General features: G+C 38.2%; 38 protein-coding genes and 1 pseudogene. 18 read left to right on the top strand and 21 right to left on the bottom strand.

From position 1 onward, the window contains the following. The first annotated feature begins 262 nt into the window (after nt 1-262). The 3 genes from PN450_RS15890 to PN450_RS15880 all read left to right on the top strand — a co-directional run bounded on the left by PN450_RS15890 (nt 263) and on the right by PN450_RS15880 (nt 6,203). Nucleotides 263-988, top strand: a complete 726-nt coding sequence (locus tag PN450_RS15890; protein WP_148761696.1) for a DevA family ABC transporter ATP-binding protein — start codon at nt 263-265, stop codon at nt 986-988. Between the two features lie 206 nt (nt 989-1,194). After that, the gene (locus tag PN450_RS15885) at nt 1,195-4,782 is read left to right on the top strand and encodes a hydantoinase B/oxoprolinase family protein (RefSeq protein WP_271836895.1); all 3,588 of its coding nucleotides are present in this window, start codon (nt 1,195-1,197) and stop codon (nt 4,780-4,782) included. Nucleotides 4,783-4,976: 194 nt separating this feature from the next. Further along, entirely contained in the window at nt 4,977-6,203 is a 1,227-nt protein-coding gene (locus PN450_RS15880) for a molybdopterin molybdotransferase MoeA (RefSeq protein WP_271836894.1), read from the top strand. 78 nt (nt 6,204-6,281) lie between these two features. Here the strand turns inward: PN450_RS15880 and PN450_RS15875 are convergent, their stop codons facing one another. The 8 genes from PN450_RS15875 to PN450_RS15840 all read right to left on the bottom strand — a co-directional run bounded on the left by PN450_RS15875 (nt 6,282) and on the right by PN450_RS15840 (nt 16,362). Then, nucleotides 6,282-6,665 (bottom strand): hypothetical protein, encoded by a 384-nt coding sequence (locus PN450_RS15875; RefSeq protein ID WP_148761702.1) that lies wholly within the window; start codon nt 6,663-6,665, stop codon nt 6,282-6,284. Between the two features lie 261 nt (nt 6,666-6,926). Beyond that, nucleotides 6,927-8,771, bottom strand: coding sequence for an ATP-dependent zinc metalloprotease FtsH3 (ftsH3, locus tag PN450_RS15870; protein ID WP_148761704.1), 1,845 nt, complete (start codon nt 8,769-8,771; stop codon nt 6,927-6,929). Between the two features lie 196 nt (nt 8,772-8,967). Further along, nucleotides 8,968-9,123 (bottom strand): hypothetical protein, encoded by a 156-nt coding sequence (locus PN450_RS15865; protein WP_271836893.1) that lies wholly within the window; start codon nt 9,121-9,123, stop codon nt 8,968-8,970. Between the two features lie 15 nt (nt 9,124-9,138). After that, nucleotides 9,139-9,924: a hypothetical protein gene (locus PN450_RS15860; RefSeq protein ID WP_271836892.1), complete on the bottom strand. Its 786-nt coding sequence runs from the start codon at nt 9,922-9,924 to the stop codon at nt 9,139-9,141. Between the two features lie 61 nt (nt 9,925-9,985). Then, nucleotides 9,986-11,200: an acetate kinase gene (locus PN450_RS15855; RefSeq protein ID WP_271836891.1), complete on the bottom strand. Its 1,215-nt coding sequence runs from the start codon at nt 11,198-11,200 to the stop codon at nt 9,986-9,988. A gap of 24 nt (nt 11,201-11,224) precedes the next feature. Beyond that, a complete protein-coding gene (locus PN450_RS15850) occupies nt 11,225-13,627 on the bottom strand; it encodes an exonuclease domain-containing protein (protein WP_271836890.1) in 2,403 nt (800 codons plus the stop codon). A 176-nt stretch (nt 13,628-13,803) separates the two neighbouring features. Continuing rightward, a complete protein-coding gene (locus PN450_RS15845; RefSeq protein WP_271836889.1) occupies nt 13,804-15,144 on the bottom strand; it encodes a DEAD/DEAH box helicase in 1,341 nt (446 codons plus the stop codon). Nucleotides 15,145-15,423: 279 nt separating this feature from the next. Further along, nucleotides 15,424-16,362 (bottom strand): DUF4351 domain-containing protein, encoded by a 939-nt coding sequence (locus tag PN450_RS15840; RefSeq protein WP_271836888.1) that lies wholly within the window; start codon nt 16,360-16,362, stop codon nt 15,424-15,426. 152 nt (nt 16,363-16,514) lie between these two features. Between PN450_RS15840 and PN450_RS15835 the strand changes: the two genes are divergently transcribed. Both PN450_RS15835 and dnaN read left to right on the top strand, forming a co-directional pair. Beyond that, on the top strand, nt 16,515-17,249 hold the full coding sequence (locus PN450_RS15835) for a DUF1995 family protein (RefSeq protein ID WP_271836887.1): 735 nt from the start codon (nt 16,515-16,517) through the stop codon (nt 17,247-17,249). A 95-nt stretch (nt 17,250-17,344) separates the two neighbouring features. Next, on the top strand, nt 17,345-18,496 hold the full coding sequence (gene dnaN, locus PN450_RS15830) for a DNA polymerase III subunit beta (RefSeq protein WP_015079557.1): 1,152 nt from the start codon (nt 17,345-17,347) through the stop codon (nt 18,494-18,496). Between the two features lie 231 nt (nt 18,497-18,727). Here the strand turns inward: dnaN and psbV are convergent, their stop codons facing one another. Together psbV and PN450_RS15820 are read right to left on the bottom strand one after the other, a co-directional pair. Then, nucleotides 18,728-19,219, bottom strand: coding sequence for a photosystem II cytochrome c-550 (psbV, locus tag PN450_RS15825; protein WP_271836886.1), 492 nt, complete (start codon nt 19,217-19,219; stop codon nt 18,728-18,730). A gap of 138 nt (nt 19,220-19,357) precedes the next feature. After that, a complete protein-coding gene (locus PN450_RS15820; RefSeq protein WP_271836885.1) occupies nt 19,358-19,798 on the bottom strand; it encodes a hypothetical protein in 441 nt (146 codons plus the stop codon). Nucleotides 19,799-20,200: 402 nt separating this feature from the next. Between PN450_RS15820 and PN450_RS15815 the strand changes: the two genes are divergently transcribed. Together PN450_RS15815 and PN450_RS15810 are read left to right on the top strand one after the other, a co-directional pair. Further along, nucleotides 20,201-21,043, top strand: a complete 843-nt coding sequence (locus tag PN450_RS15815) for a lysophospholipid acyltransferase family protein (RefSeq protein ID WP_213714379.1) — start codon at nt 20,201-20,203, stop codon at nt 21,041-21,043. Nucleotides 21,044-21,284: 241 nt separating this feature from the next. Next, a complete protein-coding gene (locus PN450_RS15810) occupies nt 21,285-22,178 on the top strand; it encodes a bestrophin family protein (RefSeq protein WP_148761724.1) in 894 nt (297 codons plus the stop codon). A gap of 203 nt (nt 22,179-22,381) precedes the next feature. On the opposite strand, the gene PN450_RS15805 is transcribed toward PN450_RS15810, so the two are convergent. The 5 genes and pseudogenes from PN450_RS15805 to PN450_RS15785 form a co-directional block, all read right to left on the bottom strand. Next, nucleotides 22,382-23,305: an alpha/beta fold hydrolase gene (locus PN450_RS15805; RefSeq protein WP_271836884.1), complete on the bottom strand. Its 924-nt coding sequence runs from the start codon at nt 23,303-23,305 to the stop codon at nt 22,382-22,384. Between the two features lie 21 nt (nt 23,306-23,326). Beyond that, nucleotides 23,327-24,151 (bottom strand): NAD-dependent epimerase/dehydratase family protein, encoded by an 825-nt coding sequence (locus PN450_RS15800; RefSeq protein ID WP_015079563.1) that lies wholly within the window; start codon nt 24,149-24,151, stop codon nt 23,327-23,329. 357 nt (nt 24,152-24,508) lie between these two features. After that, on the bottom strand, nt 24,509-25,183 hold the full coding sequence (locus PN450_RS15795) for a pentapeptide repeat-containing protein (protein WP_148761728.1): 675 nt from the start codon (nt 25,181-25,183) through the stop codon (nt 24,509-24,511). A 351-nt stretch (nt 25,184-25,534) separates the two neighbouring features. Further along, nucleotides 25,535-26,317 (bottom strand): DUF5331 domain-containing protein, encoded by a 783-nt coding sequence (locus PN450_RS15790; RefSeq protein WP_271836883.1) that lies wholly within the window; start codon nt 26,315-26,317, stop codon nt 25,535-25,537. A 26-nt stretch (nt 26,318-26,343) separates the two neighbouring features. Then, a pseudogene (locus PN450_RS15785) lies at nt 26,344-26,469 on the bottom strand (ferredoxin:protochlorophyllide reductase (ATP-dependent) iron-sulfur ATP-binding protein); the annotation flags it as partial. 150 nt (nt 26,470-26,619) lie between these two features. Here PN450_RS15785 and PN450_RS15780 point away from each other — a divergent pair. Further along, the gene (locus tag PN450_RS15780) at nt 26,620-26,889 is read left to right on the top strand and encodes a TIGR02450 family Trp-rich protein (RefSeq protein WP_148761734.1); all 270 of its coding nucleotides are present in this window, start codon (nt 26,620-26,622) and stop codon (nt 26,887-26,889) included. A gap of 202 nt (nt 26,890-27,091) precedes the next feature. On the opposite strand, the gene PN450_RS15775 is transcribed toward PN450_RS15780, so the two are convergent. The 3 genes from PN450_RS15775 to tmk form a co-directional block, all read right to left on the bottom strand. Further along, nucleotides 27,092-27,979, bottom strand: a complete 888-nt coding sequence (locus PN450_RS15775; protein ID WP_015079567.1) for a hypothetical protein — start codon at nt 27,977-27,979, stop codon at nt 27,092-27,094. A 557-nt stretch (nt 27,980-28,536) separates the two neighbouring features. Beyond that, nucleotides 28,537-29,487, bottom strand: a complete 951-nt coding sequence (locus tag PN450_RS15770) for a DNA polymerase III subunit delta' (protein ID WP_271836882.1) — start codon at nt 29,485-29,487, stop codon at nt 28,537-28,539. Between the two features lie 3 nt (nt 29,488-29,490). Further along, nucleotides 29,491-30,117, bottom strand: coding sequence for a dTMP kinase (gene tmk, locus PN450_RS15765; protein ID WP_271836896.1), 627 nt, complete (start codon nt 30,115-30,117; stop codon nt 29,491-29,493). A 551-nt stretch (nt 30,118-30,668) separates the two neighbouring features. Between tmk and PN450_RS15760 the strand changes: the two genes are divergently transcribed. The 7 genes from PN450_RS15760 (at nt 30,669) to PN450_RS15730 (ending at nt 38,159) form a co-directional block, all read left to right on the top strand. Further along, nucleotides 30,669-31,058 carry a hypothetical protein gene (locus PN450_RS15760; protein WP_015079571.1) on the top strand — a complete coding sequence of 130 codons (390 nt, stop codon included), beginning with the start codon at nt 30,669-30,671 and terminating at the stop codon, nt 31,056-31,058. A gap of 3 nt (nt 31,059-31,061) precedes the next feature. Beyond that, nucleotides 31,062-31,490 (top strand): NUDIX hydrolase, encoded by a 429-nt coding sequence (locus tag PN450_RS15755; protein ID WP_168695873.1) that lies wholly within the window; start codon nt 31,062-31,064, stop codon nt 31,488-31,490. Between the two features lie 73 nt (nt 31,491-31,563). Further along, complete coding sequence (locus PN450_RS15750; RefSeq protein ID WP_015079573.1) at nt 31,564-32,646, top strand: AI-2E family transporter; 1,083 nt, start codon at nt 31,564-31,566, stop codon at nt 32,644-32,646. Between the two features lie 71 nt (nt 32,647-32,717). Further along, nucleotides 32,718-33,281: a Uma2 family endonuclease gene (locus PN450_RS15745; protein WP_271836881.1), complete on the top strand. Its 564-nt coding sequence runs from the start codon at nt 32,718-32,720 to the stop codon at nt 33,279-33,281. 141 nt (nt 33,282-33,422) lie between these two features. Beyond that, nucleotides 33,423-34,577 (top strand): iron-containing alcohol dehydrogenase, encoded by a 1,155-nt coding sequence (locus PN450_RS15740; protein WP_271836880.1) that lies wholly within the window; start codon nt 33,423-33,425, stop codon nt 34,575-34,577. 48 nt (nt 34,578-34,625) lie between these two features. Then, entirely contained in the window at nt 34,626-35,903 is a 1,278-nt protein-coding gene (gene purD / locus PN450_RS15735; RefSeq protein ID WP_271836879.1) for a phosphoribosylamine--glycine ligase, read from the top strand. A gap of 228 nt (nt 35,904-36,131) precedes the next feature. Further along, a complete protein-coding gene (locus PN450_RS15730; protein ID WP_271836878.1) occupies nt 36,132-38,159 on the top strand; it encodes a monovalent cation:proton antiporter family protein in 2,028 nt (675 codons plus the stop codon). A 121-nt stretch (nt 38,160-38,280) separates the two neighbouring features. Here PN450_RS15730 and PN450_RS15725 read toward each other — a convergent pair whose 3' ends face one another. The 3 genes from PN450_RS15725 to PN450_RS15715 all read right to left on the bottom strand — a co-directional run bounded on the left by PN450_RS15725 (nt 38,281) and on the right by PN450_RS15715 (nt 39,006). Next, nucleotides 38,281-38,511 (bottom strand): hypothetical protein, encoded by a 231-nt coding sequence (locus PN450_RS15725; protein WP_168695868.1) that lies wholly within the window; start codon nt 38,509-38,511, stop codon nt 38,281-38,283. Nucleotides 38,512-38,655: 144 nt separating this feature from the next. Then, nucleotides 38,656-38,886 (bottom strand): Hfq-related RNA-binding protein, encoded by a 231-nt coding sequence (locus PN450_RS15720; RefSeq protein WP_015079580.1) that lies wholly within the window; start codon nt 38,884-38,886, stop codon nt 38,656-38,658. 3 nt (nt 38,887-38,889) lie between these two features. Next, nucleotides 38,890-39,006, bottom strand: coding sequence for an alpha/beta hydrolase (locus PN450_RS15715; protein ID WP_271836877.1), 117 nt, complete (start codon nt 39,004-39,006; stop codon nt 38,890-38,892). A gap of 68 nt (nt 39,007-39,074) precedes the next feature. Here PN450_RS15715 and dapF point away from each other — a divergent pair, with 68 nt between their 5' ends. From dapF to PN450_RS15700, 3 genes are all read left to right on the top strand, one after another. Then, nucleotides 39,075-39,914 carry a diaminopimelate epimerase gene (dapF, locus tag PN450_RS15710; RefSeq protein ID WP_271836876.1) on the top strand — a complete coding sequence of 280 codons (840 nt, stop codon included), beginning with the start codon at nt 39,075-39,077 and terminating at the stop codon, nt 39,912-39,914. Nucleotides 39,915-40,150: 236 nt separating this feature from the next. Next, nucleotides 40,151-40,369 (top strand): hypothetical protein, encoded by a 219-nt coding sequence (locus tag PN450_RS15705; protein ID WP_015079582.1) that lies wholly within the window; start codon nt 40,151-40,153, stop codon nt 40,367-40,369. 1,293 nt (nt 40,370-41,662) lie between these two features. Next, nucleotides 41,663-41,860, top strand: coding sequence for a hypothetical protein (locus PN450_RS15700; protein WP_271836875.1), 198 nt, complete (start codon nt 41,663-41,665; stop codon nt 41,858-41,860). Nucleotides 41,861-42,343: the final 483 nt, after the last annotated feature.

Genomic DNA, 42,343 nt, shown 5'->3' with positions numbered 1-42,343 from the left:
GGGGTTTTAAAGCCTCTCCCCTTGCAGGGGAGAGGTTTGGAGAGGGGTCAGTCTATACATTCAAAACTTTTCAAACACCCTCTTAAGCAGAACATTAGTAGTTTTCCTAATGACAATAATAATGTGTACAATTTCCGGTGCAATAGCCACAAATAAACTACAGTCAGCCAACCCAGCCGATATGTTTTAAATTTCTCAAAATTACTCTTCTGTGCCTCTGCGTCTCTGCGTGCAAAAAAAATCCTGAAAACCTCAATCAAATATGCAAACTCTTAACTTTCCCAAACCTGTAATCTCCATCCAAAACCTCGATCATTATTTTGGAAATGGACAACTGCGAAAACAAGTTTTATTTAATATCAACCTCACCATTAATACAGGTGAAATTGTGATTATGACAGGTCCATCTGGCTCAGGTAAGACCACATTATTAACCTTAGCTGGTGGATTGCGTTCGGCTCAATTTGGCAGTTTGCGGATATTAGGCAACGAACTCTGTAAAGCCAATGCAAAACAATTAACCCAAGCCCGCAGAAATAACGGTTATATCTTTCAATCCCATAACTTACATGGTAGCTTAACAGCAATTCAAAATGTAAGAATGGGTTTAGAATTACAACCGAAAATGTCTGGAAAAGAAATGTTAATCCAATCACAAAAAATGCTAGAAGAGGTAGGATTAGGAAATCGGCTTAATTATTATCCAGATAACTTATCAGGGGGACAAAAACAACGAATTGCGATCGCTCGTGCATTGGTAAGTCAACCGAAAATAGTTCTAGCAGATGAACCTACCGCCGCACTTGATAAACAATCGGGACGAGATGTAGTAGAATTAATGCAGAAACTAGCAAAAGAGCATAGTTGTACAATTTTGCTTGTTACCCACGATAACCGCATTTTAGATATTGCTGACCGAATTGTTTACATGGAAGATGGCCATCTTGTCCGAGAAAAAAGTGATTCTTTGCAAGATGTAGTTGGTTAAAATATTGTTAATACCGTTTTCTCTACGGACTTCCAAGAAATAAAATCCCCAAAAATTTCTTGTAGTGCGGGCATACTTCGACAAGCTCAGTACAAGTCTTGCCCGCTAATCATCAAGGACGGGCATCCTGCCCATCCCACAAAATTGGGTAATTTATTTTTTGGTGTTCCCCTAATTTATAAATTCTGTAAGAGGGTTAATCTACAATGACTTGGGAATTTTGGATTGATAGGGGTGGTACATTTACTGATATTGTCGCCAAATGCCCCGACGGTAAATTACAAATTCACAAACTATTATCCGAAAATCCCGAACGTTACACCGATGCAGCAATACAGGGAATTCGGGAACTTTTAGGCATTTCAGATCATGAAACTATTCCTTCAGAGGAAATCACAATTGTCAAAATGGGGACAACAGTAGCTACAAATGCCCTACTGGAAAAAAAAGGGGATAGAACTGTTTTACTCATCACCAAAGGCTTTCGAGATGCTTTAAAAATCGCCTATCAAAACCGTCCCGATATTTTTGCCCGGCAGATTATTTTACCAGAAATGTTATATGAACAAGTAATTGAAGTAGAAGAACGTTACAACGCCCAAGGCGATGTATTAGTTAATTTAAATTTAGATGCCATTCGTCCTCAACTGCAAACAGCTTGTAATAGCGGGATTCATTCCTGTGCAATTGTTTTTATGCACGGTTATCGCTACACCAACCATGAAAAACAGGTTGCTAACCTCGCTAAAAACATTGGCTTTACTCAAGTTTCAGTATCTCACGAAATTACCCCCTTAATGAAATTAGTCAGTCGTGGTGATACAACGGTAGTTGATGCTTATTTGTCGCCGATTTTACGAAGATATGTGAATCAGGTAGCGAATCAGTTAGGAAAAAACGTTACTCTCCAGTTTATGCAATCTCATGGAGGCTTAACTGACGCAGAAACTTTTCTTGGTAAAGATAGTATCTTGTCCGGTCCGGCGGGGGGAATCGTTGGTGCGGTCCAAACTAGTCTGATGGCAGGATTTCATAAAATTATCAGTTTTGATATGGGTGGTACATCTACGGATGTTGCTCATTATAATGGTGAATATGAACGTACCTTAGAAACAGAAGTGGCTGGAGTTAGGTTACGAACTCCAATGATGGCTATTCATACCGTTGCAGCGGGTGGCGGTTCAATTTTACATTTTGATGGTTCTCGTTATCGCGTTGGACCAGAATCAGCCGGTGCAAATCCCGGTCCTGCTTCCTACTCCAAAGGCGGACCCCTAACGGTGACAGACTGTAATGTCATGGTAGGTAAGTTGCAACCTGCTTTTTTCCCTCAAGTATTTGGAGCAAATGCTGACAAATTATTGAATGTGGAAATTGTCAAGAGTAAATTTGCGGAATTGGTAGAAGAAATTGGTGATAATCGCACAGCGGAACAAGTAGCAACGGGTTTTCTTACCATTGCCGTTGATAAAATGGCCAATGCGATTAAAAAAATCTCCCTCCAACGTGGTTATGATGTATCTGAGTATACTTTATGCTGTTTTGGTGGTGCAGGTGGACAACACGCTTGTTTAATTGCTGACGCTTTGGGAATGAAACAGGTATTTATTCATCCCTATTCTGGAGTTTTATCTGCTTATGGTATGGGTTTGGCAGATGTGAGGGTGTTAAAAGAAAAAGCTATTGAAGCGGTTTTAGAATTAGGGATATTGTCAAATTTAAAAGTAGTATTTACAGAATTAGCAGCAGAGGGAAAAAAAGAATTAAACCGTCAAGATCCTGGTAATACAGAGATTCAACTGTATGAAAAGCTGCATTTAAGATATGAAGGAACAGATGCGGCTTTGGTTGTGAATTTTGCCGATTTAGCAGCAATGCAGAATCAGTTTGCAGAGTTACATCGTCAGCGTTACGGCTTTATTGCCGAGGAAAAACCCTTGATTGTGGAAGCGGTGACGGTGGAGTTAGTATTACATCATGATGCCCCATTTGCATCTGTAATTTCTCGGATAAATGATAATTTACCGATTGCAGATACAACCGTACAGATGTTTACTGCTGGGAAATGGTGGGATACCCCAGTTTATCGTCGGGAGAATTTACAACCGGGAGACTGTATTTCTGGACCGGCAATTATTGTAGAAGCGACGGGGACAAATATTATTGAACCCCATTGGAAAGCAGAATTAACTAATATTCAGAATTTGGTTTTGTCAGTTGTTAGTAGTCAGTTGTCAGTGGAAAATACAAATGAGAAAATTGAAAATCCTGATGCTGTCATGCTGGAAATTTTCAATAATTTGTTTCGGGCAATTGCTGAACAAATGGGGATAACATTACAGAATACCAGTTCTTCTGTGAATATCAAAGAAAGGCTCGATTTTTCCTGTGCAATTTTCGATAATCATGGACAATTGGTCGCAAATGCCCCCCATATTCCTGTACATTTAGGTTCCATGAGTGAAAGTATTCAGGCTTTAATTTCCACTCATAAAAATAATATTCAACCTGGTGATGTTTTCGCTGCTAATAATCCCTACAATGGGGGAACTCACCTTCCAGATATTACAGTTATTACTCCGATATTTCTTAATTCTCATTTTCCTATTTTTTATGTAGCTTCACGGGGACATCATGCAGATATTGGGGGAATAACTCCCGGTTCTATGCCACCTTATAGTACAAGTGTCACAGAAGAAGGGATTTTATTAGATAATTTTCAATTAGTTAATTCTGGGGTTTTCTGCGAACAGGAATTAATTAATTTACTCAGCAGCGAACCTTACCCAGCGAGGAATATTCCTCAAAATATCGCCGATTTAAAAGCGCAAATTGCAGCGAATGAACTGGGAGTTAAAGAATTATTGAAAATGGTAGAACACTACAGCTTAGAAACTGTTCAAGCTTATATGGGTTTTGTCCAAGATAATGCCGAAGCATCAGTTCGTCGAGTAATTGAAGTTTTAAAAGATGGGAGTTTTAGTTATGCTTTGGATGATGGAAGTATGATCAAAGTTAAAATTACTATTGATAAAAAACTCAGAAATGCTAAAATAGACTTTACTGGGACTTCACCGCAATTAAATAATAACTTTAACGCACCATCAGCAGTTTGTAAAGCAGCAGTTTTATATGTTTTCCGCACTTTGGTAAATGATGATATTCCTTTAAATGCAGGATGTATGAAACCGTTGGAAGTGATTATTCCTCAAGGTTGTCTGTTAAATCCCCATTATCCGGCTGCGGTAGTTGCGGGAAATGTGGAAACTTCCCAAGCAATTACAGATGCTTTATATGGGGCTTTGGGTGTGTTAGCTGCTTCCCAAGGAACGATGAATAATTTTACTTTTGGTAATACGAAATATCAATATTATGAAACTATCTGTGGTGGTTCTGGTGCGGGTGAAGATTTCAATGGAACAGACGCAGTTCATACCCACATGACTAATTCTAGATTAACAGATCCTGAAGTTTTAGAATGGCGGTTTCCGGTAATTTTAGAAAGTTTTACAATTCGTGAAAATAGCGGAGGAAAAGGTAAATATCACGGTGGAAATGGTGTAATTCGACGGTTGCGGTTTTTGGAAAATATGACAGCGGGAATTTTAGCAAATCATCGGGTTATTCCCCCTTTTGGTTTATGTGGTGGGAAAGCAGGTATGATAGGTAAAAATTATGTAGAAAGAAATAATGGAACTGTGAAAAAATTAGGAAGTAAAGCTGTGGTAGAAATGAATCCTGGAGATATATTTGTCATTAAAACTCCAGGAGGTGGTGGTTATGGGGAGATATAAAATATCCCCAACTTCTTAAATAAATATATGATATATACAGCACTTCCCGGTGTTATGAGGTACATATCTAGCGGGCAAGATTTGTACTGAGCTTGTCGAAGTATGCCCGCACTACAAGAGTTTTATGATTCAACTGCCTCTTGCCTTTTGCCTTGCTATAACGACAATTTTTAACGCTAACCTACTTATTCATTATGTTATCAGTCCAAGATGCCGAAACTATTATTTTCAATGCTGTCCAACCTTTAAATCAACAACATGATATTGAAATTGTGGATTTATTAACAGCATTTCATCGCATTTTAGCAACTCCTGTAATTAGTTCTTTAGATTTTCCTCATTGGGATAATTCCGCAATGGATGGTTTTGCTGTACGTTATGAAGATGTACAAAATTGCAGTTCTGAAAATCCGACAATTTTAGAAGTTGTCGAAGAGATTCCCGCAGGATATCAACCTCAAATTACTATTAAACCAGGACAAGCAGCCAGGATTTTCACCGGTGCAATAATCCCAAAAGGTGCGGATACTGTAATTATGCAGGAAAAAACTAATTTACAGGAAAAGCGAGTTTCTATCTTTGCGACACCGCAACCGCAAGAGTTTGTTAGACACCAAGGAGACTTTTACCAAGCCGGAAAAGAACTTTTACCAGCAGGAATTCCCCTGAATGCAGCAGAAATTGCTATTTTAGCCGCAGCACAATTATCTACAATCAGTGTTCTCCGTCGTCCACGAGTGGCAATTTTTTCTAGTGGTGACGAATTGGTAACACCAGAACAAACCCTAAAACCTGGACAAATAGTAGATTCTAACCAATATGCTTTAGCAGCTTTAGTCAAAGAATTGGGTGCAGAAGTGTTAATGTTAGGAATTGTTAAAGATAATCCAACTGCATTAACAGAGACTATAAATTATGCCATTAATCATGCTGATATAGTTCTTTCTTCTGGTGGAGTTTCCGTCGGTGATTATGATTATATTGATAAAATTTTAGCATCTCTGGGGGCAGAAATCCATTTTCGCGCCGTGCAAATGCGTCCAGGAAAACCCCTCACATTTGCCACATTTCCTAATTCCCTTTATTTTGGTTTACCAGGAAATCCCGTTTCGGCATTAGTCACATTTTGGAGATTTGTAGAACCGACAATTAAAAAACTTTCAGGAATTAATCAGGGTTGGGAAGCGAAATTTTTAAAAGTAAAATCCCATTCCGAATTAAAATCTAACGGGAAAATGGAAACTTATATATGGGGTAACTTAAAATTAAATAATGGTATTTATGAATTTCATCAAACAAGTGGCAATTTAAACTCTGGGAACTTAATTAACTTAGCGCAAACTAATGCTTTAGCTGTTTTACCAGTAGGAAAAACCTTAGTTACTCCAGGACAAGAAACTTTAGTTTTACAAATAGGATAAAACAAACCTTCTTCTTTTCTTCCTTCGTGTTCTATCCCTACGGGACGCTGCGCGAACGTCCCTTCGTGGTTCATTTAATCAGGTATTATTAACTTGTCTTTTATCAAGCATAAGCAGAAGAGAATCTATATCTAAAAGCCAATTTTCATCAATAAATTCCAGATTTTCATTATAGATAAGAACTAACTCACCTATATTTTCAAGAAAATTCATAAGAGAAAATTTGAGTTTTAGAAAACGTTTATCTTGGGTAACACCTACAAAACTACTAACTAATTTTGCTTCTATGGGGTGAGGTAAAGTAATTAATTCATAATATCTATCCTGTTCATTCCAATAACCATTGATTGTATAACAGCATTGTTCAAGATGTTTTTGAACAAGAGAATTAGTATCTAAATTTTCTAATATCTCAGTTAAATCTTGCCAGATTTGGTGATTTTTCAATTGAAGTGTAGTCATAATCTATTCTAGATTAATGTTGTCTTACAAAACCAGGAAAATGTAATTAATATACCATAAAAAAATGTCCCAAAACTGACGCAAAAAACCTCTCTATTTTTTCTCTCTCTGTGTCCTCTGTGCCTCTGTGGTTCGTTTTAAAAAAAGAGTTTTAGGCTTAACTAAACCGTATGGGATTTTAGAATCTTTAACGTTCACAAGAAACTAAAAAGAGTAATTCCAGAAAAACCAGAATTACCCTTTTTAAAAGTTTAGGAAAAATTAAGCAAAAGCAGCCATTTTCACATCGTTGTTACCAAGGATTTCTTGTAATTCCTCAGCGTCAACAGTTTCCTTTTCAATCAGCATTTGAGCAATTTCATCTAAAACCTTGCGGTTATTAAGTAAAACTTCTTTAGCGCGAAGATAAGCAGTATCTACTAATTTCCGAACTTCTTCGTCAATAGCAGCAGCGGTTTCTTCTGAAAAGTCGCGTTCTGACATAATATCTCGACCCAGGAACATATTTCCTTGTTGACGACCAAGGGCAACTGGACCCAAGCGATCGCTCATGCCAAAGCGAGTTATCATTTGTTTAGCTACTCTGGCAACTTGCTGTAAATCATTAGAAGCGCCAGTAGTAACTTCCTCTTCACCAAAGATAATTTCTTCAGCGAGACGACCACCCAAAGCCACAGCCATTTGATTTTCCAAATAAGCACGGCTATATAAACCAGTGTCCATACGGTCTTCACTAGGGGTAAACCAAGTTAAACCACCAGCTTGACCACGGGGAATAATGCTAATCTTTTGCACAGGGTCATAGTCAGGCATTAAAGCCCCAACTAAAGCGTGACCTGCTTCATGGTATGCAACCAAAGTTTTGCGCTTTTCGCTCATTACCCGGTCTTTCTTTTCCGGACCCGCTAATACACGATCAATTGCATCATTAATTTCATCCATCGAAATTTCCGTTAAATTCCGACGGGCGGCTAAAATTGCCGCTTCGTTGAGTAAGTTAGATAAATCTGCACCGGTAAAACCAGGAGTCCGACGGGCAATTTTATCCAAGTCTACATCTTTAGATAAAGTTTTACCACGAGCATGAACTCGGAGAATTTCGCTTCTTCCAGCGTAGTCAGGACGGTCTACCACAACTTGACGGTCAAAACGACCGGGACGTAATAAAGCCGCGTCTAATACGTCAGGACGGTTGGTAGCAGCAATAATAATAATGCCAGTGTTACCTTCAAAACCATCCATTTCCGTTAGTAACTGGTTGAGGGTTTGTTCCCGTTCGTCATTACCACCACCTAAACCAGCACCCCGTTGACGACCTACCGCGTCAATTTCATCAATAAAGACGATACAAGGAGCGTTTGTTTTTGCTTGTTCAAATAAATCGCGGACACGGGAAGCACCCACACCCACAAACATTTCCACAAATTCAGAACCGGAAATTGAGAAGAAAGGAACACCTGCTTCTCCAGCAACAGCCCGCGCCAGCAGGGTTTTACCAGTACCAGGAGGACCAACTAAAAGTACACCTTTAGGAATTTTTGCACCAATAGCGGTAAAGCGATCGGCATTTTTCAAAAAGTCTACAACTTCATTTAGTTCTAATTTAGCTTGGTCAATACCCGCAACGTCCCCAAATGTCACTTGAGTTTGGGGTTCCATTTGCACTCTGGCTTTAGATTTACCAAAGTTCATGGCTTGGCTACCTGGTCCACCTTGAGCGCGACGGAGAAGGAAAAATAGACCAACTAGCAGCAATACAGGGAAGAATAAGCTGCTGAGAGCTTTAAACCAAAATCCTTCGTCTGCTTGAGGTAATACGGCAATATCAACACCTTTATTTGTCAGAGTATTGATTAAATCTGGGTCGTTAACTAAGGTAACTATCTTCTTATTAGGATCATATTTGGGTGTTACCAAAGCTGTAGAACGGTCAGAACTCAAACTGACTCTCTCAACTCTGCCTTGTTTAACTTCTTGGATAAACTGGCTGTAGCGCCATGTTTCCCGGCTTTGGGGTTGTTTGTCAAAAAATGCTGTTCCTAGGGCAATAACAACTATAAAAAGGAGCGCGTACAGCCCCGTATTTCTCCATCTTTTATTATTCACTGATGTTGATTCTCCTGTACTGGTTTGCTGCTTATACTTAGCTTCTCTAAGAAAGAGGACATTATGATAATTATGTTAACTTATTTTAAGATATCTCAAAATAATCCTCCTGTCATGCTAAAAATTCTCTCCCACCTCCTGCAAGTCTAAAACATGAGAATGATAGGAGTTCTATTGTAGCGATTCTCAGCAGGAGTCAGGAGAAAAGAGGCAGGGGCAGGGAGCAGGGAAAATATTTATTGTCTATTGTCTCTTTCTTGACAACTGACCACTGTACGGGCGAAGCATTTGGAGAACTATTTTTGGCAATGACCGATAATTTATCTTCCAAATGCTTCGCCCCTACTGACAACTGACCACTGACCAATTAATCTTTTTCTGGTAATTTAATACTACTTGTACCGTTGGGATTAGTGACTATCTCCCCTCCTAAAGCTTCAATTTCCCGAATGGCTCGTTTGCGAGTTTTTTGATCAACTTTATTATTTAAAACCATCATCCATGTAGAAATACGGGCTGATTTACTATCTGGGTTTTTACTGAGAAACTCAGCGGTTTTTTGAGAACTAAATGCTGCTTGCTTACTTTCCGCGTCAGTATAAGTGTTAGCCCACTCTGCGGCTTTGAGAAAAGATGTTTGGGCTGCTTGAGCATTACCTAAAAACAATAACTCATCTGTGCCTTTATAACGCCAGATATAATAGGATTTTTTGGGTAATTGTGGAGATAAAGATTTTAATCCTTTGTCCATTAAAGCTATAGATTTTTCTGGCATCCCACCGTATAAAGAGCTACTTACAGAAAGTCCTAGGTAAGCGTCTAGAAAACGAGGGTCACGTCCTAAAATAACTTCAAAATATTCTGGACTGAGACGATACCCTGTTCTATCTCTGGCTTCATCATCGCCAAAGAATTGCAAAAAATCAATATATACCCAATCTGCAATCAGGTTTTTATAACTAAAACTAGGTACATTTTTCAGTAAGTTCAAGCGAAGACTTTCTTTTTTGAGGTCTTTTTCCAGAGTTTCAACAGAAATAGATTGTTGACTGGTTAATAGTTTTTGCAACTTTGGTATTTGTATTAAGCTAATACTGGTAATACACAAGCAAACGACTAAAGGTGTGGTAATAGCTTCACGAGATAAGAACATACTTCCAGTAATTAAAAATTCATAATTAAAAATTAAAAATGACCATAGCCCCTCAATTCTATTATTGTTGCACCAATTGGCAACATTTTTGAGCTATTGCCCAATCTTCTTGAGTTTCTATGACTAATACTCGCACTGTTGAATCAGATGTGGCAATATCAACATCAATAGGTTGGTGCTGGTTTTTATCAGCATCAATTTTTAGTCCCAAAAATCCCAAGGCTTCACAAGCTGCTTGACGGATTCCTGGGGAGTTTTCGCCGACTCCAGCCGTAAAAACTAAAACATCTAAACCTGCTAAACTAGCCAACATTGCCCCGATACCAGCCTGGAGACGATGTACGTATATATCCCAAGCTAGTTGAGCGCGTTGATTACCTTGGTCTTTTGCGGCTATTACCTCCCTTAAATCACTTGATATTCCAGAAATACCTTTTAATCCAGAAGCCTTATTTAACACATTATCTAATTCTTGACTAGAGTAATTATACTGTTGCAGTAAATAAATTAAAATCCCTGGATCAATTGAACCACTGCGGCTACCCATCATTAAACCATCCAGGGGAGTAAATCCCATTGTTGTGTCAATACTGCAACCATTTTTGATGGCGGCTAAAGAACAACCATTACCTAAATGACAGGTAATTATCCGTAGAGATTGTAAATCTTGACCCAGAATTTCTGCTGCTCGATTAGCACAATACTGATGACTGATGCCATGAAAGCCGTAACGACGGATACCTTGTTCAACTAATTGATAGGGGATGGGATAGATGGCTGCGGCATCGGGTAAAGTGTGGTGAAATCCGGTATCAAAAACTGCAATTTGGGGGATATTCACCAGACTATTTTCAATGGCTTCAATGCCAGCTAAAGCGGCTGGATTATGGGCTGGGGCTAGATTGCATAGGTGAGCGATCGCCTGTTTCACATCTTCAGTAATTATTACAGCTTCTTGGTAATCTTGACCACCATGCACTACCCGATGTCCGACCACTGCTATTGCTGATAAATTATCAATTACCTTGGTTGTACCATTGATAAGAGTAGATAGCAGATACGCAAATTGCACCTGTCGAGAATCACCAGCCATTGTTTCTTGCAGTTTTGCACCTGTAGCGGTTTTAACTGTAATTTCTGCGTGATTTTGCTCCTGAATCCAATTGATTTTTCCTTCCCACAGGGGTTGGGGGGCTACATTAGGAATCGGGGATGTTATATCATATAAACAACTCTTTTGGCTGCTAGAACCGGCATTGAGGACGAGTATTTTCATAAATTCAAATTTAGTATGGTGATTTTATTTTTTGGGTGGAGTAAAACCAAACTTTGTAAAAATCCAGTGATACCATTCTTGATGAGTAGTAACAAAAGTTAAGGCTGATTCCAAATCTATATCTAAATCTTTATTATGAATACTGATAATTAGATCATAAATCAAATCGAAGAGAATTCTATCTTCTTTATTAAACAGAATAAAATTCCCATTCGCACTATTTTCAAGTTGTTTAATTCTTTCCTTACCGACTTTACCAGTAATCTCTGGTTGACGTTCATCTCTAATTAAATCAAATTTACTTTGAGGATTATTAATCACCAATTCATTAAAATTACTAATCCGACTCGTAAAGGGAGTACCACTAATTTCTAAAAAAGCAATAACATGATATTGATTTCCTCTTTCTATGACAATATGTTCTGGTAATACCTTTTTCCCTAAACGATATTGTGTTAATTTAAATGACTGGATATGAGTTAAAGCTTCAGCAATATTCCTCAACTTACCAACATCATCACCATCACTAACAATAGATGGATTATGATATTTTTGTTCTAACTCAATTCTATGTTCATTGAGATATTCAATTACAGGATTTACGGGAATTGCAGTTTCACCAGATAAATAAGTTGCTAACTTCTCCTGTAAGTTGCTTAAATCAACAGAATTAGGTGATTGTATAGCTTGAATTAGCTGACTTAAAACTTCCATTGATGTTTGTTGCTGTTGCTGTAAAAATTTTAATTGCTGTTCTATTTTTTCATTACTATCTAATTCCCGAATTAGTTTTCTTTCATCTGGTAAAGAAATTCCATTAACTCTATAATCATAGTATTTAGCCGCCCGATTTAAAGCCGCACGAATAGGTTTTTTACCTAAAATATCATCTAAATCTTCAGGTAAAAATAACTGTTCTAAGGTAATATCTACAGTTTGTATTTTCACTTTGAGAATAGATTTAACTTCCGCTTCTGTCGGTTGACGTAAAGAAACCTGATATTGAGATACTCTCCCAATAATAGATTGATCAAATATTGTTTGAAATTTTTCCCACCTATCAGGAAATAAATTCAAGATAATTAAACTATTAGGAACATGAGTGAAAATTTCTTTGATAGCTTCCCCAAAATTTAACAAGATTTCTTGATTGTGAGGAAGTCCTAAACCTTCTAATTGATCAAAAATAATAATTAAAGGTTCATCTAAAACAGATAATTTACCTAAAACTGAAATAGCTTCTAAAGAAAAAGCTTCTTTACTAATTTCTTCTCCCCAATTTGGTAAACCAACGGTTTCAGCTTCTTCGTCAGTTAAAATATTTCCTGCTAACCAACGAGTGCTAATATTTCTATATTTATAATCTGTATAACTGCAATATTTAACCATGCCTTTAATGATAGATAAAGCAAAACTACCCGGAGCATAATTACTCATCCACCATTCATTAATCGTCTTTTCTATATATTCCCAATATTCTCGTTTTCGTTTTGTATTTTCTTTACTTAAAGCACTAATACTATTATCTTCTAAATCATATAAGGCTTTTAAAATATCTATATCTTTTTGTGTAACATCTCTATCATTAAGACTAACTATTTTCCGAAAAGTGTTAATAATTAAAGAGTATAATTGAGGTAAATTTCCTGCTTTCTCAACTAGAGATTCTAAAATTCTACTATAAATATGATAAAGTACAGATTGGGCATTATTCGGTTGACGAATAAATAGTAATCTATTACTTGATAATCTATCATTAGCAAGTCGCATCATTAAATGAGTTTTACCAGTACCTGGTTCTCCAATAACAACTACACCTTTACTCTGATAATTAGGATCTAATTTAATATTATTTAAAGCAGTTTGTAAAGTCTGGAATTCTCGATGATAAGTATCAGCAAAATCTGGGTGATGTTGAAAAGGAGTATCAACTCGACTGCTAGTAAAGGGATTAGGTTGTTTTTTGAGATTTTCTAACATTATCTTTCTATAAAGATGATAAGTAAATTTGGCATCATAACTAGCGGTATGTGCCATATTCGGCAGAAAATATTGATTATTAGCTCGCAGATTCAAATATTTACTCAGATACTCTAAAGAATAACTTTCTAAATTTGGAAACCAGTCTTTAGCCAAAATCCAAGTACAATCAAATTCCAAATTTTGCCAAGGTAAACCAACTTGTCGAAAACTATGCTTGAGAATATCAATATCATGTTCTGCATAGTGACAGATAATTTTTTTATCTTCAACAATAGTTAGAAATTCTGTTAATAAAGTTTTAAGACTTTTGAGATTTAAAACATTTTGAAACCCATGGGAATTACCATCACAAAAACCTTCATAAATTAACACACCTTGACTATCAACAATAGCTAATTCAGTTAAATTAGGATTTCCTTCAGTATCTAAAACAACAAAATCCATATTAATTTACTTATAAGTAGATAATCTTAACACAATTATATCGTGAACACGAAAAATTGCTGGCGTTGCTGAATTGAAGTAATTTCTCAAACTCTTGCTCCTTGTGCCTCTGCGTGTTAGCGAAGCCCGATAAAATCATCCTTTCATTCACCAACGCCAAATTGTAAAATTAGTTATTACCTACGTTTACCAGTACGACGTGGTGTAGGAGAACTAGAACCAGGCTTTTTATCACCTGCTGCTGTGCGTGAGGAAGGTTGTCTAGGTGATTTTGAAGAAGCAGATTTAGGAGCAGAACGACGAGTCCGCTGATTCCCACCACCAGAAGGAGCTTTGCGTCCATTGGGAATTGGTTCAGCCTTAATTTCCGGGTTGACTCCAAAACCAGCCACCACCTCTTTCGGTAAACGCTGCTGAATTAGTTGCTCAATATCCGCTAACAAATGATGTTCATCAACACATACAAGGGAAATCGCTTGACCTTCCGCACCTGCGCGTCCAGTCCGACCAATACGATGCACATAATCCTCTGGGACATTAGGTAAATCGTAATTAATAACGTGAGGTAGTTCGCTGATATCAAGTCCACGCGCAGCAATATCCGTTGCTACCAATACCTGCAAAGTCCCATCTTTGAACTTAGCTAAAGCGTGAGTTCGCGCTCCCTGACTCTTATTACCGTGAATAGCCAGGGCTTGAATGCGGTCTTCACCCAACTGCTTCACCAACCGGTCAGCACCATGCTTGGTGCGGCTAAATACTAATACTTGATACCATTTGTTTTCTCGAATCAGATGAGAAAGTAATTGCCGCTTGCGATCGCGGTCAACATGATAAACTTTCTGTGATATCGTTGCCGCAGTCACGTTTCGGCGTGCTACTTCAATCATTGTCGGGTTATGCACTAACCCAGCCGCGAGAGTTTTAACCTTATCTGAGAATGTCGCAAAAAATAGCAAATTCTGGCGTTGTTTGGGCAAAAGCGAAAGAATGCGGCGAATATCATTAATAAAGCCCATGTCCAGCATTCGGTCTGCTTCATCCAGTACCAACACTTCCACACGGGACAAGTTCAGAGTCCCTTGTTGAACATGATCTAACAATCGTCCTGGGGTGGAAACCAAGATATCTATGCGGGTTCGCAATTTCTGTTTTTGGGGACCAATACTAACTCCCCCAAACATCACCATTGAATTCAGATTTAAGTATTTACCATAATCACGGACACTTTCTTGCACCTGTGCAGCGAGTTCACGGGTAGGAGTTAGAATTAACGCCCGAATTGGGGAAAATCCAGTAGAATGACTGGGAACGTTCTTATTAGCAGATAACCGATGTAAAAGTGGCAAAGTGAAGCTGGCAGTTTTGCCTGTACCAGTTTGCGCTCCAGCCATAATATCACCACCAGCTAACACCACAGGAATAGCCTGTTTCTGGATTGGTGTGGGTTGATTATATCCTCGCTCAGTGACAGCACGGACAATTTCCGGGGACAAGCCGAGATTAGAAAAAGACATAGAACTCCAAAAATAACATCGGCCTGTCGCCACTCACGGCTTCAGTCTTAGGCGGACGAATGGTTTAAAATGCTAAATGGGCGGTAAGCACCAAGACTAGGAGCAAATGCCACAGTCAACTATCATAGCAGATTTATTGTTAAATCGGAAACTATGTCTAGTATGAAGTTAATTTCCAGAAGAAATTAAATATACGCTTTCTAAAACCTTTGTAAAGACGTTCCATGGAACGTCTCTACTTTTTTACCAGATGTGCCATTCTCAATAATTAGAGAATCACTATTGTTGGCTGGCTTTTTCCCTTAACCAAACTTCTAAATCACCAACTTCTGAAAAATCTAATAATACATCTCCTAATGATTCCAATTCATCAATAGATAATCCTTGAATTTGCTCTATTACAGATAATTCAAGTCCTCCAAATCGGCGATTTAATAACCGGAGAATTATCTGTTGTTCTCCTAGTTGCTGTCCTTCTTGTTTTCCTTGTTGTTTTCCTAGTTGCTGTCCTTCTTGTCTAGCTTTTTCTCTGTCTTCTTGATAAAGCGGTGCTAATCTCATCACTAACTCCCTATCATCTGTTTCTATTTGTTGATTAATGTTCAAGTTTTTTTGGAGGTTGTACAGCAATTCTAGCGTCACTTTCCGAAATGGATGATTTGCCGGTAGTGCTGCTAATTCATCAATTGCCTGTTTTTGAACAGTCCCCCGTCCCAATACTCTCAACCACAATGTTTCTTGAGTACATGGTAACTGATGCAAAGCCACGATGACTGTCCGTAAATACTCAGGTAAAAAATGTACTCCTGCAACCCAGTCTGGTTTTTGAGTTGCACCAAATCCTGAGAGGATAGTGGAAGATGCAGTAGGAGTGAGAATCCATAATTGCGGGACTTCTATATTTTGAATAGAAGTTTTATTGCGGTTTGCTTCTCGTTGTAATGCACTCCGCACTTCCAGTAATTTTAACAGACAATCACATATTTCTTCTTTGGCTGCTGGATTGCGAAAAGGTTCAAAGATTGCAGGTTTAGTGGCTATCTTCCCCAATAACCCTAATATTTTTAAACTAGCATTTTGTGGAGAAAAAGGCGAAAATAATACATCTATTTCTCGAACTTCTGCTGCAACGCGACTAGGTGCTTGAATTTCTCCATAGGGTTTGAGTAATTCTTCTAAATAGTCCTTTGAAAATTGGTCATGAATAAATCGCGTCATTGAAAATCATGTCAGACAATGTGCTAATTACTCGGATTTTATCTGTTTTTCAGTAGCTTTAGAAAAAGGTTTGCAGAAAATAACTTTAGAAACAACTCTTAATAATAACTATAGTGGGATAATTAAAGATTGATATAGAGACTTTGTAACCTATGGCTGAACTACCCAAAACCTTAGAAGATGCGATCGCTCAATCAACTGAAGCGGTAAAATCAGCTTTAGCTGATGGTATGACTCGGATTCAAGTTGAGTTATTATTTCCAGAACTCAAATTCATGACAGTTGCAGAACAGTTTCTTCCCCAGTTTACTGAATATGAATCCCGTCTCAAAGTCTTCTTTGCTGATGCTGGTGCGGCTGCATTAGCCCGTCGTGATTGGACAGATGCCCAATTCCAAATTTCCGATATTGGTACAGGTAGGGCTGCATCTTTAGAAGCGAAAATTCAGCCAGAAGATGAAATTTTCCTATTTATTGCTCCCACCTCTGTAGAAGTCCCACAATTAGAAAAGTTGTGTGAACTGATTGGAGAACGCCCTGTCATCATGTTAACACCCAGGCTAGAAGATTCCAGCGTAGTTGGTATTGGTTACACAGCCAGAGAAACCCGTCGTCGCTTCATTAGTACCATCGAATCTTGTTACTATATCCGTCCTGTAGATGATGAATCTGCCCTTTTCCGCTGCTACCCTGGACTATGGGAAGTATGGCTAGAAACAGCGGGTGAATATCAAAAAGTTGCCGAACTCCCTGAAAAACCCTCCGGTGATGAATTAGACGCGATTCTCATGGGGGGACAAAGGGAAAACACTACGGACGCTACACCTACGAGAAAACCCAGTGTATTTAAGAGTTTGCAACGGTTTATCAAGGCTTTGAGCAGTTAGGATTACGAAGTAATGGGGAAATAGGTTAATCACCCAATTACCCATTACCAATTACAATTACCAATTACCCATTCTTTTGATTATTTATTTTAAAGATGAAATTAATCTGTTCTCAAAGTGATCTTAGTAGCAATCTTTCCCTCGTCAGTCGTGCAGTCCCGTCCAGACCAACTCACCCTGTCCTTGCCAATATTTTATTACAAGCAGATGCCGAAACTAATCAAGTCAGTTTAACAGCCTTTGACCTCAGTTTAGGTATCCGTACCAGTTTTACTGCCGAGGTATTAGAAGGTGGGACAATTGCTCTCCCTGCCAAACTGCTTGTAGATATCACCTCTCGCTTACCAGAAGGGGAAATTACCCTTGATGACCAATCAGGAGATAATACTGGAGAAGGTATAATTGTTACTCTCAAGCCCAAAAGCGGACGTTATCAAGTTCGCGCTATGGGGGCAGAGGAGTTTCCTGAATTACCAGTGATTGAAAACGCCGAAGCAATTCATCTTACTACTGCGGCACTAATTGAAGGGTTGAAAGGTTCTTTATTTGCTACCAGTTCAGATGAAACCAAGCAAGTCCTCACAGGTGTACATTTAACCCTGAAACAAGATACTTTAGAATTTGCAGCCACGGACGGACACCGTTTAGCAGTTTTGGAAACTACTAATGAGCGTCCTGTGGAGGGAAGCGAACAGGTAGAGGTGACAGTACCTGCAAGAGCATTACGAGAGCTACAACGGATGTTAGGACATAATTCTACATCAGAAGAAACTGTAGCTGTCTATCTTGATCAAGGGCAAGTTGTCTTTGCTTGGCAAAATCAACGGTTAACCAGCCGCACTTTAGAAGGACAATATCCCGCTTATCGGCAATTAATTCCTCGGCAATTTGAACGCCAAGTCACATTAGAAAGAAAGCAATTTATCAGCACTTTGGAACGAATTGCTGTATTAGCAGATCAGAAAAATAATATTGTCAAAGTCAGTATTGATCATGCCAATCAAGAAATTACTTTATCTTGTGAAGCGCAAGATGTTGGTAGTGGTACAGAATCAATGCCAGCCCAAATATCTGGAGAAGATATAGACATTGCTTTTAATGTCAAATATCTAATGGAAGGTTTGAAGGAATTACCATCTTCAGAAATTCAAATGCACTTAAATCAAAGTTTAACTCCAGTAATTTTCACGCCTTTGGGTGGTTTGAAAATGACTTATTTAGCTATGCCTGTACAACTGAGAAATTAGTTTTTAAGTCAGCATTTAGCTATCAGGTCATACAGCAGATTTCGCTCTAATGAGGTACTTGAATCATGAAACTCTTGTAGTGCGGGCATACTTCGACAAGCTCAGTACAAGTCTTGCCCGCTGGATATATACCTCATAACACCGGAAAGTGCTGTAACTAGAATATCCTAGATTTGTAAGGGTTTAGCAGTGCTAAACCCCTACCTATAGAATCAAGCCTATGAACGTGATTTAGTAATAAATTTTACCGCCACCCCATTTAGTCCCAACAACTTTTGGTTGGAGGAGAATGTGTCCAGAGATAGCCACCAAGTCATCTTCCGTCAGATTTCGCATTTGTGGGAAAATATCCGCACTCTTGATACTGGGGTGGATTTCGGAAATCTCGGTTTCACCATCATAGGTAGTGGGATTTTTGATATAGTCCACCAAACCTACAATATTATTGCGTTTAGGTAAAGCTCCTGCCAAAGCTTCTGGGTCAAGTCCCACGTTTTGGTTAGTCTTAGTTACACCACCAGCATGGCATTGAGCGCAAGCAAAATTAAAGAGTCTTTTGCCTTCTTTGACTTGTTTTAAACTGAGAACGACGGTATCACCTTGATCATTTAATGATACCGTACGGATAGCTTCATCTAGTTGCATTGCTGTTGCAGTACCGACAACCATCTGTAATGTCAGCAAAATAGTAGCAACAACAACACCAATTAGTCTTTTAAACATATTTCCCCTCAAAGATTTTATTGAGTCACTGTAATACCAATATCATGTTAGGAGTCCAATTTGTTGCCAAAAATACGATATGTTAGACTCTCAAAATCTAAATTTCTGGATAGGATTGGGGAGACAAAGCTAAAATCGCTATTTTTGGTGTTGTGAAATGGAAAGGGTATAGTTATACTTTTGTTTCGACAATTCACCCACATACACTGCGTATTTGCCTACTGTCCAGTAGCCAGAATGTTTTGGTTTATTCGCAATATCATCATTACTGAGTACACAGAAGCGCCCTCCTGGTCCCTCAACCAATAGTGTTGGCTGTCCTTCAGCCTCTACTGTTAACTGTAGATAAGGTAGTGGCTCTGTCACTTCAATCACTTGACTGGGTGTAGTGGAAGTATACCCGCAATCAGTTTTTGCCTGTCCTCCAGAGATACCAGTTAAAGTTATGGGGTCTATATCAAGAGGATTTTTAATTTTAGTAGTTGGGGGTTGTGGGGGTTGGGCAAAACTGGACTGAGTCAGCAATAAACTCATGGTTAACCCGACGGGAACAACTGTAAATATCCTGAAAGTTTTCATGTTATTTCTATGACCTTAAATGTTGATAACGCAATTTATGAATATACTAATCTTGAATAGTCTATATTCTCAAGACGAAGGCAATCAGATGGAGTTCCTATGGGATATTTTCAAAACTAAGGCTGTAATTGACTAAATTAAGAATATTTGTAGGCGGAGAGGATGCCTAAAAAGTATCATGCAAGTAACTGAACAAAATTAATTGCACATTTTTTTCATAAACAGAAATCTCTGTATTCCTTTCCTGTTCCCTCTCCTCAATCTGAAATTTATTTTGCCCGACTACTTATATCTGAATTACTGCTTCAGAGTGCGGGAAAGAATGGGAGGATTGCGTTAGGCTTGATAAAACTGAAAAACAACGGGTTGTTCCATCCGTATAAATCCTGATAAAATTTCCTGATGTTCAAACTAAAACATCCTCAAAACACTAACACAGGGTGGTCTTTGGATCAACGAGATCCAAAGTTCATCGAGTCTATGATGCCTATACTAGGCTTGTTATATAACTTCTATTTTCGAGTCCAAACCAGTGGCTGGGAAAATGTCCCAGATGAAAAAATTCTCATTGTCGGTTCTCATAATGGCGGACTGGCTTCTCCGGACACATCCATGATGTTATATGATTGGTTGCGTCGCTTTAGTGTGAAAAGACCGATTTATGGTTTGATGCACCCTAAAGTTTGGGATGTGTTGCCACCGGCGGCGGAAATGGCGATGAAGGCTGGTGCAGTGAGAGCGCATCCGAAAATGGCTTACAAGGCTTTGCGGGCTGGCGCTAGTGTCTTAGTCTATCCTGGTGGCGCTGAGGATGTGTTTCGACCCCATGCAATGCGGGATAAAATTTATTTTGCCCAACGGAAGGGGTTTATTAAGTTGGCACTCCGGGAAAATGTCCCGATTATACCAGCAATTTCCTGGGGATCACATGATACTCTGATTGTCTTGGCTGACATATATGAAATTATGCAGCAATTTCATAAAATGGGGATGCCTTGGCTGTTTGGGATAGATCCTTTGGTGTTTCCTGTTTATCTGGGATTACCTTGGGGATTGGCTTTTGGACCTTGGCCGAATATTCCTTTGCCCGTGCCTATCTATACTAGGGTTTGTCCCCCGATTGTGTTTGCAAGGTATGGAAAAGAAGCCGCAAGCGATCGCATTTATGTGAACGAATGCTATGAATTAGTCAAAAGCAAAATGCAGCAAGAGTTGGATGGTTTAATTCAAGAAGCTGGTCATTAATATTATCCTGGCGGTGCTTTTGTCGCCAGGTATTTTAAAACGTTAATTAGGTATTTGTAGGTGTAACAATTGCCTGTATATTAAGTAAGTGGACGGGAGATAAACAAAACTTGTAACAAGATGTAAATTTGCCTCTATGCGTTATTGTGGTTGAGTTTTAGCCATTCCCCAAAACGAAATATATTTTGATTTTCCTCCGCCCACCTACTTGTATTTCATATTGAATATATCAGAGAGTTTTATGGTACAGAAAAAACCGCAATGGTTTGAAACCGCTCTACAAATTAAAGGTTCAGTCATTGCTGCTATCTACAAACTGGTGCTGTTATGTGGTGCTTTTGGAGTTTTAATTTCTCTACTTTATCATCTTCAAATTCCCGTTTCTCAGCCAATTTTAGGGACTGTTATTCCCAGTATTGTTTTAGGTTTATTATTAGTATTTCGCACGAATACAGCTTATGATCGCTTTTGGGAAGGGAGAAAATGCTGGGGGGCAATAGTCAATACTACCCGTAATTTAGCCAGACAAATATGGGTATCTATTGATGAAAAAGAACCAGAGGATAAAAATAATAAAATTGATGCCTTAAACTTACTTGTGGCTTTTGGCGTAGCGACAAAACTACATTTACGAGGTGAGCCTATCAATAATGATTTAGAAGAATTAATGCCAAACTCTTACTATATAAAATTAAAGATTATGAATAATCCTCCTTTGGAAGTAGCTTTTTGGATTAGCGATTATTTACAACAGCAATACAATCGTCATTGCATTAATAGTTATCAATTGACATCTCTACAGGAATTATTAAATATCTTGGTAGATAATTTAGGTTCTTGTGAACGAATTTTAAGAACACCAATGCCTCTAGCTTATGCTATTCACCTTAAACAATTATTATTACTGTATTGCTTCCTCTTGCCATTTCAAATAGTTCAGAGTCTTGGCTGGTGGACTGGGTTAATTTCTGCTTTGGTTAGCTTTACGTTATTAGGTATTGAAGCCATTGGTTTAGAAATAGAAAATCCCTTTGGTTATGATGAAAATGACTTACCTTTAGACGCAATTTGCACAACAATGAAACGGAATATTGATGATTTAATCAGCTTAACTCCTACTGTGCATAAATCATGAAATTTCAAATAGCAGTGGCAATTAAAAATCTCATCTTAAGTAGGTTAGCATTGAAAATCGTCGTTATGGCAAGAGGCAAGAGGCAAGAGGCAAGAGGCAAGAGGCAAGAGTGAAGAGGGTTTGGGCGATTTTACTTTTCGTTACATATTACTCTTCGAGAAGCCGCTCCGCGTCTACGGTTTTTTCCCGTTCACCTACTTAGATTATAAGGAAATATCAGCTATGAATGGAGATACTGCCTCAACAAATGCCTGAGTATATTCATAGGGCATGACATTTTTGCCAATGATTTTTACTCCCTGACTTTGAGGTAAGCAATTCAGATAATATGCTAATCGTTCGTCGGGAGCTTCTGGTTTACTTTCTTTACTAATACCGCGAGCTTGTTCTCCGACAACCAATAATGTCCGGTGCGGAATTGAGGCAATATCACTACTGTAATCTCTTTGCCAAAATCTCGCTAAAAAAGCAAATACAGCATAACGCCCTCGCATATTTTTGGCATCTGCTATGAGAGTATTTAGCCATTCATCATCAACGTTTTCACTAACAGCAAACAATTTTTCAACAGAGAAAGAATATAAAAATTTGCGGGTACGGGCATAGCGGAAAAAAGCATTACCTATGGGAGATGTAAAAATGCTCCAAAGTAAGTTTTGTTGCCATTTGGGGGCATTTTTAGTAATAACTGGACGAGATGTAGGATCAGATAATACTAACCCAGCAATTAAGTCTTTTTCCAGTTTCACTAATTCAATGGCAACTGGTAATAAAGCTCCTTGGACTACGATAATAACGGGTTGTTTAACCACAGTTTGCAAGAAGTGTTCTAACTGTTTTGCCCAGTTAATTGGTGTATGCGCTAAAGCTGGCATATCACTTTCACCACATCCCAATAAGTCGGGATTATAAATAAGATTTTGGTGCTTTTTATCATACCATTCTCGGCAAAATCGCTGCCAAAATTGCCGTGATAATCCTACTCCGATAGGATGAATTAAAAGTAACGGAATACCTGAAGCAGTAGAATTGAGAGGTTGATGAATTTCATAAGCACAGCGGTAGTTTTGCCAACTATAATACTGGGTTGGAGATGCTGTGGAGTTGCTGATTGTAGATGATGACATGATGGCAATTTTTAATAGTAACTAAAAAATCATGTGAGGATGAATGAATTGATATCCAGCATCTTTCAGTTTTTGATTGGACACCCAGGCATTATATGGGCGGGTATTTTTATTATCTGCATCCCAAATAACATTAGGTAAATTATTTTTTGTCATCACATTATTAAGTAATTCTTTATTCGTGAGATGACTATCATCTACAAGATTATAAATACCTTGTAAGCGCTGCTCACGAGCAAATTCTATTGTACTAACAATGTCATCAAGATGAATCCAATTGCTGATATCTTCCCCATTACCAGGACGGGTTGTTCCTGACGCTCTACTAAATAGTTTTACCAGTTCTCTACCGGGTCCATAAATACCTCCTAAACGTAAAATACAAACGCGGGTATTGTCATTATTTGCTGTTAATAATATATCTTCTGTTTTTCGCAGTAGTTGAGAATTGCGATTAGCTGGTGCTGGTGGGCTTTCTTCGTCTACCCATACACCGTTTCTATCTCCATAAATTGAATAACTACCTGTATATATTACTTGGTGAATATTAGGAAATTGGGGGAGGAGAGAAACTAGATTTTTGGCAGTGTTTACATAAGTTTCTTCATAAGAATCAGCGGTTTTTGCGCCGACACTTAATAAGATAACTTCTTGATTTTTTAATACAGCTTTCAAGCTTTCTAGATCGTTACCTGAAGTGACAATAACCCTTTGTGCTACTGCTTCTAAAGTAGATATCCTTTGGGGATTAGTGGTAGTTGCCGTCAGCATAAAATTACTATTTGACTGCCAATATTTGCTAACGGCACAACCGACATAACCACAGCCAATAATTGCAATGTTCATGATCATTAATAAAACTAAAATAATTTATTTTTAACAATTACCAGTCCATCATCAATAGTACAGGAATCCAGAAGCTTTTGGCTAATAAGTATTAGTCTAACTTTAAATTTTCCTACCTATTCAGATGTATAACGGGAGCAGGAAGCCATATTGATAATTAAATTTTGTGAATATAGCAGCCCTATTTTCTATTTAAACTTGACTGATGCACTCAAGCAGCAGGAAATAGATTCTCTCACATATTATGGAGTATGGCTATATTATTAATTTCAGTGGCTAGGAACTGTTACTCACTGGTGATTTAGTTTGTAAGTAATTTTAACTTACTTTTTTACTTTTTATCCTCTCAAGTCGTTTTTAGTTATGAATTATACCATCTGGCATGATTGCTCCAGTTAATTTAGCACCAATTAATTTTACCAGCAGGCGATCGCCTGAACGAATTCTCGCCCCTGTCAAGTCAGCACCCCGCAAGTCAGCACCGCTAAGATCCGCACCAATCAAATTAGCCGAGCGTAAATTGGCATCTCTTAAATCTGCTAACAGTAAGTTAGCTCTAAATAAATTGGCTTCTGACAAATCCGCACCTCTGAGAATCACCTTGTGCATAAAAGTATCACTGAGATTAGAACCGCTTAAATTTGCGTAACTCAAGTTTCTTCCTGATAAATCCCGATTACTCAAATTAGCGCGGCTAAAATCTTTACCACTTAAATCTGAATTTGCCTGTGGTTGTTGATAGGTTTTTTGTGGTGAGTAAGAGTATGTAGATGATGGTTTATCGGCTTGAGGTGTTGGAGAATAAGCGGGAGTGGGCTGTTTATTCCGGAAAGAGCGCAATTTATCACGAGCTTCATTAAATAATTTTAGCTTCTCATGTGCCTTGTTTTGTAAGCGCAGGTTGTCTTTGGGGAGGCGGTCCGGGTGCCAAACAAACACTAAATCTTTATAAGCCTGGTTGATTTCTTCAAGTGTGGCCCCTAACTCTAATTCTAAAATTCTGTAGTACCGCTCCAGTTCGCTGCTCGTCATAGTGTATTGATGAATATTAATTAATAATTGAACAAATGATGAGTTATTTGTTCATTCTAGAAGTTTTATAGCTAAAACCAGTTCTTTGAATAAGAGCTTGACTGCTTTAATTTCTACTGGCATCCTCACCAATTCAACGGGTTTACCAGAGTCACCACGAACAGATTTAACTAAGGCCACCTCTGGGAACTGCCACGCTAGGTCTTGACGAACTCTATTTTTTCCACAATTCTGAATTTTTGGAAATTGGAAAGTAGATGATTGGATATTGGGGAATGGGTACTAAAAACAGGTTTTCACCCTGATAGAAAGCCCCCTGATCCCCTGCTTCCTCTTACCCACCTTCAATAATTAATTGTTGGGGAAGAGACGAGCCATTTCTGATTCATTAAAAACCTCAGATGGCAGTTCTTCCAAATTGTCGTCACCATTCTGAAACGAAGTTTCATCACCCCAGATGTCCGAAACTACATCATCAAATCCATTTTCTGCAGATGTATTCAGCCCAGTAAAAGCATGATCAGGTATTTCCCCAAAGGGATTTTCACCAACTGAAGTGAGGCTATTAAGGCTCTGATCATTGCTTTCATCAGTTAAAGACATGGAAGTAAAGGAAACATGACCGAAATTACCCATTGCTTCTGAGTCATGGGCAATATCTTCATCAGATAAGGAAATATCACCAAAGCCATCATCATCTTGTTCTACAGCCCAAGTCGCTTGTGTTTCGTTTCCCAACTCATTCAGACTCATCTCAGGGATTGAGAAAGATTCCGCTTCTGGTTCAGGGCCATCCACCATGACCACAGCCTGCTGACGGGAGTACATCTGTGGTTCTACTGTAGGACTGAGACGATTACCAAGGGCAATATCGGGGTCAAAATGTAAATTCAGAACTTCAATTAAAGTATCCGCATCTGGATTCAGTTTGGCAAAGGGAAGCATTAGCTGGGCCAATTTCGGTTCTAGAGCATTAATGACTCCCAGGATAAGGTAAGAAGAAGGTCGCTTGCCGCCATCAGGGGTATAAACTGATTCAACAGTCATCTGAAGCGTAATCCATTCACGATTGGCTTGAAAGAATTGCAGCCACTTTTGTTTGATCGAATCGGTAAAACTATCAAAGAAAGCCATAAACCCATCCTGAGAGGTAAAATGTTTTATACAATCATCAAGTCTAATTCCTCTTCAGCATTTCTGGGTTGAACTTTTACTGAATTGAGATAAAAACCTGACAATAAAGAAAAAGGTTCACGATCTGAAGTATCGGAGGGAACAACATCCTCATAGTCATCACCACTGCTGAATTAGTAAATATTTATTAAATTAGAAAATACCTGATATAAAACTTAATAAATGATGCGTAATAGGTAACAGGTAAGGGGTGAAAAAAGAAAGTTCTTCACAATCGACAACCGACAACTAACAATTGACAAATGACTAAAAAACAAAAATTTCCTTACCTACTGGGTTCTAAATGGACTGCACAACAAAAAGTTGATGGCTGGCGACATTTTCAAGTTGTTAACCGTAAAAATCAGGGTAAATGGGTATATGCAGAAATGGTAGCAGCTTGTGATCCTCAAGTGCGCTTTTGGTTAAATGCTAAATTATTGCAAGATAATTCCCAGTGGTATGCTGGGTGGCAAACTTTGCAAGAAATTAATTCTATTGAATCCGATCCAAAAAAAGCTAACAATTGTTAATTAACCCTAATTGATAAAAAAATAAGGGATGATCAAAATATAGGAAAATTTTGATCATCCCTTCCGACTAAGTAAGTTGGCGTTAAACAATCAACATATGTAACGAAATGTAAATTCGACAAATACCTTATAGATAGGTTATTTAAGGGTTTTTACGAAAAAAATGTATATTGATTTTATCGTGCCGACTTACTTAGATATTTTATTGTAAAATCTGATTCCGACAGTATTCTTGCGTAGGTGTCACAGAAGCAACTTCCACCTCTACAGGTTTCTCTGGAGTGGGGTTAATAATAAACTCACTGGGTCCTTGATGAGGTTTTTGAGAATTTCCCCAGTCATAAGTATAACCTAAACCAGACCAAGGATAATATTCCTTTTTAGCATTGGTGTAGGAATTGGTATATATTGCCTTGACTACAGGACTACTATCAGGAACAGGTAAAGGTAAAAGATTACAACTAGCATCGTTAATTTCTGCATCAATACATGGTCTAGTTAGATCTTCTGCTTTTACCCACATTTCGACAAAATGGGTTTTCGTAGAATATTTATTTAAGATTAATCCCAAATACTGTTGTAACCGCAATGAAAGTTCAACATTATCAGGAATATTGCTATCAATAGCTTGATATTTCTGACAAAATTCTTTCACTTGTGGAACTGCTGTAAACCAAGTTTGATAAGGTAGCAGTTTTTTTGTACCTATTGGCCAATCTGAACTTGGGCTACTTGTATATTTCCAAGTTGACATCAAATATTCTATTTTGCCATTATTTTCTCTCCATTTAACCTGTGGATTATTTGGAGATAAAGCCAAAAGATTATTCACTACTTCATCTGCTAATGGTTGTTTAGCATCTTCAATACTTTCTGCCAATTTTTTTGTCAGAATATTATAAGTTTCTGGTTGATACTGCAATAGATAATCATAGACATTTTGAGTTACTTCTAATTGTGATAATTGGGTTTTTGCTACGGGTGTACTATAGCTAGTCATTCCTTCAGCTAATACCCTAGTTTGCCATCCAAAAACTAAAAATGCACAACAAAGTAAGCCCAAAAATAATTTATGCTGCCAATTTCTCATGATTAATCACTTGGTACGTTAAATTTTCCGTCAAAGATGATTCTACATGAAAACACTATCAATTCTGTAACAATAATTGTTAATAAAACATTAAAAATACTTAAAAAAATATCGTAACCATAAATTTCATATATTCAGAATTTTTACTAGCGTATTAATACTTAAAAAAGATAATGTGTCAGCACTTTTCCAGGACATTGACTAGTACATCACGGCGTAAATAAAGCAACCATATTCAATCGCCAAAAAGCTTACGGTATATTAGTTTTGACTTTTGACTTTTGACTTCCGCCCTGCGGTACTAGTAGTCTGTCAAGATAAAAATGATGGACTGTAGTGTGAGCGTCTCGCTCACGCGGGCAAGACTTGTACTGAGCCTGCGATGCCCTGAGCCTGTCGGAGGGTCGAAGTATGCCCGCACTACAAGAGTTTCATAATTCAAGTTTGTACCTCATTAGAAGTCAACAAAAGTATTGCAGGTGAAGTTGCTAGTTTCAAAGGGGTTGTGAATATTCCCAGGAAGGAAATTGTCAACAGAAATTAACTACAGAAATTAACTATATTTGTGATATCTGAAATAAAGCTAAAAACGTACATTCCCAAACCAAGCGAGGTTGGGCATAACAAAGTAAATGTTTCCGAGTTTTTTCTAACTGTTGAATAATTTTTGGTTCATGTATTTGTTGCCAATAGTATTGTTGCAGATAATCAATTAACCATAATTGAGCTTCAGTATCTAATTCTTTATCAATTTTCTTGGCTAATTCTAAAGCATGACGGTAAGAAGTCGGGATTTTTTTCACCTGGGCGATGAACTCGCTAGGAATTTTTTGTAATTGTTGATAAGATAAAATCGCATTTCCTGGACTACCTGCGGCTATATTTAAAACCTCTGGATGTTGCAAAATTTCGGCATTTCCTGTTTGCGTCAATACCTGACTCATCACAGCAATATCCAACCGATAAAAAGGAATCTTTTGACAACGGGATACTAAAGTTGGTAACACAGATTCTGGTGAAGGGGCAATTAAAATTAATGTCGCTTTTCCCGGTTCTTCCAAAGTTTTTAACAACGCATTAGCCGCAGATTCCGCCATTGTTTCCGCTTGTTCTAGGACTATGATATTTCTCTCTGCTGCCAACGGTGGCCGAGAAAGAAATTGCGTAATTTCTCGAATTTGTTCCAAACGAATCACTGGTGGGGCTTTGCGTTTAACGCCCTTTTCTGCTGCTTCTGCTGATGTAAGTCTTTGTCCTTGAAATTGATAAGTTGGTTCTACCCACAATAAAGCCGGATGATTTCTTTGACGAATCCGATTTTGTAAAAGGGGAATTTGATCAGGTGCTACAGAACTGGAAAAAAGTAATTCAATAAAACACCGGGCTGCTAAACTTCTACCTACACCATCTGCACCTACAAACATATAAGCAGGTGCAACTCGATTTTGTTTAACAGACTGAGTTAGTAATTCTACTGCTTGCTGTTGTCCGACTAATGGTGAGAACATAAATTATGAAAACAGGCGATTATGTAAAATTTCCTGTATACTTTGTTGCACATTTTCTTGACTATTATTCCCATCTATCCGTACAATCCGAGACGGATAAGATACAGCTAACTCCGTATATCCCCGCTGTACCCGCCGATGAAACGCAATTGTTTCTTGTTCAATCCTGTCTAATTTAGCTTGTCCACGTTTGCGAGACAGCCCTATCTCCACATCTACATCTAACCAAATAGTTAAATCACTAGCTAAACCACCAGTAGCAATTTGATTAAGTTGATTAATTATACTCATACTTAAACCCCTGCCATAACCTTGATAGGCAATAGTAGAATCAGTATAGCGATCACACAAAATATACTTCCCTATGGCTAAATTAGGTTTTAATTCCTCTTCAATGTGTTGCGCCCTATCCGCAGCATACAATAACAGTTCCGTCACTTCCCCCACGGGCTTATTAAGTGACTTTTCCAATAATAACATCCGTAAATCCTTTCCTAACTCTGTTCCCCCCGGTTCACGAGTCAGCACCACAGATATATTTAAACTTTCTAGCCACTGAGAACACAGTTGCATCTGAGTAGTTTTACCACAACCTTCTACCCCTTCAAATACAATTAATTTACCACTCATATTGTCAAATTTTGCTACTACCAATTTTTTAAACTCATTTTCTCACGTCTCAAACCATACCTAATTCCCGAACGACTGTAAAGGCATATAGCAGCCTTCAGCGGTTAGTAGTCAGAACTAAATTACTTTCAGTCTAAGCTTCTATGATTGAAATTAGAATTTCATTTAACTGCATACCGCTATAGTATTTACCTATATTAATTTACCATGACTATAAAGAGTTTATTGTCAACTCCTGAATCTGGCAATAACAAATATTTAACCCCCTTCCAAGTGGAAACCTATAGTTTTTTAAGCATAATCAACCCCCCAATAGATTTGACTAAATTACGAACTTAGTTAATCACATAAAAAGTCATCAAATCCAAAAAGAACTTACTTGAAAATAAAAAATACAATAATGCCTATAACTGGAGATACCAATGAAAATTTATTCATGTCTTCATTATTTTTATAAAATCACTATCTTTTTTGGACAAAACAGTATTATGATAAATAATAAATAGCAAGCCACTTATATAAACTGGAGATAAAAGATAAAATTGCCAATAATGCAACAAACAAAAATTTCTACCAGGGGATTACTTCACCTGGGATTATCTTTTTCCCTATTAACAGGACTTTATGCCTGTGGTAAAGAAGGCAATTCTAGGATCAATCTTGAAAATTTAAATATTGGTGTGAATGTAACACAGATTCAAAAAGTTACCAAACAAAATCAGGACACTACAGTTTACATTCAAGGTAAAATAGAAAAGATCGCTCCTTTAATTCAGAAAAAAGCATATCAAATCAACGACTCAACTGGAAAAATCTGGATTATCACTAATCAAGGCAATTTTCAAGTTGGAGAACAGGTAGTATTGAAGGGTAATGTGCAGTACAAAAGTGTCCCTTTAGCTGGCAAAGAATACGGAGAAATTTATTTAGAGGAAAAATAATTTATGAATAATCAATTAGTTCATGTAGCCGTTACCATTCTCTATCGAGAAAATAAATTCCTGATGCAATTGCGGGATAATATTCCTAATATTATCGCTCCTGGTTGTTGGGCTTTGTTTGGTGGACATATCGAACCTGGAGAAACTCCAGAAATAGCAGTTCAGCGAGAAGTTATGGAAGAAATTGGTTATGAGTTAACTGACTTTACTCAATTTGGAATTTATAGCGATGAAAAAGCTATTCGTTATGTATTTCAAGCACCATTGTTAATAACAGTAAATCAACTTGTTCTTTCTGAAGGTTGGGATCTAGATTTGTTAACAGCAGAAGATATCTACAGAGGTGAATGTTATTCTGTAAAAGCAGGAGAAGTAAGACCTTTAGCAAGTTTACCTCAGAAAATAATGCTGGATTTTATCAAAACCCTATAGTTCGATTACTCGATTTACAGACCCTTTAAAGTTTTCCAGAAATTTTGCAAAAATTAGACTATTAATAAATTCCATGCAGCCAGTAAACAATCTACCAAATCTACCTAAATGGTTAAATATAGGATTAGCCTTTCCTGTTATTCTTCTGAATGGTTGGCTATTAATTCAATTTATTAACTACTTTCAACCTTTAGTCAGTGTTATCTCTGTCGCTATTCTCTTAGCTTTTGTGCTAGATTATCCGATTAAACTGCTCCAAAAACGTGGAGTACCTCGCATTTTAGCAGTTGTCGTAGTATTACTGTTATCTATTATTATTTTAGGTGCTGTAGGTGTTATTCTCTTACCACTTATTCTGGAACAACTGAATGAGTTAGCTAATCTTCTTCCCTATTGGATTGAATCGGGAACTCAACAAATAGAAGCTTTGCAAAATTGGGCAGCTACCCAGCAGTTACCAGTAAATTTAAGTGGATTAGCTAGTGAATTTTTAGGAAAAATATCTAGTCAACTACAATCTTTGACTGGAAAAATTCTCGGTTTTGCTTTTGATACTATTGGAAATTTATTTAATTTACTAATAGCCATAGTTCTGACTATTTATCTAGTATTGAATGGTGAAGCTTTATGGGATGGAATTTATCTGTGGTTTCCGTCCCAAATTGCTAAAAAAGTTCGAGAATTACTCCGAGAAGATTTTAATAATTATTTCATTGGTCAAGCTACTCTAGGTGCTATTTTAGCCGTGTCTATAACATTGGCATTTGTCCTCTTACGAGTCCCTTTATCACTCCTTTTCGGGATAGGAATTGGTTTATTTTCTTTATTTCCTTTTGGGACTGGTATTGGGGTTGGTATTGTCAGTTTATTAATAGCTTTAAAAGATTTTGGCTTAGGATTAGAAGTTGCGGCTATAGGTGTAGCTATTGACCAAATTAATTCTAATATTATTGCCCCACGCATTTTAGGAAATTTAACCGGCTTAAATCCTGTATGGGTGGTAATTTCTTTATTAATAGGCGCGAAATTAGGCGGTGTATTGGGTGTATTGGTTGCTATTCCTCTCGCTAGTTTTATGAAAGATATGGCTGATAGTTGGCGGAATGGTGAATTTAATAAAACCGCTGTTGATAGTGAATATCTGCAAGAATCTTGAATAGCATTGAGATTTTCACAAATTCAACTAGTAAAGAACTAAAATATTCACATCACCCCACAGGAGGCTGTATGAGTCAGGTATATGAGGGAGTTCGCTGGACAATCACAGACCTAGAATTATTGCCAGATAATGGCAACCATTATGAAATAATCAATGGAGAATTATTTGTGACAAGAGCGCCACATTGGAAGCACCAGAAGGCTTGTAACAACATTTGTACAGAACTCACACTTTGGTCTAGAAAAACTGGTCTAGGGGAAGCTGTAACTACTCCTGGAATTGTTTTTACTGATGCTGATAATGTTATTCCTGATGTGGTGTGGATAAGTAATCAACGTTTAGCAACTTTATTAGATAATGATGGACATTTAACAGGTGCGCCAGAATTAGTAATTGAAGTTCTTTCTGCGGGGGGAGAAAATGAACGTCGAGATAAAGAAGTGAAATTAAAACTTTATGCTTCTAGAGGTGTGCAAGAATATTGGATAATTGATTGGCGGTTACAACAAGTAGAAATTTATCAGCGAGAAAAGGCAACTTTAATTCTAGTAAAAACCTTATTTACTAATGATGAGTTAACATCACCTTTATTTCCTGATTTTGTTTGTATCGTTGGTAGTTTATTTGTTTGAATTGATAAAAATTGCCAGCGACACACCCCCCAACGCTTCAATCAGATTGTTTTCAAATAATATTCCGTAGGTACAGGCGCAAAAATCAAGAAAATGATTACAATATTCAAGGTGAAATCTAATTCTATTGCGTAACTAATCATGGAAAATTTTGTTTTTTACAACCCAGTTAAAATCTTGTTTGGCAAAGGTCAAATCGCCAACATTGCTTCAGAAATCCCCGCAAATGCGAAAATCCTTATTACCTATGGCGGTGGTAGTATTAAAGCCAATGGCGTTTATGATCAAGTAAAATCCGCATTAGCTGGCAGAAATTTATTTGAGTTCGGTGGAATTGAACCCAACCCCCATTTTGAAACTTTGATGAAAGCGGTCGCATTAATCCGCAAAGAAGGCATTGATTTTCTCTTAGCTGTGGGTGGTGGTTCAGTTGCTGACGGGACTAAATTTATCGCTGCTGCTGTTCCTTTTGTGGGCGACCCTTGGGATATTTTAGCAAAAGCCGCACCCGTAACTGCGGCTTTACCAATGGGGGTGGTTTTGACTTTACCCGCAACTGGTTCGGAAATGAACACAAACTCAGTTGTGACTAAGTGGGAAACTCAAGAAAAGTTATTTTTCGCTAGTCCCTTCGTGTTTCCTAAATTTTCAGTTCTTGACCCAGAAACGACTTTCTCCCTACCTCCTCGGCAAATCAGCAATGGTATTGTTGATGCTTTTACTCATGTAATGGAGCAATATTTAACCTATCCAGTCAATGCACCATTACAAGACCGCATGGCCGAATCAATTCTGAAAACCCTGATTTGCGAAGGACCAAAAACCTTAGCAAATCCCACAGATTATGATGCCAGGGCGAATTTAGTTTGGTCGGCAACAATGGCATTAAATGGGTTAATTGCTGCTGGTGTCCCCCAAGATTGGACAACTCACATGATTGGTCATGAGTTGACAGCGTTGCATGGTTTAGATCATGCTCAAACTTTGGCGGTTGTACTACCTAGCACTTTAACAATTCGCCGCGATCGCAAATGGCAAAAACTTCTACAATATGCAGATAGAGTCTGGGAAATTGGCGGTGGTTCAGAAGAAGAACGGGTAAATGCAGCAATTACTAAAACTCGTGATTTCTTTGAATCAGTTGGTGTTCGGACTCGCCTATCTGACTATGGTATTGGATTACAAACTATTCCAGCCGTGATCAAAAATTTAGAAAAGCATGGAATGACAGCTTTGGGGGAAAATAAAGATGTTAATCCGCAAGTTGTTGAGCAGATTTTAGTTCTTTGTGCTTAGGAATGCCAGAGATATTCTCGTTTTGCTTGCTTAGATATGAGGAAATAAGTGAAAGTTTTAGTTATCGGTAATGGGGGACGGGAACACGCTCTAGCGTGGAAATTGCTACAATCTGAAAAAATAAACAAGCTTGTTTGCGTACCAGGTAACGGTGGTACAGCAACTTTGCCAGGTTGTGAAAACTTGCCTTTAGCAGTAGATGATTTTGCTGGTATCAGCGAATATGCGATTAATCATGGGATTTCTTTAGTAGTTGTCGGTCCAGAAGTGCCTTTAGCTCAGGGAATTACTGATTATCTACAAAATCAAGGCTTAATGGTATTTGGTCCAAATAAAGCAGGGGCGCAAATAGAAGCAAGTAAGGCTTGGGCTAAAGCTTTAATGGAGGAAGCCGGAGTGCCTACTGCGAAAGCTGCTGTATTTACTGAAGCAGCCTCAGCAAAAGCTTACATTCAATCTGAGGGTGCGCCCATTGTTATTAAAGCCGATGGTTTAGCTGCTGGAAAGGGGGTTACAGTTGCCGAAACTATTGCCCAGGCTGAAGAAGCAATTGAGGCAATTTTTCAAGGACAATTTGGATCTGCTGGCAGTTCCGTTGTCATTGAAGAATGTTTAGTAGGGCAAGAAGTATCTGTTTTAGCTCTAACCGATGGTTTAACCATTCGCCCATTGTTACCTGCTCAAGATCATAAGCGCGTCGGCGAAGGTGATACAGGAGAAAATACTGGTGGGATGGGTGCTTATGCTCCTGCACCAATCGCCACACCAGAGTTAATGGCACGTGTACAAACAGAGGTGTTAGAAAGAACGATCACAGCTTTACAGTCCAGAGGCATTGACTACCGAGGCATTTTGTATGCGGGGTTAATGATTTCACCAGATGGGGATTTTCGGGTTTTAGAATTTAACTGTCGTTTTGGTGATCCCGAAACACAAGTAATTTTACCGATGCTAGAAACTCCTTTGGAAGATTTAATCTTGGCTTGTATAGAACAGCGGTTAGGAGATATGCCGCCGATTGCTTGGAAACAAGGGGCTGCGGCTACGGTGGTGGCTGCTGCTGGTGGTTATCCGGGAGAGTATGCTAAGGGTAAGGTAATTACTGGCTTTGAGGCAGCCCAGACAGCAGGGGCGACAGTGTTCCATGCGGGGACAAGATTAAATGCAGCCCAGGAAGTTGTTACAGATGGCGGTAGGGTGTTAAATGTGACGGGTTTGGGTGAGGATTTCCAGGAGGCTTTAGCTCAAGCTTATGCAGGTATCGAACATATTCAGTTTGATCAGATGTATTATCGCCGAGATATTGGTTATCGGGTTTTAGGCTGATTTTTGGATAAATAATTTGTTTCGCGCAAAGGCACAAAGGAGCAAAGGCGCAAAGGAAGAAGGAAGAAGGAAGAAGGAAGAAATACATTTATGATGCTGTGGGGACTTGATCACTTTTTGGTGGTCGGTCCAAATTTTGTTCTTCTTGTATCCCAGTCCTCCCCGCAAATTGAGAAAACTTTGTATGCTGATATCTATATGGTTCTTTATAGTTTTTAATTAAAATTAGTGCAAGAAGATTTTCGCTTAATTGTTGATTTGGTTTTGGTGTTTGCTGTCGCTGCTTGCGGTGGACTCTTAGCTGCACTGTTAAAACAACCTGTTTTGCTGGGATATATCATCGGTGGTATGGTTGTTGGTCCCTCTGGACTAAGGCTGATTAAAGAACTTGTCCAGGTGGAAACCTTGGCTCAGTTTGGAGTCGCGTTTTTGTTGTTTGCTTTGGGTGTGGAGTTCTCTTTAACGGAACTCAAAAAAGTTAAGGCGATCGCTCTCGGTGGTGGTACTTTACAAATTATCCTCACTATTCTCATCACTGTTTTGGTCTGTGGTGTCACTGGTGCTTGGGGAACTCTACCGGCTAAAGGTGTATTTTTGGGTTCGATTTTGTCTTTGTCTTCCACTGCTGTGGTTCTCAAATGTCTCATGGAACGCAATGAAACTGAAACACCTCACGGACAGGTAATGCTGGGGATTTTAGTGGTTCAGGATTTGGCTCTGGGGTTCATGTTAGCTGTATTACCAGCCCTTCATCAACCAGGAGAAGCCATTGGGGTGGCTGTGGTGATGGCATTGGTGAAAATTGGTTTATTTGCAGCGGGTGCAGTTGTGGCTGGGATTTGGTTAATTCCCCCTTTACTCAGATTATTAGCCAGCACTGAAAGCAAGGAGTTATTTTTATTAGGTGTCGTCACTATCTGTTTAGGAATTGCTCTGCTCACAGAATATTTAGGACTATCCATTGAAATGGGGGCATTTGTCGCCGGTTTGATGATTTCTGAGGTGGAATATGCTGATGAAACTTTGACGATTGTTGAACCTTTACGGGATATATTTGCTAGTTTATTTTTTGTGGCCATTGGGATGTTAATTGATCCAGTATTTTTGTGGCAAAATCTGGAGTTAATTCTGGGATTGGTGGCTTTAGTTTTTGTGGGTAAGTTTTTAATTATCACCCCTTTAGTCAAGTTATTCCGTTACCCTTTAAAAACAGCTTTAATTGTCGGTTTAGGACTAGCGCAAATTGGGGAATTTTCTTTTGTTTTAGCTAGTGAAGGACAAGCTTTGGGTTTGGTTTCCCGACGCATATATTTACTAATTTTAGGAACTACCGCAGTGACTCTAATGCTGACTCCTTTTGTCTTGCGGTTAGTCCCATTTTTATTCGATTTTGCTGAATCTATGCCTTGGCTGAAACCATATTTGGTAGATGATCAAGCTCATGATTTTTCGGAAGATCTACCACAGAAAAATCATATAGTAGTTTGTGGTTATGGACGGCTTGGTAAAAATTTGGTGAAGCTGTTACAGCAATATCAATTACCTGTAGTAGTTATTGATCAATCAGAAAGTCGAATTCAGCAATTACGGGATGCCGGAATACCTTATGTTTATGGTAATGCGGTGAGTCTTCATGTCTTAGAAACCGCCGGTGTCAGTCATGCTCAAGGTATGGCGATCACTCTCCCTGATCCTGCCAGTATTCGTTTGTGTTTAAAACGGTCTTTGGAAGTATGTCCAGAATTAGATACAGTTGTCCGTGCTACTCAAGATAAAAATATTGAACTACTTTATCAATTAGGTGCAAAGGAAGTAGTGCAACCAGAATTTGAAGCTAGTTTAGAAATGGCAACTCATCTATTAATTGGGGTGGGTTTATTACCAGAGATGGTACAACAGAAAATGCAACAAATTCGCCAAGATCATTATTTGGATTTACGTCCTGAAAGTTCCGCTGCTGAAGTCTCTCGATATTTACAAAAAGTTACCCGTGATTTAAATCGTCGTTGGTATGATTTACCAGCAGATTCACCTTTAATTGGCATGACTTTGGAAGAAGTGAATATGCGTTATTTAACTGGGGTGAGTTTAATGGCTATTCGTCGCGCTGATGGGGAAGAAATTGATTATCCTCATAATCAAACTATACTTCTTTTAGGCGATCGCTTATTAGTGGTAGGATCAGCCGAAGAACTCACTGCTTTAGTGGAGTTTGCTGAAGGTAAAATTAATATTTCTGACGAAATAGAAAAATGAATACTCAAGTGTATTCAGTTATAATGTCAGAAATAATTACAAAAAATATGTGGTAATGTTTTAAAATACCACATATTCATATTCAGCTATAAAGCCGATATTTTTTAATGGGTTATAATCATCATATAATTGGGAAAATTATGTTTAATCCCAAACTATTTAAGTAGTTTGTCAAGTCACGAGGATTTAATCCTAACTCGTTAAAAACAGCCTGTAATGTAGGGGTTAAAAGAATAGGATTTGGTAAAGGGTTTGTAGGGGTAGTTGTAGTCGCACCACCTACTATAATTTCTTGTTGTTTAATAGGTATATCTGTGAATGAAGGTATATCTGTGATTAGTATTTTAGACATTCTAGAAATATCCTTAACGTTGATTAGTCTCGCTAAATTCCACCGTTAATTTAAATAGTAGAAAAACTAATAATAGAAAGTCAATACGATAAGCAACACGGTTTTATCTAGGTTTTACTGATAGCGGAGCGAGACTAACTCTCTTTAACCTACCATATTACCTAAAGTTTTCATGTAGGCGATCGCCTGTTTCCAAACCATAATCTGCTCATTATTGCCATCAAAAATACAGATACAATTGTGATCTTGCCAAAATATTCGACCTGTAATCAAATCACCAGTCATTAATCTAAATTCGACCATTAATTTTTCTTTAATACACTTCTGGACTTGACGAGTGCTAGGTAGGGAAGTATCAAATTGATTGGTTGCCATATATTATACTGGTAATTGGTGATTGGTGATTGGTAATTGGTGATTGGTGATTGGTGATTGGTAATTGGTAATTGGTAATTGGTGATTGGTGATTGACAACTGACAACTGACAACTGACAACTGACAACTGACAACTGACAAATTTTTTAATAGTATGAATGAATCTTTAATAATTCATTTAGAGCAAAATGGCAATCGAATTTACTAAGTATCACGGACTCGGTAATGATTTTATCCTCATTGATAACCGTTCCTCATTGACACCAGTATTGACACCAGAGAAAGCGTTACAGTGGTGCGATCGCCATTTTGGTATCGGAGCAGATGGTGTTATTTTCGCACTTCCTGGACAAAATGGCACTGATTACACTATGCGGATTTTTAACTCCGATGGTTCAGAACCAGAAATGTGTGGCAATGGAATTCGCTGTTTAGCGGTATTTTTGACGGAATTAGAAGGCATTTCTCGCACCAAGGATAAATATCATATTCATACCTTAGCAGGTGTGATTTCACCCCAACTCACAGATGAGGGTCAAGTTAAAGTAGACATGGGTGAACCCCGATTATTAGCAGGGGAAATTCCCACAACTTTATCACCTACAGAGTTTCAAGTCATTAATCAACCCTTAGAACTAGCCGACAAAACTTGGGATGTTACCTGTGTCAGCATGGGAAATCCCCACTGCATCACCTTTGTCGAAGATGTTGCGGCTATTGACTTAGAAAGCATTGGACCTAAATTTGAAAATCATCCCGTGTTTCCTAAAAAAACCAATACCGAATTTATTGAAATAGTCAATCGTAACTACTTGAAAATGCGAGTTTGGGAACGAGGCGCTGGAATTACTCTAGCTTGTGGAACGGGTGCTTGTGCGTCCTTGGTAGCGGGAGTATTGAATGATTTATGCGATCGCATTGCTACTATTGAATTACCCGGTGGACCCATAGAAATCGAATGGTCAGAACTTGATAACCGGATTTACATGACAGGCCCCGCAGAACGAGTATTTACAGGCAAATATTAAATTCAGCCTGTTTTGAGTTCTAAGTTATAAGAAAATAGGCTGAAAACCCCGGAATTGACACCTAAAAATCCAAAAAGTTTTCAGGTGTCAATGTCTTTTAAATACCTTATTTTAGTTAAATACTGATAGAAAATCAAGATTAATGATGTCAGTGATCATTTGACCAAATATTAGCCAGTATCTGTTAAGATTGATGAAGAATTAATAATTTTTAAGGCCAATACTTGGAGAGTCTAATGTTTATTAGTGAATTATCGCCCCTATTTCAAGAACTTGCCCAACATCCAGTTTCATTTTTAGGTGGGTTTGTTTCTGGTGTTCTCCGACTCAATCTCAATGAAGATCCCGTCAAAAGTTGGCTAAATAAAAAATGTTGTGGAAATAGTTCCAGCAACCTCAGTACAGAGGCAGAAAATGGCAAAGCCAATGGACCGCAACAAATTACAATTGACTAAATAACGCAAGTTGTTAGTTATCTAAAATTTAAGCTGGTAATGGGTAATTTGTCAAATTTTTACCTATTACCTATCCAATAGGTTAACTAAAATTTACCAAAAAATCTAAATTTAATTGAGGATTCGTGATAGAATGGGAACAGACTCAAAAATATCTGTTAACTTCAGTAGTTATAAAGAAATAATTAAGCGTCTTATTATCTATCACAGTGATCATTCTAGAGTTAGAGCAAAGGATCACAATAGAATGAAAGTGATTCAGAGAAATTTGTCAGGTTAGCTCATCCCAAAGGTTAGTATTCAGGCAATCACGAGCTATATTTTGTAGTGAAACTGCACGATCAACAGTAAAGTTCGCTATTGTGCAAGTTAATATTGCAGTCTGTGGGTGCAACTGGACAAAGTAACCAAAAACTTGTTGAGCAAGGATATTGCCAGAGGCTGGTTTTGATGATAGGGTAGGTTGAGATTCCGTTTTTGAGAAAAAACCCCCAGTGGAAGTTAGCCAGCTAGGGGAGTTTAGTTATCAGGGTGCATCTACCAATTAAATGTTCTCAAGTGCATAACGATCCTCCGGATAAATTTATTTTTAACAAATTTGTTTTGAGTTCGGGATTCAAGTACCCAGATGTTTTTGACACCGGGGGGAAAAGAAAAAACCCCCAGTGGAAGTTAGCCAGCTAGGGGAGTTTAGTTATCAGGGTGCATCTACTTGTTAATTGTTCTAGAGTTCTATGTAATGCTCCGGACAAAAATGGGTGGGTAGCAATAATTATTTTGTGTTAACCACAGACAAAAAAACCCTCAGTGGTGTTAGCCAGCTAAGGGAAGTTAGTTATCAGGGTGCATCTACTTGTTAATTGTTCTAGGGTTCTATGTAATACTCCGGAAAAAATGGCTGGGTAGCAATAATTATTTTGTGCTAACCACAGACAAAAAAACCCTCAGTGGTGTTAGCCAGCTAAGGGAAGTTAGTTATCAGGGTGCATCTACTTGTTAATTGTTCTAGAGTTCTATGTAATGCTCCGGAAAAAATTGGTGAGTGGCAATAATTATTTTGTGCTAACCTACAGACAAAAAAAACCCTCAGTGGTGTTAGCCAGCTAAGGGAAGTTAGTTATCAGGGTGCATCTACTTGTTAATTGTTCATTGTTTTTAACTTATGCTCCGGAAAAAATTACCCAAAGATTGCAGCTTGTCACATACCGAAAAAATTTCTGTGGCTAGTAGTTGGGTAGGGGAGTTAGTTGTTAGGATTTTATCTACTTAATCTACTTAATAGTTTATCTATAAATGTTTATAAACGCTCTTGACAAACAAGAGCGTTTTTTATTTGCCAAATTGACAATCTCAGGGAGCCAAGCCGCTGAGATTCTTAGAGAATTCCACAAAAAAGATGATCCAATTTTGTGGGATGGGCATCTTGCCCGTCCTTGTGTTGTTAGCGGGCAAGATGCCCGCACCACAAGAGATTTTGGGATATTTTTTTAATTGGAAGTCTCTTAAGAGATTTTCACTCGTAAAGGCTGTGCCAAACAGCCACTAGACACTCCGCTTAAAGCATTGTGCTTACTTTTTCACAAGAATGCGATTATCCTAGCGAAAAATATGGAGGCTGTCAAGATATACCAAAAACCACAGCGGTTAAAACCGTGGTCAGTGAGCAGTTCGACAAGCTCACTGTAACACTTGTCAAACTGCCCTGCCCGTGTCGTGGCTGGTGAGCTGCGTCGATAGCGTAGCGTGGCGTTAGCCATACCATCCCTCTCAGGTCTAAAGACACGCTCGTTTCCCACTTATCGCGAGGTCTTATGAAAAAAGAAAACCCCCAGTGACCTGAGTTCGATGTAAGAAAACCAGCTAAAAATGAGTATTCAAAAGGGTTAGAGGCTTTTCTGGAAAGAGCCTATATTCTCAATAAACATTAATTATTGAGAATTAATAGGAAACCAGCCTAGATTTAAGTAAATTTTC

Source organism: Dolichospermum lemmermannii CS-548, from assembly GCF_028330815.1.
Lineage (GTDB): Bacteria > Cyanobacteriota > Cyanobacteriia > Cyanobacteriales > Nostocaceae > Dolichospermum > Dolichospermum lemmermannii.
Note: the sequence above shows the minus strand (reverse complement) of the source record. Positions and strands in the feature narration are given on the sequence as shown.

Excerpts from the sequence above, each read along its gene's own strand:
- PN450_RS15845 (WP_271836889.1), bottom strand. The coding sequence starts at position 15,144 with ATGTCTTTTTCTAATCTCGGCTTGTCCCCGGAAATTGTCCGTGCTGTC.
- PN450_RS15745 (WP_271836881.1), top strand. The coding sequence starts at position 32,718 with ATGAGTCAGGTATATGAGGGAGTTCGCTGGACAATCACAGACCTAGAA.
- PN450_RS15705 (WP_015079582.1), top strand. The coding sequence starts at position 40,151 with ATGTTTATTAGTGAATTATCGCCCCTATTTCAAGAACTTGCCCAACAT.
- PN450_RS15790 (WP_271836883.1), bottom strand. The coding sequence starts at position 26,317 with ATGGCTTTCTTTGATAGTTTTACCGATTCGATCAAACAAAAGTGGCTG.
- PN450_RS15720 (WP_015079580.1), bottom strand. The coding sequence starts at position 38,886 with ATGGCAACCAATCAATTTGATACTTCCCTACCTAGCACTCGTCAAGTC.
- PN450_RS15725 (WP_168695868.1), bottom strand. The coding sequence starts at position 38,511 with ATGTCTAAAATACTAATCACAGATATACCTTCATTCACAGATATACCT.
- PN450_RS15700 (WP_271836875.1), top strand. The coding sequence starts at position 41,663 with ATGTTTATAAACGCTCTTGACAAACAAGAGCGTTTTTTATTTGCCAAA.
- PN450_RS15890 (WP_148761696.1), top strand. The coding sequence starts at position 263 with ATGCAAACTCTTAACTTTCCCAAACCTGTAATCTCCATCCAAAACCTC.
- PN450_RS15770 (WP_271836882.1), bottom strand. The coding sequence starts at position 29,487 with ATGTTCTCACCATTAGTCGGACAACAGCAAGCAGTAGAATTACTAACT.
- PN450_RS15880 (WP_271836894.1), top strand. The coding sequence starts at position 4,977 with ATGTTATCAGTCCAAGATGCCGAAACTATTATTTTCAATGCTGTCCAA.
- PN450_RS15850 (WP_271836890.1), bottom strand. The coding sequence starts at position 13,627 with ATGGATTTTGTTGTTTTAGATACTGAAGGAAATCCTAATTTAACTGAA.
- PN450_RS15795 (WP_148761728.1), bottom strand. The coding sequence starts at position 25,183 with ATGACGAGCAGCGAACTGGAGCGGTACTACAGAATTTTAGAATTAGAG.
- PN450_RS15885 (WP_271836895.1), top strand. The coding sequence starts at position 1,195 with ATGACTTGGGAATTTTGGATTGATAGGGGTGGTACATTTACTGATATT.
- PN450_RS15760 (WP_015079571.1), top strand. The coding sequence starts at position 30,669 with ATGCAACAAACAAAAATTTCTACCAGGGGATTACTTCACCTGGGATTA.
- dnaN (WP_015079557.1), top strand. The coding sequence starts at position 17,345 with ATGAAATTAATCTGTTCTCAAAGTGATCTTAGTAGCAATCTTTCCCTC.
- PN450_RS15750 (WP_015079573.1), top strand. The coding sequence starts at position 31,564 with ATGCAGCCAGTAAACAATCTACCAAATCTACCTAAATGGTTAAATATA.
- tmk (WP_271836896.1), bottom strand. The coding sequence starts at position 30,117 with ATGAGTGGTAAATTAATTGTATTTGAAGGGGTAGAAGGTTGTGGTAAA.
- PN450_RS15815 (WP_213714379.1), top strand. The coding sequence starts at position 20,201 with ATGTTCAAACTAAAACATCCTCAAAACACTAACACAGGGTGGTCTTTG.
- PN450_RS15740 (WP_271836880.1), top strand. The coding sequence starts at position 33,423 with ATGGAAAATTTTGTTTTTTACAACCCAGTTAAAATCTTGTTTGGCAAA.
- PN450_RS15835 (WP_271836887.1), top strand. The coding sequence starts at position 16,515 with ATGGCTGAACTACCCAAAACCTTAGAAGATGCGATCGCTCAATCAACT.
- PN450_RS15780 (WP_148761734.1), top strand. The coding sequence starts at position 26,620 with ATGACTAAAAAACAAAAATTTCCTTACCTACTGGGTTCTAAATGGACT.
- PN450_RS15860 (WP_271836892.1), bottom strand. The coding sequence starts at position 9,924 with ATGTTCTTATCTCGTGAAGCTATTACCACACCTTTAGTCGTTTGCTTG.
- PN450_RS15755 (WP_168695873.1), top strand. The coding sequence starts at position 31,062 with ATGAATAATCAATTAGTTCATGTAGCCGTTACCATTCTCTATCGAGAA.
- PN450_RS15810 (WP_148761724.1), top strand. The coding sequence starts at position 21,285 with ATGGTACAGAAAAAACCGCAATGGTTTGAAACCGCTCTACAAATTAAA.
- PN450_RS15875 (WP_148761702.1), bottom strand. The coding sequence starts at position 6,665 with ATGACTACACTTCAATTGAAAAATCACCAAATCTGGCAAGATTTAACT.
- PN450_RS15800 (WP_015079563.1), bottom strand. The coding sequence starts at position 24,151 with ATGAACATTGCAATTATTGGCTGTGGTTATGTCGGTTGTGCCGTTAGC.
- PN450_RS15840 (WP_271836888.1), bottom strand. The coding sequence starts at position 16,362 with ATGACGCGATTTATTCATGACCAATTTTCAAAGGACTATTTAGAAGAA.
- PN450_RS15855 (WP_271836891.1), bottom strand. The coding sequence starts at position 11,200 with ATGAAAATACTCGTCCTCAATGCCGGTTCTAGCAGCCAAAAGAGTTGT.
- dapF (WP_271836876.1), top strand. The coding sequence starts at position 39,075 with ATGGCAATCGAATTTACTAAGTATCACGGACTCGGTAATGATTTTATC.
- PN450_RS15805 (WP_271836884.1), bottom strand. The coding sequence starts at position 23,305 with ATGTCATCATCTACAATCAGCAACTCCACAGCATCTCCAACCCAGTAT.
- psbV (WP_271836886.1), bottom strand. The coding sequence starts at position 19,219 with ATGTTTAAAAGACTAATTGGTGTTGTTGTTGCTACTATTTTGCTGACA.
- PN450_RS15820 (WP_271836885.1), bottom strand. The coding sequence starts at position 19,798 with ATGAAAACTTTCAGGATATTTACAGTTGTTCCCGTCGGGTTAACCATG.
- PN450_RS15775 (WP_015079567.1), bottom strand. The coding sequence starts at position 27,979 with ATGAGAAATTGGCAGCATAAATTATTTTTGGGCTTACTTTGTTGTGCA.